The following is a 55,076-nucleotide window of genomic DNA, read 5'->3' as shown; positions in this document are numbered from 1 at the left end:
GCGCGCATTGCCGGGCTGGATGTCAGCCTGCTCGACATGAGCGCCGAACGTCTCGGCTTCGCCGAGAAGCAGCTCGGCTTTGCCCCGCTGGACAGCTCGAAGAGGCCGGCTGCCGAGCTGGTCCAACAGGCAACAGCCGGCGAAGGGTTCGACCTCGTGTTCGACGCGACCGGCAACACCCAGTCCGTGCAGTCGGCCTTCGCCCATGTCGCGCATGGCGGCACGCTGGTGCTGGTCAGCGTCGTCAAGGACGACATCACCTTCTCCGACCCTGAATTCCATAAGCGCGAGATGATGCTGGTCGGCAGCCGCAACGCGCTGAAGGCCGATTTCGACCATGTCGCAGATTCGATCCGCAACGGCGCTGTGCCGTTGAACAAGCTCGTCACCCATCGCACCACGCTCGCCGGAACGCCGCGCGACCTTGCCCGATGGACGCACGAGAAGTCGGGACTGATCAAGGCGGTCATAGAGGTCGGGTGATAACATGACAGGCGGTGAACTCAGCCCGAATTGACGGAGCGCCGCACAGGTCGACCCCCGCTCCGTCTCGGCTTCGCCGAGCCACCTCTCCCCCGGTCGACGGGGGAGAGGAAGAGTGCGAGCCTTGCAGCCAACGCTCTTCAACCGGACACACTGCTTCTCCGGTCGCCAGCGTGCTCCTTTCCTCTCCCTCCGGAGGGGGGAGAGGTGGCTCGGCGAAGCCGAGACGGAGTGGGGGAAGGCGAGCCTCAAACGCCAAGCCGCTGACAAGTAAGCGACCTGACATCAGCGTGAAGCAGATCAATCACGGTCTCGTATAAAACCGGCACTCCCTACAACACCGACAACTTCAGCTCCACCCGCTCCGCGGGAAAGCGCGATTCCGCGAATTGGATCGGCTCACCGTCGAGCGTGACGTTGACGGCGACGGTGACCAGCACGATCGCGCCGGGCTGCAGATCGAGGGCTGCAAGATCGTCTGCGTCGGCATGGCGCGCCGACAGCACGGTCGAATGCCGCAGATAATCGTTGATGCCGAAGCGCTTCAGTGAGGCGGTGATCGATCCCGTTTCCGCCATTGCCGCCTCGATTCCGGCGAAGCGCTTGGCATCGAACCAGGTCGTCGCGCGCGACACCGCATGACCGTCGGCCTCGCCGCGCGTCTCCAGGCGGATGACGGCAGCGCCTTTGGCGATGCCCAGCGCCTCGGCGATGCGCCGGCCGGCCGGCTCGGTCGACGACGACAGCAGCGCGATATGTCGCTCGCTCGTCTGCCCCTGCAGCCCGGTCGAGAAGCGCGTGCGCGCGCCGATCGGATAGGACAGCCGCTTGCGCGACAACACGAAGGTGCCGCGTCCCTGCTCGGCCCTCAGCACGCCTTCCTGCACCAGTGCTGCAATGGCGCTGCGCACCGTGTGGCGGTTGACGCCATAGCGCTCGGCCAGCGCGACTTCAGGCGGCAGCGCCGCATTCTCGGCGAAATCGCCATTGGCGATCGCCTGCAGAATCCTGTCGGCGATCTGCCGCCATAGCGATACGCCGTTGCGCCTCTCGATGCTGCTTGCCAGCCCGGTCATTTCCCCGCCCCCAACGTCATCACCCCTAACTTTTGCACCCGTTGTCATCCACCCGTCATGGACTCCCGATACCAAGTGAGTATAATTTGTATAGTTGTCTATATCAATAGACAAATTTCTCTATGCGAGGAGCGATGCCATGCGAGGACAGGAAGCGCGCGAGCAGGCCGGGCGGAAAGCCTTGATGGCGACGCTGGCGCATGCCGCGGCCGACGAGATCGCCCGCCTGTGGAACGAGTCGGGCCTGCCCTCCGAAGCCGAGCTTTTGCGCGGCCCCGAAACCGGACTGGTGACGGTGCGCGGGCGGATCGGCGGCGGTGGCGCACCGTTCAATGTCGGCGAAGCGACGGTCACCCGCGCCACGGTGCGTCTGCCCTCCGGCCAGGTCGGCCACTCCTATGCGCTCGGCCGCGACAAGGGAAAAGCCAAGCTAGCGGCGATCGCCGACGCGCTGTGGCGGGACCCGGCGCACCGCGAAGCGGTCGAGACAAAGCTCGCCGCGCCCTTGCGCGCAGCGCTTGCCGCGGCGCGCGAGACAAAGCGCGTCGAAACAGCGGCCACGAAAGTGGATTTCTTCACCATGGTGCGCGGAGAAGACTGATGGATATCGCCACGCAATCGATCGATGGCGGCTTCGCAGAGCCGGTCTTCAACGCCCAGGCGGTGTTCCGCGCCATCATGGACGCGATGGCCCGCCCCGGCACCGTCCAGAACCTGCGGCAGCTCGCTCGCCCGCCGGTGCCGCTGTCGGCGACGGCCGGCGCCGTGGCGCTCTCGCTCTGCGACAACGACACGCCGGTCTGGCTCGACCCGCCGCTGCAGACGGAAGCCGCGGTCAAGGCCTGGCTCGGCTTTCACACCGGCGCGCCCTCGGCAAACACGCCGGCCGACGCACATTTCGCCCTGATCGCCAATCCGAAGGAGATGGCGGCGCTCGATGGTTTTGCGCAAGGCACGCAAGAATATCCCGACCGCTCGACGACGCTGATCCTCTTGGTCGACGATCTTGCCTCGGGCCCGTCGCTGCTGCTCGAAGGTCCGGGGATCGAAAAGACGTCGATGATCGCGCCTCCCGGCATGCCGCGCCATTTCGTCGAGCAGTGGAAGCAGAACACCCAGCGTTTCCCGCGCGGCGTCGACATCATTCTGGCGGCGCCCGGCAGCCTCGCCTGCCTGCCGCGCACCACCCGCATCAAGACGATGGAGGCATGACATGTATGTCGCGGTGAAAGGCGGCGAAGCCGCCATTGCCAATGCGCATCGCCTGCTTGCCGACCGCCGCCGCGGCGACCGCTCGGTACCGGCGCTGCGCCTCGACCAGATCGTCGAGCAGCTGGCGCTCGGCGTCGACCGGGTGATGAGCGAAGGCTCGCTCTATGATCGCGAGCTCGCGGCTCTCGCCGTTACCCAGGCGCGCGGCGATATGATCGAGGCGATCTTTCTGGTGCGCGCCTACCGCACCACGCTGCCGCGCTTCGGCTACACCAATCCGGTCGACACCGGCGCCATGCAGGTCGAGCGTCGTGTCTCGGCCACCTACAAGGACCTGCCGGGCGGCCAGGTGCTCGGCCCGACCTTCGACTATACGCACCGCCTGCTCGATCCAGAGCTTGCCGCCGGCGCCGAGGTCGAGATACCGGCGCAGCGTCTGGCCGAGCCGGAGGCCATGCCGCGCGTTTCGGCGATCCTCGCCCATGAAGGCCTGATCGAAGCCGATGGCGAGATGCCGCTTGACCACGTGCCCGGCGACATCACGCGCGAGCCGCTGCAATTCCCGATGGCGCGCGACATCCGCCTGCAGGCGTTGTCGCGCGGCGACGAAGGTTTTCTGCTGGCGCTCGGCTATTCGACGCAGCGCGGCTACGCCCGCAACCATCCCTTTGTCGGCGAGATACGCATCGGCGAGGTCGAGCTGGAGCTCGACGTGCCGGAGCTGCCCTTCGCCGTGCCGCTCGGCTCCATCCGCGTCACCGAATGCCAGATGGTCAACCAGTTCAAGGGCTCGGCCAAGGCGCCGCCGCAGTTCACGCGCGGCTACGGCCTGGTCTTCGGCCAGAGCGAGCGCAAGGCGATGGCGATGGCGCTGTGCGACCGGGCGCTGCGCGCCACGGAGCTTGGCGAGGATGTCGTCGCCGCCGCGCAGGACGAGGAATTCGTCATCTCGCATTCCGACAATGTCCAGGCCACCGGTTTCGTCGAGCATCTGAAGCTGCCGCATTATGTCGACTTCCAGGCCGAGCTCGGCCTGGTTCGCCGCATGCGCGCCGAATACGAAGCGCGGGAAAACGAGGACAAGGCCGCCGAGGAGAAGCGCGAGGCGGCGGAATGACTTCAGTGTCCGCTACCGGAATGCCCGCCGCCGTCGAAGCCGCCAGTATAGTCGCCGCCACCGAAGGACTCGCCGTACGGAGGTTCCCTTGGCGCGGGGAGAACCATTTTCCGCAGCGCAAAGGTCGCGAAGCCGGCGAACACCAGCAGCAGCACGCCAAGATGCAACCAACCGGTAGAGTCCATTCGGGCGTCCTTCCGCGTCTTGGGCGCCAATTTCATAGCAGAGAGCGGACGTGATCGCCATGACCGACATCGCCACCTACAACGTCGCCTATCTCGATGAGCAGACCAAGCGGATGATCCGGCGCGCCATCCTGAAGGGCATCGCCATTCCCGGCTATCAGGTGCCCTTTGCCTCGCGCGAGATGCCGATGCCTTATGGCTGGGGCACCGGCGGCGTCCAGGTCACCGCCTCGATCATCGGTCCGGATGACGTGCTGAAAGTCATCGACCAGGGCGCCGACGACACCACCAACGCCGTTTCGATCCGCGCTTTCTTCAGGAAAGTCGCCAATGTCGCTGTCACCACCGACACGGCAACCGCCACCATCATCCAGACCCGGCACCGCATCCCCGAGCATCCGCTGACGGCAGGACAGGTGCTAGTCTTCCAAGTGCCGATCCCCGAGCCGCTGCGCTTCCTCGAGCCGCGCGAGACCGAGACGCGCAAGATGCACGCGCTGGAGGAATACGGCCTCATGCATGTGAAGCTCTATGAGGACATCGCCAGGCACGGCCGCATCGCCACCACCTACGCCTATCCGGTCAAGGTCGAAGGCCGCTACGTGATGGATCCTTCGCCGACGCCGAAATTCGACAATCCGAAGATGCACCGCTCGCCGGCTTTGCAATTGTTCGGCGCCGGCCGCGAGAAGCGCATCTATGCGGTGCCGCCCTTCACCGACGTCGTCAGCCTCGACTTCGAGGACCATCCCTTCGAGGTGCAGACCTTCGACCAGCCCTGCGCGCTCTGCGGCGCCGGGAATGTCTATCTCGACGAGGTCATCCTCGACGACCATGGCGGCCACATGTTCGTCTGCTCCGATACCGACCACTGCGAGAAGCGGCGAGCCGACGGCCATCACGGCCACCTTGCTCCCGAGACCCACCTAGCCTCTGAAAAAACGGAGCCGGCCGAATGACCGACGAACCGCTGCTGCGCGTTTCAGCGCTGTCCAAATTTTACGGCTCGCGCGTCGGCTGCGAGAACGTCACCTTCGATCTGTGGCCAGGCGAGGTGCTGGCGGTGGTTGGCGAGTCCGGCTCCGGCAAGACGACGCTGCTCAACTGCCTGTCGACCCGCCTGCTGCCCTCCTCCGGCACGGCCAGCTACCGCATGCGCGACGGCCAATGGCGCGAGCTCTACCGCATGAGCGAGGCCGAGCGCCGCTTCCTGATGCGCACCGACTGGGGCTTCGTCCACCAGAACCCGGCGGACGGCCTGCGCATGACGGTGTCGGCCGGTGCCAATGTCGGCGAGCGGCTGATGGCGGTTGGCGACCGCCACTACGGCAGGATCCGCGCCACCGCCGTCGACTGGCTGTCGCGCGTCGAGATCGACGAGGACCGCATCGACGACGAGCCGCGCGCCTTTTCCGGCGGTATGCGCCAGCGCCTGCAGATCGCCCGCAACCTGGTCACCGGGCCGCGCCTTGTGTTCATGGACGAGCCGACCGGCGGTCTCGACGTCTCGGTGCAGGCGCGCCTGCTCGATCTATTGCGCGGGCTGGTCACCGATCTCGGGCTGGCGGCGATCGTCGTCACCCACGACCTCGCCGTGGCGCGGCTTCTGTCGCAGCGCATGATGGTGATGAAAGACGGCCGCGTCGTCGAAAGCGGCCTTACCGACCGCGTGCTCGACGATCCGCGCGCGCCTTATACCCAGCTTCTCGTTTCTTCCATCCTGCAGGTGTGATGATGGCCACTCCTCTCGTTGTCTCCGATGTCGCCAAAAGCTTCACCATGCATCTGCGCGACGGCGTCACGCTGCCGGTGGTGACGGGTGTCTCCTTCTCGATCCGCGCCGGCGAATGCGCGGTGCTCGGCGGTCCGTCGGGTGCCGGAAAAAGCTCGATCCTGAAGATGCTCTACGGCAACTACGCGGTCGATGAAGGCCAGATCATCGTTCAGCACGGGGGCGGGTTGATCGACCTCGCCTCCGCCAGCCCGCGCACCGTGCTTTCCGTGCGCCGCCATACCATCGGCTATGTCAGCCAGTTCCTGCGTACCGTGCCGCGTGTCTCCGCGCTCGACGTCGTCGCCGAGCCGCTGGTCGAGCGCGGCGAGGACAGGGAAAGCGCGCGGGAGAGAGCGCGTGCCCTGTTGGCGCAGCTCAACCTGCCGGAAAAGCTCTGGGCCTTGCCGCCCGCGACCTTCTCCGGCGGCGAGCAGCAGCGCGTCAACATCGCGCGCGGCTTCATCACCGAGCATCCGATCCTGCTGCTCGACGAGCCGACCGCCTCGCTCGACGCGAAGAACCGCGATGTCGTGGTCGAGCTCATCGCCGCCAAGAAGGCGGCGGGGGTCGCCCTGCTCGGCATTTTCCACGACCTCGATGTGCGCGAGGCTGTCGCCGACCGCGTCATCGACGTCACGGCCTTTGCCGCCGGAAAGATCGCCGCATGAAGAAGCTTTCGGAGGCGCCGCTGATTCATCCGACGGCGCAGGTCGAAAACTCGACGCTCGGCCGCTGGACCGAGATCGCCGAGCGCAGCCGCGTCGCCGAATGCGAGCTCGGCGACTATTCCTACATGATGCAGGACTGCGCCGTGTGGTGCGCGACCATCGGCAAGTTCTCCAACATCGCGGCAAGCGTGCGCATCAACGCCACCAACCATCCGACATGGCGTCCGACGCTGCACCACTTCACCTACCGCGCCTCCGATTATTGGGACGACGCCGAGCATGAAAGCGCGTTCTTCGCCGAGCGCCGCGCCAAACGCGTCACCATCGGCCACGACACCTGGCTCGGCCATGGCTCGACCATCCTGCCCGGCGTCACCGTCGGCGATGGCGCGGCGGTCGGTGCGGGCGCCGTGGTGTCGAAGGATGTCGCGCCCTACACAATCGTCGGCGGCGTGCCGGCGAAGCCGATCCGCGAGCGCTTCGACCGCCGCACCGCCGAGCGCTACCAGGCTTTAGCTTGGTGGGATTGGGATCATGCAAGGCTGCGCGCTGCGCTCGACGATTTCCGCGAGCTGTCGGCGGAGGCGTTTTTGGAGAAATACGGTTGACGCCATTGATGTTTTGCCAAAGTATCGTTTAGAAAAACTCAGCGGCACAGAGCAGGTATGGGCTTTATTGTCTTAATACTTTTTTGCGTTGGAATGGCCCTGTTGGTACTGGGAATTTTGGCAGTGAAGCGTGAGATTAGTCGCTGGGGCCAGTCTGACGTAGTCTCCTCAATCATTATGATAGTGGTAGGCCTGGGATTATCGGCGACAGGATTAGTACCACTTATGGTTCCTCGCCAACCTTACCGGAAAGCCAGGCTAGCAGCCTTCCTGTAAGCCAGAGATCGTTTCCATCATACTGTTGCGCGGGCTGGCGATGGTCTCTGGACCGTGGAACGTCAGGTTAGGCGAAGGGGACGGTCAGACGCCGTTTCCACGGCCATGCTGATTATCTTGGGATTGTGCCAGTCCTCAGCGAGACTGGCTCCTACTCATCTGTTCGGCACGATACTCGTGCAGGCACCATTCACATCCCTGATATGTGACTCGGACAGGAGGCATCTCTCCCAAAGGAGATTGCCATGATCGTCAGACCCTCGCTCGCCGGATTTTTCGAAGGCACCAACCCGACGGCGCCGGTGCATCTCGGCACCCGTTACGATACCTCGGGCAACTTCCTCCCCGAGCCCGGCAACACGGTCGTCAGTCACCTCGTCGGCGGCTCGCCTTCGCAAGCTGCGATCATCGAGGTGCGCGAGCGCATCCGCGCCATGCCGGACGCGGACCGCCTCGCCTTCACGCCGGTCTCAAGCCTGCACATGACACTGTTCCAGGGCGTCATCGAATACCGGCGCCGGCTCCCCTACTGGCCCTCCGACGTGCCGCTCGACACCAGCATCGACGACATGACCCGCCTCTATCTGCAGCGCCTGGAGGGCTTTGAGGCCTGCCCTCCGTTTCGTATCAAGACCATCGGCGTTACGCCAAACGGCCTGACCGTCGCCGGCGCCACCGAAGAAGACCGCCAAGTCCTGAAGGCCTGGCGCGACGCCTTGTCGGTGCCGTTCGGCTACCGCCATCCGGACCACGACGCTTATGTCTTCCACATCACCTTCGCCTATCAGATCCGCCGTCTAGCCGAAGAGCGAGCCGCAGCCTGGCAGGATCTGTTCGATGACTGCCTGTCGTTCCTCGAACGCGAGGCTCCTGTGATCGAGCTCAAGCCTCCGGCCTTCTGCAGCTTCAAGGACATGAAGCATTTCGAGGAATTGCTGGTGCTTGGCTGAATCTCCAAGCCTGTGGGACGTAACAAAACTGACATCAATCCGACACCCCAGCTTCATCGGCCTGCGCTAGCGAAGGTTAACAGACCTGCAAAAGCGCGACGGACTGGAGTTTTGGTATGTCAGCATCATCGGCCACGCTTGAGATCCGCGGCGTAACCCGACGATTTGGCAAGAACACCGCCGTCAGCGATATCAACATCTCGATCCCGCGCGGCCAGATGGTCGGCATCATCGGCCGTTCCGGCGCCGGCAAGTCGACGCTTTTGCGCATGATCAACCGTCTCATCGATCCGAGCCAAGGATCGATTTTTTTTGAGGGCGCGGAGGTTTCCAGCCTGCAGGGATCGCCGCTGCGGCGCTGGCAGCGCGACTGCGCCATGATCTTTCAGCAGTTCAACCTCGTGCCGCGCCTCGACGTGCTGACCAACGTGCTGCTCGGGCGCCTCAATCATCGCTCGACGGTTTCCAATCTGCTCGGCATGTTCACACGCACCGAATGCGCCGAGGCCGTGGCCGCGCTCGAGCGCCTCGACATCGCCCGCACCGCGCTGCAGCCGGCCGGCACGCTGTCGGGCGGCCAGCAGCAGCGTGTGGCGATCGCCCGCGCCATGATGCAGCAGCCGAAGGTGATTCTGGCAGATGAGCCGATCGCCTCGCTCGACCCGCTCAACGCCAAGGTGGTGATGGATTCGCTGCGCGACATCAATCTGCGCGAAGGCATCACCGTCGTCACCAACCTGCACACGCTGGACACGGCGCGCGCCTATTGCAGCCGTATCATCGGCATGGCCGCCGGCAAGGTCGTCTTCGACGGCGCTCCGGAAGACCTCGACCGCGATGCCGTGCGCACGGTCTATGGCGCCGATGCCAGCGGCGCCGAGATCTCGGAAGCCATCACGTCGACCGCCGTGACCATCAAGCCGAAGATCACCGCATCCGCCGGACCGCTCGAACCAGCCTTTCCTGGCTACTGAATCCACCGTCCCGGCCCCAGCCGGTGCGGACAAATCGTGGATTTCAGCAGAGCAACCCGGATCGCCCGCCAGCGTCAAAGGCAAGACTTGAAAAAATCAGAACGCCGCCGGCGCGCAGCCGGAGCAACAGGAGAGAGACAAAATGTTCAGGAAGATGGTTTTTGGGGCGGTTTCGCTGCTCGCCATGGCGGCCAGCGCCGCGCATGCCGCTGATATCAAGGAATTCCGCGTCGGCATCCTCGGCGGTGAGAACGAGACCGACCGCCTGCGCAACTACCAGTGCCTCGCCGATCACCTGAAGTCGGAATTCGGCTTCGAAAAGGTGTCGCTGTTCCCGGCGGCCGACTATGACGGCGTTATCCAGGGCCTGCTCGGCGGCACGCTCGACTTCGCCGAGCTCGGCGCGTCCGGTTACGCAAGCGTCTATCTCAAGGACCCGAAGGCGGTCACGCCGATCCTCACCACCAAGCAGACCGACGGCTCGACCGGCTACTACTCGATCGGCCTGGCGCTGAAGTCTTCCGGCATCACCGACATCAAGTCGGCCAAGGGCAAGAAGCTCGGCTATGCCGATCCGGATTCGACCTCCGGCTATCTGATCCCGCTGACCCAGATTCCGAAGGACACCGGCGCTTCCAACGAAACCTACTTCGCCTCGACCCAGTTCAACGGCGGCCATGAGAACAACGTGCTGGCCGTGCGCGACGGCAAGGTCGACGTGGCGGTGGACGATTCCTCCGGCATCGGCGATTTCAAGAACGGCTACACCTCCGGCACCTTCCACAAGGAAGTCGCCAAGGGCGCCGTCGACCCGAACGACTTCGTCGAAGTGTGGCGCTCGGGCCTGATCCCGAACGGCCCGCTGGTTGTCCGCACCGCGCTCGGCGACGAGATGACCGCCAAGCTCACCGCTTTCTTCACCGCGCTGCCGGCCAAGGACAAGGCCTGCTTCGAAGGCGTCGAGGGTGGTGATTTCACCGGCTACGTCCCCGTGAAGCCTGACTTCTACAGCGTCATCGTCGAAGCCCGCAAAGCCGCCATCGGCGGTTAAAGGCATCAGGAAAAAGGGCGGCGTTCGAAACGCCGCCCTTTTTGCATGTCCCGATCATGACATCAACGACACTCCATTCCGACGCCACCCGCCAGCAGGCCGATGCCTGGCGGCGCCAGACATCGCTGCGCCGTTTCTACACCGCGCTTGGCGTCGGCCTGCTGCTTGTCGCCATGTGCGCGACCATGTGGTTCGACGACGAGGCCAATGCCGGCCATTTCTTCGACCGGCTGCCGCACATCCTCGATTTCCTGAGCTGGCTGGTCCCGAAGGACTGGAATGATGTCTGGCGGGCGCTGTTCGACATCGCCTCGCCCAACGACAAGGGCACGCAGGAATTCAACTTCCCGCTCGGCCGCGTCTACATCTGGGACGGCTTCTACATCCCTGAATATTTCGAGCTGATGCTCACCACGGTGAACGTCGCGCTGGTCTCGACCTTCATCGGCTTCGTCTTCGCCGTTCCCTTCTCCTTCATCGCCGCGCGCAACCTGACGCCGAGCCCGGTCCTGCGGCTCATCGTCAAGCGCTTCATGGAATTGCTGCGCGCCTTCCCCGAAATCGTCATTGCCGGCCTGTTCGCAGCCATCGTCTCGATCGGCCCGGTCGCCGCCATCATCGCCATCGGCCTGCATTCGATCGGCGCGCTGGGCAAGCTGTTCTACGAGATCAACGAGAACATCGACATGCGCGCGGAAGAGGGCCTGCGTGCTGTCGGCGCCAACTGGTTCGAACGCGTGCGCTTCGCCGACCTGCCGCAGGTGTTGCCCAATTTCATGTCCTATACGCTGCTCAGGATCGAGATCAACGTGCGCATCTCGACCATCATGGGCGCGGTTGGCGGCGGCGGCATCGGCGAGGAGCTGAAGCTTTCCATTTCACGCGGCTTCGGCGCCAAGACCCTGGCGCTGGTGCTCCTGCTCTTCGTCACCATCTTCCTGGTCGACCAGTTCTCCGCCTGGCTGCGCCGCAAGCTTGTCGGCGAGCAGGCTTTCCTGATGAGCGCTTGAAATGGCCGCCATGACTGCCGAAGAAATCAGGACCATAGAAGACCGCCATCCGCAGATATTCCAGCGGCCGAAGCGTTTCTGGCCGCTGCTGCTGATCGCTGGCACCGTGCTCTATCTCGCCTATGCCTTGTGGTTCTTCAGCCTGCCGCAGGTGCTGCGCGAGTCGCATTGGGAACGCCTGCCGCTCTTCCTGTCGCAATGGATCAGCTACGACCTGCAGCCGGAATTCCGGCTCGACCAGCCCGAGATCACGCCGAAATATCCGCGCTTCTCGGCGCTCGGCGAGCATCCTGATCCCGACTGGGTGATCAAGAATCCGGACGGCACCTTCACCGTCCTGATCGATGGCCGGGACAAGTCCGTCACCTTCGACAAGATCAGGGCAACGATCGTCGCCAACGGCCAGACGGTGCCGGTATCGCTCACCGGCGGCAAGCCGGTGGTGACAGGTCCGGTGCCCGACTGGGTGACCGTCCATGACGATGAGATCGTCGCCAAGATGGGCTTTGTCGGCGAGGTGCGCGTCACCGTCGATCGCGTCAAGGTGCGCAAGCGCTTCCTCGGCTGGGCAAATTTCGTCTTCGACACCCGCTCGCCCTTCTTCGGCAAATCGGCCGGCGAGGTCATCTCGCTCATCGCCTCCGGGCCAGATCTCAAGCCGGGCACCTCGAACCTCGCCTTGGCTGCCGACAACATCTGGAACAACGCTCAGTGGCAGCACGGCGATGTCTGGACGAAGCTCCTGCAGACCATCGTCATGGCCTTCCTCGGCACGCTGCTTGGCGGCATCGTCGCCTTCCCGCTTGCCTTCTTCGCCGCCCGCAACATCACGCCGAGCGGGTTGCTCAGCCAGGTGCTGAAGCGCTTCTTCGACTTCATGCGCTCGGTCGACATGCTGATCTGGGCGCTGTTCTTCACCCGCGCCTTTGGCCCCGGACCGCTGGCCGGTAGCGCCGCGATCTTCTTCACCGAGATCGGCACATTGGGCAAAACCTATTCCGAGGCGCTGGAGAACATCGACGACAAGCCGCGCGAGGGCGTGCTTTCGACCGGCGCCAACGGCCTGCTCGTGCAGCGCTACGGCGTGCTGCCGGAAGTGGTGCCGGTCTTCATCAGCCAGACGCTCTACCAGTGGGAATCCAACACCCGCGGCGCCACCATCATCGGAGCCGTCGGCGCCGGCGGCATCGGCCTGAAGCTCTGGGAAGCGATGCGTACCAATTCCAACTGGGCCAACGTCTTCTACATGGTGCTGCTGACGCTGCTCGTCGTCTTCATCTTCGACAACATCTCGAACTTCCTGCGCCGCAGGCTGAGCCGCACGCTGCACGATTACAATCGGCTGCAGGCTGCGCAGGGGTAACCTTGTGGCGCAGAAGCGCAAGCATCGTCTCGCCTGCGCCAAAGGTCGACCCCCACTCCGTCGAGCTTCGCTCGACACCTCTCCGCCGATCGACGGGGTAGAGGAAAGGCGCCAAGCTGTCCGATCCGCGCCTGTCGTCGAGGGCCGAGGCTTTTTTCCTCTCCCGGCGCCACCAGGCTCCCTTCCTCTCCCTCCGGAGGGGGGAGAGGTGGCTCGGCGAAGCCGAGACGGAGTGGGGGAACCACTTGGCAATTGCCGCGAACGCAAATAGGAAATGGACAAGGGGTCACTATCGCGCGATCAGGGCGCTTACGCCGCCCTCTTCCACCCATCCCTGATATGCCGATACCCCTCGCGGTAAACCGCCTCCGGGCTCTCCGCGAAATCGCGCCAAACCTTGGTCGCCGCCGCCAGATCCTTGAGCGAGCGCCCGAACGATTCGATGGTCAGCCAGTCGTCGTAACCGCTCTTGCGGATGGCGGAGAACGTCTCCTTCCACGGGATGTTGCCGCGCCCCGGCACGCCACGATCATTCTCCGAAACGTGGATATGCACGACATTGCGGCGATGCTTTGTATAGGCGCCGATCGGGTCGGCCTCCTCGATATTGGCGTGGAACGTGTCGTACATCGCCTTGATGTGCGACCGGTCGATCGCGTCGATATGTTCGCACAGGTCGGCCATGGTGTTGACGAGATAGCATTCGAAGCGGTTGAGCGCTTCGAGCCCAATGGTCACGCCTTTCTTGCCGGCATGGTCGCCGATGGCGCGCTGCGAGGCGACCGAGCGCTTCTTCTCGGCAGCCGTCGGCCCGCTGCCGGAAAAGGCACCAAGCGTCGAATGCAGCGGTCCGCTCAGCCTATCGGCGCCGAGCGCGGCGCAGCAGTCGATCGCCCATTTCATATAGTCGATGCCGGCCTTGCGGGTCGCCGCATCCGGCGAGATCAGGTTCATCGCCGGATCGCCCATGGCCGAGACCGCTGTACGCTCCAGCCCGATGCGGTCGAGCATCTCGCCCAACTTCTTGTAGTCGGCGGGCACGCCCGCGAAGACCGGTATCTCGACGCCGTCGAAACCGGTCGCCTTGATGTCCTTCAGCAGCGCCTCGTGCTTCTTCGAGACGCTGGTGGTCCACAAGAACATGCACATGCCGATTTTCATCGATACCCCCCTCCCCGCTTGCGGCCAGCCATTTGCGTTGGCGGCCGCACTCCCCCTCATCCGGCCGCTCCGCGGCCTACCTTCTCCCCGGTGGGGAGAAGAGGTTGTCGTCGGCACCGGCCCCTCCTCTCCCCTTGGGGAGAGGTCGGATTGCCCCGAATTGCTCTTCGCAATTCGGCTGGCAATCCGGGTGCGGGGGACTCGCTTGGACGACGCAGCCGTCCCTACAGCTTCGTCCACGCCCCGTTCTTCTTCGACGACCTCACGCAAGCCTCGATGAAGGCCATGCCTTCGACGCCGTCCGCGACCGTCGGGAAGACCACATCCTTAGCCGGCTTGCCGCCTTTCCTGCGCGCCGCTCGGATGGCGCGGGCCGCTTCCTGGTAGATGTTGGCAAAACCTTCGAGATAGCCCTCCGGATGGCCCGACGGCACGCGGCTGACGCGCGCCGCCACGGGCATTGCGCCAGCGCCGGCGCGGGTGAGCAGTTGCTTCGGCTGGCCGAACGGCGTGTACCAGAGATAGTTCGGGTCGGCCTGCACCCATTCCAGCCCGCCCTTGGTGCCGTAGATGCGCAGCTTCAGCCCGTTCTCGTGGCCGGGCGCCACCTGGCTCGCCCAGATCATGCCCTTGGCCGGATGCTTGTTGCCGACCGGCTTGAAGCGCAGCATCACGTTGACGTTGTCGTCGAGCTGGCGCCCCGGCACGAAGGCGTCGAGATCGGCTGACAGCGTATCGAGCTCAAGTCCCGAGACGAAGCGAGCCAGGTTATAGGCATGCGTGCCGATGTCGCCGAGCGCGCCGCCGGCGCCGGCCTGCTTGGGGTCGGAGCGCCAGGAGGCCTGCTTCTGGCCGGTGGCGGCAAGGTCCTCGGTCAGCCAGTCCTGCGGATATTCCGACTGCACGATGCGGATATCGCCGAGCATGCCCTTGGCCACCATCTCGCGTGCCTGCCGGATCATCGGATAGGCGGTGTAATTGTGCGTCAGCACGAACACCTTGCCGGTCTTTTCGACCAGGGCGGCAAGCTTCTTCGCCTCGGCCAGCGACGTCGCCAGCGGCTTGTCGCAGATGACATGGATGCCCGCCTCTAGGAAGGCTTTCGCCGCCGGCACATGCACGTTGTTCGGCGTCACGATCGCCACCGCCTCGATGCCGTCTGGACGCTTGGCTTCGGCCTTGGCCATCTCGGCATAGGAGCCGTAGCTGCGCGCGGGATCGAGCCCGAGTTCTTCGGCCGATGCCTTGGCCCGCGCCGGATCCGACGACAGCGCGCCGGCCACCAGCACGAAGTCGTTGTCCATGCGCGCCGCAATACGATGCACCGCGCCGATGAAGGCGCCCTGCCCGCCGCCGACCATGCCATAGCGGATCGGGCCGCCTCCCGCTTCCGATTTCGATGCGCCGACCATTCTTGTCCTCTCTCTCTTTAGTTCCTCACCCTCCCCTTGTAGGGAGGGTCGACGCGCAGCGTCGGGGCGGGGTGTAAAAGTCCGCTGCGACTTGGGATTCAACCCCACCCGGACCTGCGGTCCGAACCTCCTCAAGGGGAGCTGCAGTCAAATCCCCATCATCGCCCGCAGCAGCTTTTTATCGGTTGTGCCGGCGGCGAAATCGTCGAAAGCCTTCTCCGTCACCCGGATTATGTGGTGCTGGATGAAAGGCGCGCCTTCTGCGGCGCCGTCCTCGGGATGTTTCAGGCAGCACTCCCATTCCAGCACCGCCCAGGAATCGTAATTGTACTGGGTGAGCTTGGAGAAGATGCCGCTGAAATCCACCTGCCCGTCGCCCAGCGAGCGGAAGCGCCCTGCACGGTTCACCCAGCCCTGATAGCCGGAATAGACGCCTTGCCGCCCGGTCGGGTTGAACTCGGCGTCCTTGACGTGGAAGGCCTTGATCCGCTCGTGGTAGATGTCGATGAACTCGAGATAGTCGAGCTGCTGCAACAGGAAATGCGACGGGTCGTAGTTGATGTTGCAGCGCTTGTGGCCGCCGACCGCGTCGAGGAACATCTCGAAGGTGGCGCCGTCGAACACGTCCTCCGAGGGATGGATCTCGTAGCCGACATCGACCCCATTGTCTTCATAGACGTCGAGGATCGGCTTCCAGCGCTTGCCGAGTTCGCCGAAGGCTTCCTCGATGAGGCCGGCCGGGCGCTGCGGGAACGGATAAAGGTAGGGGAAAGCCAGCGAGCCGGTGAACGACACCGAGGCGTTCAGCCCGAGATTGCGCGATGCCTTGGCGCCGAACTTCATCTGCTCGACAGCCCATTTTTGCCGTGCCGTGGGATTGTTGTGCACCGATGGCGGCGCAAAGCCATCCATCTGCGCGTCATAGGCGGGATGCACCGCGACCAGTTGCCCCTGCAGATGCGTCGACAATTCGGTGATCTCGACGCCTGCATCCGCGCAGACGCCTTTCACCTCGTCGCAATAGGCCTTCGACGACGCCGCCTTCTCGAGGTCGAACAGGCGCGCGTCCCAGGTCGGGATCTGCACGCCCTTGTAGCCCAGCCCCGCTGCCCATTTGGTGATGGAACCCAGCGAATTGAACGGCGCGGCGTCGCCCGCGAACTGCGCCAGAAACAGGCCGGGGCCCTTCATCGTCGTCGGCATCGGCATCCTCCCTCGTTTGTTTTCGCGACCAAGCATAGCGCCTATTGAAATGAGGGCCAGCCTGTTTGGTCAACCCTGTCGGCGCCTATGCATTGCGCCATTCTGGTATTACCAAATCCCGGAATTCGGTCAAGCGGCCGAAAACCGCGGAGGCGAGCCGAGCTTGCAAACAGATAAGTAGAATTACCACGTAAAATCAGACTATTGCTCGGCTGATAGAGCTTCAGCCGTCCACTTGTTGCCGTGCATGAAAATTTGCTGTAGAGGTCATGGAGGGCCCAATTGGTCGAACCAGTTTCGAGGAAAATGCTGGCAACGCCTTGGGGAGGAATCATACGCCCGCCTCTACTGGAGGCGTCGCGAGGTAGAATGTGACAGGCGAATTCTGGGAAGGATAGACCATGCATCTTTCGACTCACAATTGGATGCGGGCGGAACCGCTGGAGGTGACGCTCAGGCGCATCAAGAAATTCGGCTACGAATCGATCGAGATTTCCGGCGAGCCCGAGCAGTACAAGACCAAGGAGACGCGCGCGCTCCTGAAGGAGCACGGAATCCGCTGCTGGGGCTCGGTGACTCTGATGCTCGGCGAGCGCAATCTCGCCGCCAGGGACCAGGGCCAGCGCGAGCGGTCCGTCCAATACGTCAAGGACGTGCTCACCATGGTCAGCGAGCTCGACGGCGAGATCATCACGCTGGTGCCCGCGACCGTCGGCAAGGTCGTGCCGGACGGCACCGAGGCCGAGGAATGGGGCTGGGTGGTCGATGCCACGCGCGAATGTTTCAGCCATGCCCAGAAGGTCGGCGTCAGGATCGCCGTCGAGCCGCTCAACCGCTTCGAGACCTATCTCTTCAACCGCGGCGCCCAGGCGTTGGCGCTCGCCGATGCGGTAAGCCCAGAATGCGGCGTCTGCCTCGACGCCTACCATATCCACATGGAGGAATTTAACGTCTATGACGCGATCCGTCAGGTTGGAAAGCGCCTGTTCGATTTCCATGTCGCTGACAACAACCGCTTCGCGGCCGGCCTTGGCCAGATCGACTGGCCGAAGATCGTGCGCACGCTGAAGGAAGTCGGCTATGACGGCGCGCTGACCAACGAGTTCGTCGCGCCCGTCGACCGCACGCCGGCGGCGCCCTATCCGGAGATGGTCGAGCGCAATCCGGTCGACATCTCGCCCGAGCAGCTCAAATTCATCCAGGACCACGGCTCCAGCGTGCTCACGGAAAAATTTTACACCGACCAGATGCGCATCACCGCCGAAACGCTGCTGCCGCTGATCAAATAGAAACCTGTCCCTTCCACCCGGCGGGCGGAGGGGCCGAAGGGAAAACATGCGCATCAAGAGCGTCCAGGCCTGGTGGGTTCGTATCCCGATCGAAGTCGCGAAGCAGCATCGCAGCGACTTCGGTCAGGTGACGACGTTCGACGCCGCCATTCTGCGCATCGAGACCGCTGACGGCCTTGTCGGCTGGGGCGAGGGCAAGAACGCCGCCGGCAGCGCCGGCAGCTATGGCGCGCTCGTCCATATGCTCAATCACGAGATCGGCCCACAGCTGATCGGTTGCGATCCGGCCGACATCGGCATCATCTGGGAAATGCTCTATAATGGCGTGCGACATGAGACGGCGGCACATGCCGGCCATGCCATGCCGCAGCTGGCGCGGCGCGGCGTGAGCGTGGCGGCGATCAGCGCCGTCGACATCGCGCTCTGGGACATCCTCGGCAAGTCGCTGGGGCAGCCGGTGTGGCGGCTGCTCGGCGGCCGCAAGGTCGAGCGCATGCAGGCCTACGCCTCGGGCGGCTGGGCCTCAGCCGACGCCATCGGCGAGCAGTTGCAATCCTACATCGCCAAGGGCGGCTTCAAGGCGCTGAAGATGCGCGTCGGCGCCATGGACGGCGCCCCGCATGTCTCGGCCGCGCGCGTGCGCGCCGCAAGGCAGGCGATCGGGCCGGATGTCGATCTGATGGTCGACGCGCACGGCACCTATACCGTCGCCGAGGCCAAGCGCTTCATCAACCTCACCGCCGATCTCGACCTTGCCTGGTTCGAGGAACCGGTGACCGCCGACGACAAGCCGGGCATGGCCGACGTGCGCGCCTCGGGATCGACGCCGATCGCCACCGGCGAAAGTGAGGCGACGCGCTATGCCTTCCGCGATCTGGCGGTGCTGAAGTCGGCCGACATCTTCCAGCCCGATCCCGCCTTCTGCGGCGGCATCAGCGAGGCGATGAAGATCGGCACCATCGCCAGCGCCTTCAACCTGCGTTTCGCGCCGCATCTATGGGCCGGCGCGCCCTGCTTCTTTGCCGGGCTGCATGTGTGTGCCGCCTCGCCCGCCAGCTTCACCATTGAATATTCGCTCGGCGCCAACCCGATGATCCACGACCTCGTCGAGGAGACTGTCGAGGCGAAGGACGGTATGATAGCGATCCCTGAAAAGCCTGGATTGGGATTCACCATCTCCGAGCGATTCCTGGAGGCGCACGCGCAACGTATTTGACGATGAAAGAAAAGAACCTTCTCGCGGAACTCGCCGCCTATCTCTTTTCCAACTCGGACAAGGAGTCCGGCCGCACGCCCTCGGAGCGCGAGCTGGCGGAACATTTCGGCGTCAGCCGCGGCCAGATCCGCGAGGCGCTGGCCATCCTCGAGGCCATGCGCATCGTCGAGCGCCGCGCCAAATCCGGCATCTATATCGACACCAAGCAGGCGAGCGTGGAAGCGCTGGCGCTGTTCGCCCGCGCGGGGCTGCCGCTCGACCCTGTGCAGATCTACGAGACCGTCGAGCTGCGCAAGATCCACGAGATCAAGGCGGCCGAGCTTGCCTGCTCGCGCGCCACCGAAGAGAACTTCGAGCGCCTGCGCGAGATCCTGAAGGCTTCCGAAGAGCGCATCGCCGCCGGCGAAGGCCTCGCCAAGGAAGACCGCGAGTTTCACCTCGAGATCGTGCGCGCCACCAAGAACAGCGTCTTCCACAACATCTGCAGCGTCTATTACCTGATGGGCGAGCAGCGCCTGCCGATCTATTTCAACGATCCCGAACGCTCGGTGCGCTCGCATGCCGAGCATATCCAGATCTACGAAGCGCTGTTGCGCCGCGACGGCAACCTCGCCCAGGCCCTGATGAATGCCCATTTGCAGGGCGCCGAGAGCTACTGGAAGGGGATCATCGAAGGCCGCGGAATGGAGCCGAAAAGCGCGGCGCTCGAGAAGGCTTGAGCAATTCCAGGAAGGTGTGGACCGTCAGGTTCGGCACCTTCGCCGTAGCCTTCCGTCCGAAACTGCGTCAACCCACAGAAACAGGGCAGTTCTCCGTTTCCGTGAAACGGCGAAATGCCCTTGAGCATTTTGCAGCCAGACGTTTAGCTTGGCGTCGCACAAATGCGGAAATGGAACCCCCATGCGCAAGATCCTGTCGACGCATCCGCTGCACCCACGCGCCACGGCGATGCTGGCCGGCGCCGGGCGACTTGCGATCGCTTCCGCGCTCGATCCCAAGACGCTGACCGCCGAGGCCGGCGACGCCGACATCGTCATCGTGCGCGCGCCGCTGCCGCCGGAGCTGTTTGCGGGTGCTTCGAGCCTGCGCGCCGCGATCCGCCACGGCGCCGGGCTGGACATGATCCCGGTCGAGGCCGCGACCGCCGCCGGCGTGCTGGTGGCGAACGTGCCCGCCGTCAACGCCCGCTCGGTCGCCGAGCATGTGATGTTCACCGCCCTTGCGCTGCTGCGGCGCTTCCGCGTGATGGACCGCGACCTGCGCGCCAAGGGCTGGCTTGCCGGCCGCGAGCACGCCAACTCGACCAGCGAGCTGGCCGGCAAGACCATCGGCATCGTCGGCCTCGGCGCGGTCGGCCAGGCTGTCGGCCACATCGCCGCGCACGGCTTCGACCTCAATGTCGTGGCGACCACGCGCAGCCTGCGCCCCGCGCCCGAGCGTGTCGGCTTCCTGTCGATCGACGCGCTGGTCGAGCAGAGCGACATCATCGTGCTCTGCTGCCCGCTGACGCAGGAAACGCTCGGCCTCATCAGTCGAGAGCGCATTGCCAGCATGAAACCCAACACGCTGCTGATCAATGTCTCGCGCGGCCCGGTGGTGGACGACGAGGCGCTGATCGAAGCCCTGCGTGCCGGCCGCATCGGCGGCGCTGCGCTCGACGTTTTTGCGACCCAACCGCTGCCGCCGAACCATCCCTATTTCGGCTTCGACAACGTCATCGTCACCCCGCATATGGCCGGCATCACCGAGGAATCGATGATGCGCATGGGTGTCGGCGCCGCCGGCGAGGCCTTGCTGGTGCTCGCCGGCAAGCTGCCCGTCAATCTGCGCAATCCGGAAGTTATCGAGCACTATCGCCGGCGTTTTCCGGCCGACGGTTAGCTCGCCGAGGGCGTTGCGACGATGCAGACCGGAGACGTGACTGATCGGGCCAAGGCTTGATTGCCACGTGGTTCCCCCAATCCGTCGCTGCTCCGCAGCGCCACCTTTCCCCCCTCCGGAGGGAAAGGAAGGGAGCGCTACTGGATGGCGCCTTTCCTCTCCCCCGTCGATCGGGGGAGAGGTGGCTCGGCGAAGCCGAGACGGAGTGGGGGTCGACCAGCGCTACATTAGCCAATTCATGTGCCAAGCAAGGCCTCGACCGCGGCGGCAATGCGCAGCAGATGACTGTCATGCCCGTGCTTGCCCACCAGCATCAATCCGGCCGGCAGGTTCGTGCCGGGCATCAGCAGCGAGATCGCGCAGAGGTCGAACTGGTTGGCGACCTGCGTGTTGCGCAAGAGCAGCCCTTCCGTCTTATCGCGCAATTCTTCGTCGCCAGCCATGGCGGCAATGGAGGGCGCGATCATCGGCACGGTCGGCAATGCCAGGAGATCGACCGCCTCCAGCCGTTCCGCCATGGCCGCCACAAGCTCGGCGCGCCGGCGGATCGTGCGGATATAGGCGGAAGCGGGAACAGCCAACGCGCGCGTCAATGGTCCGGTGACATGCGGATCGACCGGCACCGAGGCGCCGCTCGCCAGCCAATCGGCATGCACCTCCGCGCCTTCCATGGACGCGATCGTGCCGCGCCTGGTTGCCGCGCGCATCTCGGCGATAAGATCGTCGATGGACAAATCGGCGACGCGGGCGCCGGCGCGTCCGATCCTGTCGATGCAGGCCTCGAAAGCTTCGGCGACCTGCGCCTGTGTCTCGCCGAACAAGACGCCGCGTGGAATGCCGATGCGCAGGCCGGCGAGCGAAACCGGCTGAAGCGCCGCCGGCTCTTCTCCCGCCATGATCGCATCGGCAATCGCGCAATCGGCGACGCTGCGGGCAAGCGGACCGATCGAATCCAGCGTCATCGACAGCGGAAAGGCTCCCGTCAAAGGCACGCGCCCCGCCGTCGGCTTGAAGCCGACGACGCCGTTGAGCGAGGCCGGAATGCGCACCGAACCGCCGGTGTCCGAACCGATGGAGATGTCGCTCGTGCCCTCGCCGATCGCGACGCCGGCCCCAGATGACGAGCCGCCCGGGATGAGGCCGGCATCGGCAGCGTTGCCCGGTGTGCCGTAATGCGGATTGTCGCCGATCGCGGTGAAGGCGAACTCGGTCATGTTGGTCTTGCCGAGGATGACCGCGCCCGCCTGGCGCAGCCTTTGCACGATCGCGGCGTCCTGCGCCGCCGGTTCGGCGCTGGCGCGGATCAGCGATCCGGCCGTCGTCGGCTCCCCGGCGACGTCGAACAGATCCTTGATCGAAACGATGCGCCCGTCGAGCGGCCCAAGGCTGACGCCGGCCTTGCGGCGGGCATCGGACGCATCGGCGGCTGCCCGCGCGGCCTCGGCATAGAGCTTCGTATAGACCTTCTCATCCCCCGCCCGATTGGCAAGACGTGACAGGATGATTTCAAGACGGTCGCGGATGGATTGCATTTTCGATGTCGGGCCTTGCAAAATTGCAACGTCTTTTAAGCGTGCGGCCTAGTTGGCCGGCGAAGAGATAACCCGGCAAGTGTGCCTTTGCACCCTGCCAGCGATGGAAAGATGCTGATGCTGTACAAAGGCAGCTGCCACTGCGGCAAGGTGGCGTTCGAGGTCGAGGGGGAGATCGGCGGCGCGGTGCGCTGCAACTGCTCGATCTGCAGGCGCAAGGGCGCGCTTTTGTGGGCCGTGCCGCATGAGAAGCTCAATCTGGTCGCCTGGGGCGACGACCTCGGCCGCTACACCTTCGGCAAGGCTCAAATCGCGCACCGCTTCTGCCGCACATGCGGCATGCACCCCTTTGCCGAGGACGTCGGCCAGGGCAACGAACGGTCCGCCTATATCAACGTCAACTGCCTCGACGATGTTGATATCACCGCAATCGAGGTGTTCGAGTTCGACGGCCGCTCGGCTTGAAGCCAATTAACGGCCCGACGCTCCTGAGAGCCGCCGGGGCCGATACTCGCGAGGGCGAGCGGGCTGGCCTATTCGGCGGCCGGCTTGGGCCCCATCAGGAAGGCCACAGCGCCGCGAGCAAGTCAGCAGGCTAAGACTTCTATCCGGCGTGCCGCAGGCTCACGCCGCTGCCTTTATCGAACATCACCACCTTGTCGGGGTTCCAGGCAAAGCGCACCGGCTCTTCGATAGCCACGTCGGTCCTGGCCGGCACCGTGGCCCGCAGCATCGTGTCGCCGACCCTGAGCGTCAGGATCTTTTCCACGCCATGGTTCTCGACATCGTGCACGCGTGCCTCGACCGGAGCCCCGCTCTCCAGATAGACGTCCTCCGGACGGATGCCGAAGACGAGCGGGCGACCGTCGGCCGCGCCGCTCGTCCTGCCCCCGCCAAAGCTCTTGGCGCCAATTGTGAGCGGCAGTTCGAAATTCACCGGCGCCATCACCGCGCGGTCGTTGACCAGCCTGCCGTCGATGAGGTTCATCGGTGGCGAGCCCACGAAGCTCGCGACATAGGTGTCGCGCGGATTGTTGTAGATCTCATGCGGCGTGCCCGTCTGCACGATGCGGCCATGGTTGAGCACGCCGACCTTGTCGCCCATCGACATGGCCTCGATCTGGTCGTGCGTGACGAACAGGAACGTGGCGCCGAGTTGCATCTGAAGGTTCTTCAGCTCCGTGCGCAGCGCTTCGCGCAGCTTGGCGTCGAGCGCCGAGAGCGGCTCGTCCATCAGGAACACGCGCGGCTTGCGCACGATCGCTCGGCCGATCGAGACGCGCTGCATCTCGCCGCCGGAAAGCCGGTCGGTCTTGCGGTCGAGCAGATGTTCGATCCTGAGCGTGCGGGCGGCGCGCGCGACACGGTCCTTGATCTCGGCATCCGGCAGCCGGCGGATCTTCGGCTTCAGCGGAAATTCGAGGTTCTGCCGCACAGTGTAGCGCGGATAAAGCGAATATTGCTGCAGCACCAGCGCGACGTCGCGCTCGGCCGCGCCCCAGTCGGCGACGTCGACGCCGTCGATGAGAACCTGCCCCTCGGTCGGCTTATCCAGTCCGGCGATCAGGCGTAGCGTCGTCGTCTTGCCGGCGCCGGTCTCGCCAAGCAGCACGAAGAACTCGCCGTCGGCTATGTCGAGGTTCAGACCCGTCAGCGCGGTGTGGCTGCCGTATTTCTTGGTGATGTTCTTCAGTTCGATATGGGCCATTACAGCCTTACTCCCAGCGACTTGCCGCTTGCCGTGTCGAAAAAGTGCGCCTGCTCGGGATCGATGCGGACATGGACTTTCTCACCGGGGCCCGAGACGTAGCCCGCCTTGGTGCGGGCGCGCAGCATCGTGGAGCCGAGCCTGAGATCGACAATGTCGAAGGACCCGAGCGGCTCGATGATGCTCGCCTCGACTGGCATGTAGCCGGGCGCCGCATCGTGCCGCACGAGTACGCCCTCCGGGCGGATGCCGAGCGTCAGGCCGCCATTGGCTGCATGACCGTTGAGCTTGGACAGGAGCTGGCGCGGGAACTCGAAGCCAGCCGGCGCATCGCCGACGGTTACGGAGGCGGTGCCCGCCTGATCCGCGACATTGACCTCGGCGATGTTCATCACCGGGCTGCCGACGAACTGCGCCACGAACAGGTTTGCCGGATGCGAATAGACCTCATCCGGCGTTCCGACCTGCTGGATGAAGCCTTCATGCATGATGACGATGCGGTCGGCGAGGCTCATCGCCTCGATCTGGTCGTGCGTGACATAGATCGTGGTCGACCCTTGCTTGACGTGCAGGCGCTTGATCTCGGCGCGCATCTCCTCGCGCAGCTTGGCGTCGAGCGCGCCGATCGGCTCGTCCATCAGCATCGCCTTCGGGCGCCGCACCAGCGCACGACCGATGGCCACGCGCTGCATGTCGCCGCCCGAGAGCGCCGACGGCCTCTTGTCGAGCAGATCGGTGATGCGCAGGACCCGGGCGACCTCGCGCACGGACTTGTCGACTTCGCCGCTGCTCATGCGCATTGCACGCAGCGGAAAGGCGACGTTCTCGAACACCGTCATATGCGGGTAGAGCGAGAAGGACTGGAACACCATGGCGATGTCGCGGTCCGCCGCCTTGAGGTGCTGCACCGGCTTGCCGTCGATCAGGATGTCGCCCTGGTCGATCGTCTCCAGCCCTGCCACGGCGCGCAGCGTTGTGGTCTTGCCGCAGCCCGACTGGCCGAGCAGCACGATGAACTCGTTGTCGGCGATGGCCAGGTTCAGATTATGGATGACCTGGACGGCACCGAAGAATTTCTCGATGCCGCGAAGTTCGATCTGCGTCACTGGCGGGCTCCCTCATGCGTCGCGGCGCCGGTTTCCTCGCTCTGCTCCGGTGCGATCTTGGACGTGATGTTGAAGCCGATCAGCCCGATCAGGATGATCGTCACACCGTATGAATGCAGGCCGAGGCTCCATGGTTGGCAGAGCGCTACGATGCCCAGCACCATGAGGATTTGCGAGGCCGGCAGCAGGTACTTCTCGTTGGTGGAGCGAAAACTCATTTGCGGATTGCTCCGAACGTCACGCCGCGAAGCAGATGGTTGCGCAGCAGGAAGGTGAAGATTGCGACCGGCAACAGGAACAGGAAGGTACCCGCCGCGATCGTCGTCCAGTCCGGCAGGCCGGAGCCGATCTGCGAGGGGATGAAGGGCGGCGCCGTCTGGGCGCGCCGGTTGGTCATGATCAGCGCAAAGGCGTATTCGTTCCAGGCAGTGATGAAGCAGAACACGGCAGTCGCCGCGATGCCCGTCGCCGCCTCGGGCAGCACGATCTTGAAGAAGGCCTGCATGCGCGTGTAGCCGTCGACGAGTGCTGCTTCCTCATACTCCTTCGGGATCTCGTCCATGAAGCCCTTCATCAGCCAGACCGAGAAGGACAGGTTGAAGGCGACGTAGAGGATGATCAGGCCGATATGCGAATCGTTGAGGCCGACCATCCGGTACATCAGGAACATTGGGATTGCGACCACCACCGGCGGCAGCATGCGGGTCGACAGGATGAAGAAGAGCAGGTCCGCCTCGCCCGCGATCTTGAAGCGTGAGAAGCCATAGGCGGTGAAGGTTCCCATGCCCACAGCCAGCACCGTGCTGATCACAGCCACGATCAGGCTGTTCATGAACCGGTCGGGATATTGCGAAAGCTGCACGTCCTTGCCGACCTTGAGAACCCGCTCGCCGCCGTCATAGATGCGTTTTTCCCACCAGGGCGCGGCATCGTAGACTTGCGGATCGACGGGCTTCTGCATCTGCACGCGCTTGGTGAAGAGCCGCACGAACGGCGTTACCTCCGGCTCGAACAGCACGGTGGGCGGGACGCTGACGGCGAGCTCCTTCGGCTTGAAGGCCGTCGAGGCGATCCAGTAGATCGGTGCCAGGAAGATCAGCGTCGCGATCAGCACCGCGGCGATGGCAATGCGATTGAAGGCGACCTCGGAGGAAGTGCGGACAGCGGCCATGTCAGCGCTCCTTCACCTTGTTGAGATACTTCACGTAGAGGTTGGTGATCGCCAGCACCATGATCAGCACGATGTAGGCCAGCGCGCAGGACTTGCCGGTATCCCACTGCTGGAAGGCCTGCTTGTAGAGCCGGATCGCGATCAGCTCGGCCGTCGGCTGGGTTGTCATAGTGTAGGCGATGTCGAAGGTCTTGAAGGCTTCCATGGTGCGGAAGATCAGCGCGATCAAAAGGATCGGCGAGACCAGCGGCAAGGTGATGCGAGTAAAGGTGTACCACCACCCGGCGCGGTCGATCGCGGCCGCTTCATAGAGATGCTGCGGCACCGCCGAGAGACCTGCGAGCGACAGCAGCATGACGAAAGGCGACCACATCCAGATATCGGTGATCGCGACCGCGTAGAGCGCGCTGTCGGGATTGGAGAGCCAGGCGAAGTCGCCAAGGCCGAAGACATAGTTGATCGGTCCCCAGGACGGGCTGTAGAGCAATTGCCAGAACAGGCCGACGACCGCCGCCGACATCATCATCGGCAAGAGCAGCAGCGTGGTGATCAGGCCCTTCATCGGAAAGCTGCGGTTGAGCAGAAGCGCAAGGCCGAAGCCGACGATCATCTGCCCAGCCACCGAAACGATCACGTATTTGGCGGTGATGACGAAGTTCGACCAGATATGATCGTCGCTCAGCAGCTCACGATAGTTCTGCAAGCCGACGAACTGCCAGGGTTCGCTGCGGTTCGCGGCGAAGTTCGTGAAGGAGTAGCCGAGCGAATAGATCAGCGGGAAAATGTTGAAGACGATCAGAAAAACCAGCGTCGGGATGATGAACAGGTTGCGGATGGTCAGATCGGACCAGCCGCGAGCGGCGGCCCTGGACGCTGGATCAAGATTGGTAAGGGCTACCGAAGCCAACTTTGTCTCCTGAAAACAGGAATGCCGGAGGGGGAAACCTCCTCCGGCATTCTGACTGCGATACTTACTTGTAACGATTGTATTTGGTGAAGGTCGCCTTCCAGTCGGCGGCCGTCTTGTCGAGCGCCTCCTGGGCGGTGCCCTTGCCGCCGACCACGAACGGATAGATGTTCTGATTCAGCTGATCGAGCACTTCGGCGTATTCAGGCGTTGCCCAGAAGTCCTTGACCATGAACATCGTGTCATAGAACGCCTTGTTGTAGGGCGTCGCGTTCTGGAAGGCTTCGGACTTCAGCACGGCCTGGCTGCAGGTGTAGCCGCCGAGCTCGGCCCACTTCTTCTGGGTCTCGTCCTTGATGAACCACTCGAGGAACTTCATCGCCTCGTCCTTGTTCTTCGAATACGAGACGACCGAGATGCCCTGGCCGCCGAGCGCGGCGAAGCGCTTGCCGTCCGGGCCGGCCGGATTGGCGAAGAAGCCGGTGACGTCGGCATAGGGGTTGGTGGCCTTGTTCACCAGCGGCGGGAAGAAGGCGAAGAAGTTCATGCTCATCGCTGCCAGGCCGCCGGTGATCGCCTGGTTGTCTTCCACGAAGAAGGTCTTGCCCCAGCCCGGAGGCGTGAACTTGTAGAGTTGCTTGTACATGTCGAGGCCGGCGGCGGCTTCCTTGGAGTTGGTGATGCCGTCGACCTTGTAGGTCGCGTAGTCGCCGAGATCGCCGCCATAGCTGAAGATGGCGCTTTCGACGCCCATCGCCATCGCGTCATAGGAATTGTCGGTGTAGATGGCCACGCCGTACCGCTTCTGGTCCGGACGGTGGAAGAACTCGGCGATGTCGCGCAGCTGCGCATAGGTCGTCGGCACCGCGAGGTCGTAGCCGTATTTGGCCTTGAAGGCTTCCTTCTCCTTCGGGTCCTCGAACCAGTCCTTGCGATAGGACCAGCCGATCGCGTCGCCTTCCAGCGGGATCGCCCAGTATTTGCCGGAACCGCCCGGATACTCGGCGTAATACTTGATGGTCGCGGGCGCCATCACGTCGCCAAGCTTGTGCTGGTTGAAGAAGTCGGTCAGGTCGACATAGTGGCCTTGCGTCGAACCGGCGCCCAGCCATTGCGAGTCGCCGACGACCATGTCGTAGGCATCGCCATGCGCGTTGAACTCGGTGAAGGCCTTGGTCTGGAAGTCGGGCCACGGCGTCGTCTGAACGGTGACCTTCACGCCGGTTTCGGCCGTGTAGTCGTTGACGAGTTCCTGCAGATAGTTCGCCGGGTCCCATTCCGCCCAGAAGATGGTGAGTTCTTTATCCTGCGCGCGGACGGATGTCCCGCAGGCAAGCGCCAGCCCAATACCAGCAATCACGCTGGTCATAATCTTGCGCATAGTTTTCCTCCCTTGTGCGCATTCTACCGTCTCATGCGAGCCGGCGGCGAAGCCGGCCTTGGTAGTTCCTCCTGTGATGGCACCTCTCCGGTCCAGGCCTTCCACCCTGTCGGAAATGGATCGCAGCCTTCACTTTGATCCGCTTTATCGGTCCTAAATCTGGTATTACCAATTCCCGCTTGACGTCAAGCGCTTTCTTGGGAGGCTAGGCGCAGACGAACGAGCCCACCATTATGGCATCTGCCTGTTTTCCCTTGTTTTTCCTACTCCTTGATACGCCGATCCCTTGTGAGGGCCAGCTCACCCCATTTAACATTCAAAATCGTCCCCACAATCTGGTCGAACCAGATTTATCCGATCGTCGCCCCAGGCGCCGCAGCCATTCCTGCCGATTTCGCCTCCGATTCCGCCATTGCGGCGCGCACCAGCGCGCCTGCCGCCCACTGCGCGACCGACATCATCTCGGCGCTGTTCAGTCCCCAGATGTCCTTCAGCACCGTGACCACCTCGACGCCGAACATCAGCGACAGCGCCTGGGCAAGGCGCGTGAGCTGGCGCGGCTTCAGGCGTCCCTTGAGCGGCGCGATCGCATCCTTCAACAGGTCGACGCGATGACCGCGAATGAAGGCCGGCTCGGACCCGAGCGTGCCCGCCTGGCGCCGCGCCCATTGGTCGAGGGACAGTTTCAGCGCCGCTTTGAAGGTCGCCTCGAAGGCTTCGATGCGCGGCATCGCGGTCGCGAACAGATCTGCCACGCGCCGCTCGGCATCGTCGGACGTCGACTTCCAGGTAAGGATAGGGCCGAGCCCTTCATCGACCACGGCCTGCACCAGCGCCGCCTGGCTCGGGAAATACCGGTAGGCGGTGGCGCGCGACACCTCTGCCGCCTCCGCGACCTCGCTGACCGAAGGGGTCATGCCTGATTGCATCAGCCTCGTCGCCGTTTCCAGCATCAGCCGCTTTGTGCGGGCGCGCGGCCCCTTCTCGGCGGCCGGCGCCTGTGCGGCGTCATCGATGGAGGCGGCTTGTTGACGTGAGACATCCATATCAATACGATACGCGCGTCTCAAAAATTTGCAATGGCGCAATGCCGGTCAATAACGGGTCCCCACCAGCGACGAGGCTTTAGCCTAGGAGCTTGAGGGTGGGGCAAAAAAGGCCGGCGGCAAAGCCGGCCATGCCGGACGGGGAACCGCGGATGAAGCGCATCTATGTGATCGGCACCGCCGACACCAAAGGCGAGGAACTCGCCTTCCTGGCCGATGCCGTCGCCAAGGCCGGTGGCGCGGTCGCCCGTGTCGATATCGGCACGCGAGGCGCGACCGTCCCGGTGGATATCCCTGCCAGCGAGGTCGCCGCGCATCATCCCAAGGGAGCCGGCGCTGTTCTCGGCATCGACGATCGCGGCACCGCCGTTGCCGGCATGGGCGCGGCCTTCGCCAATTTCATCCAGTCACGTGACGACATCGCCGGGGTGATCGGCATCGGCGGCGGCGGCGGCACCTCGATCGTCACCGCCGGCATGCGGGCGCTGCCGCTCGGCCTGCCGAAGATCATGGTCTCGACATTGGCCTCCGGCGATACCGCGCCTTACGTCGACATCTCCGACATCATCATGATGCCGTCGGTCACCGACATGGCGGGACTGAACAGGCTCTCCCGCATTGTGCTGCACAATGCCGCCCAGGCGATCGCCGGCATGGCCGCGAAGCCCGCCTCGGCCGCCGCCGGCAAGCCGGCGCTGGGACTCACCATGTTCGGTGTCACCACGCCTTGCGTGACGGCGATCGTCGAGCGCTTGCGCCCCGGCTATGACTGCATGGTCTTCCACGCCACCGGCACCGGCGGCCGCTCGATGGAGAAGCTCGCCGACAGCGGCCTGCTTGCCGGCGTCCTCGACATCACCACGACCGAGGTGTGCGATTTCCTGTTCGGCGGTGTGCTGCCGGCGACCGAGGATCGCTTCGGCGCGATTGCCCGCACGAAATTGCCCTATGTCGGCTCGGTCGGCGCGCTCGACATGGTGAACTTCTGGGCGCCGCCGACCATTCCGGAAAAATATCATGGGCGGCTCTTCTACGAGCACAATCCCAATGTCACGCTGATGCGCACCACGGCCGAGGAATGCCGCAAGATCGGCGAATGGATCGGCGGCCGCCTCGCCCGATGCGACGGTCCGGTCCGCTTCCTGTTCCCGGAAAAGGGCGTATCGGCGCTCGATGTCGAAGGCGGCGCGTTCTTCGATCCGGAAGCCGACGCCGAGCTGTTTGACGCCATTGAGCGCACGATCGAGCCGACCAGGGACCGCACCGTCACGCGCCTGCCGCTGCACATCAACGACCCCGCCTTCGCCAAGGCCGCGGCCGAGGCCTTCCTCGACATCGCCAAGAAGTGAGACAAGACAAGCATGGCTGCCATTCCGCGCAAAACGATCCTGGAAAAATTCCGCAACATGATCGCCGACGGCGTGCCGATCATCGGCGGCGGCGCCGGCACCGGCCTGTCGGCCAAGGCCGAGGAAGCCGGCGGCATCGACCTGATCATCATTTACAATTCCGGCCGCTACCGCATGGCCGGGCGCGGCTCGGCCGCCGGCCTGCTCGCCTACGGCAACGCCAACGACATCGTCAAGGAAATGGCCTATGAGGTGCTGCCGGTGGTGAAGAAGACGCCGGTGCTGGCCGGCGTCAACGGCACCGACCCCTTTGTCATCATGCCGCTGCTGCTGGCAGAGCTGAAGACGATGGGCTTTTCCGGCGTGCAGAATTTTCCGACCGTCGGCCTGTTCGACGGCACCATGCGCCAGAGCTTCGAGGAGACCGGCATGGGTTTTGGGCTCGAGGTCGACATGATCGCCGAGGCGCGCAAGCTCGACTTGCTCACCACGCCCTACGTCTTCAACCCCGACGAGGCGCGCGCCATGACGAAAGCCGGCGCCGATATCGTCGTCGCCCATATGGGCGTCACCACCGGCGGCTCGATCGGCGCCACTTCGGCGAAAACGCTCGACGCCTGCGTGAAGGAGATCGACGCCATAGCCGATGCCGCGCGCTCGGTGCGCAAGGACGTGATCCTGCTTTGCCATGGCGGGCCGATCTCGATGCCTGACGACGCCCGCTATATCCTCGAGCGCTGCGAGGGGCTGCACGGCTTCTATGGCGCGAGCTCGATGGAACGGCTGCCGGCCGAGGCGGCGATCGCCAGGCAGACGGCGGATTTCAAGACAATCACGAAAAGGAAGGGATGAAGCAATGGCCGACAGGAGCAAGGTGTTCGTCTATCCGAAGGATGTCAGCGCCTTCGGCTTCGACTGGGGCAAGCTGTCGCTGACCGTCGCGCCGGAAGTGAATGGCGCAGCCCGCTTCTCCGGCGGCGTCGTCGACTTGCCGCCGGGCAAAGGCCACACCCGCCACAACCATCCGGGCGCCGAAGAGATCATCTTCGTCATCTCCGGCAATGGCGAGCAGATGGTCGAGGACGAGAGCGGCAATCCTGTGGTGGCGAAAGTCGGCCCTGGCTGCACCATCTATGTGCCGGAAAGCCGCTTCCATTCGACGCTCAACACCGGCGGCCAGCCGATGCAGCTCTTCGTCGTCTATTCGCCGGCTGGGCCGGAACTCGCGCTGCGAGAGCTACCGGACTTCAGGCTGCTGCCGGCTGGCAAATGATGATGTTTCCTTTTCCCCGTTCCAGCGCTGGTCGACCCCCACTCCGTCTCGGCTTCGCCGAGCCACCTCTCCCCCGATCGACGGGGGAGAGGAAAGGCGCCAAGCTTTTTGCCGTCAGCGCTCGTCCAGCAAGGCTCCTTTCCTTTCCCTCCGGAGGGGGGAAAGGTGGCGCTGCGAAGCAGCGACGGATTGGGGGAACCACCTGGCAATCAAGCCTCAGGTCGATCACTCACGCCAGTTACGGAAGATATGTGCATAGCGTAGCGCAACCGGGGAGAAGGTGCCCGAAGGGCGGATGAGGGCAGCGCCGACCTTCTCCTTAAGAAATCCCGCCCCTGTTCCACCCACGCCCGCGGTCGCCGAACATCACATAGCCGGCGTCAGTGACGGCCACCGTGTCCTCCAGCTTGATGAAGCCGCGTGTCGGGTGAAGCATGGTCGTCTCGACCGACAGCACCATGTTCTTTTCCAGCGGCTTGGCTGCATAGGTACCCTCATAGGCGACCGGGTGATTGGTCATCAGGAACGGCGCCTCATGCGTGATCAGCCCCATGCCGTGCGCGAAGAAATCCGTATAGGCCGCGACCTTGGATGCCTTCAGAACGCTCTCGGCATGCGCGATCATGTCGCCGCCCAGTATGCCGGCCTTGACCTTGGAAAAGGCCGCCTGCTGCACGGCTTCAACTTCAGCCAGAAGATCCTCCAATTCCGCATCCGGCTCGCCAAGCACGCCCATGCGGCAGAGGTCGCCGATATAGCCGTGGTAGTTGCCGCCGGAATCGATCGACATCACTTCGCCCTTCTTCCACGCCTGGCTGGACGCGGCGCGGTTGTGGCTGGAACCCAGCGTCAGCAGGCAATATTCGAAATGCGCGCCCCGATTGGTCTCCTCGCGCCTGAGCTGCTCGATGATGTCGGTCTTGCTCGTGCCCTCGCGCGCCCAGCCAATCGTCGCCAGCATGGAATCGGTGATTAGCTCGGAAGCGATGCGCAGTTGTTCGAGTTCCGCTTCGGTCTTGATGGCGCGCATACGCTCCAGCATGTCGGTCGCGTCGATCAGCTTTGCATCCGGCAGCGCCTTGCGGATCAGCGTGTAGGCATCCGACGGCAGGAAGGCCGGCTCGATGCCGATGCGGGCGGCTTGCTTGCCGATCTGTTTGAGATGCTCCACCGCCAGATTGGCGGCATCGAGCGTGCCCCAGCAGGCGGCATGCAAGGTCGGCGTCCAGAACGGATGATTCTGATGTTCGCCGCCTTCCATCTTGTTGCCGATATAGACCGCATGTTCCGGCTCGCCCTTCTCGTAAAGGACGATCGGCAAATAGCGGCTGTGACCGATCGCATCCATCGCCGCGAAGAAGATGAACTTGTAGCCGCCGAGCAGATATTGCGTGTTGTGCTTGGAGGTGGCGAAGAGCACGTCGATGCCGGCGTCTTCCATCAGCCGATCCACCCGCGCCTGATCGAACGGGACATTGCTGACCTCGGTTTTGCCCGGAGCGATGTTCATCTTCCTCTCCTTGTTTTCATCGGCCGCAGGAGCGCCGAAAGTCATGATGTATGGCTGTTGGCCAAATCTGCATCTTTTTGGCCACTCTGGTCCAGCCAGAATTGATCACTTTCCCGCCAAAGCCGGTTTCCGTCCAAATCCCGATCACGCTTGTCTGTAATCTGGTCCTACCAGATAAGAGCATGAGAGCCTCTTTTGGCTGGCTGGTCCAGCGGACGGAAATTTCAAAGCCAAGCCATGATGCGCCAAATCCGTCTCTGGCGAAACCTTTGCCAAGGGCCATAATCACCGGATTGCCGCGCCTGCCACGGCGCGAAGAGGGGAGTTTGAGCGATGTCCGAATTGACGATTTCACGCCGCGGCCTATTGGCCGGCTCGGCGCTGCTGCTGGCCTCAACCGCGCTTCCGACCATCGGCCTTGCGCAGACGCCCAAGAAGGGCGGCCGGCTGATCGTCGCCGCGGATTCCGAGCCGCGCAACCTCAACCCGGCGATCGTCGCCTCCAATGGCGTCTTCTTCATCTCCAGCAAGATCGTCGAGACGCTGGCCGAAGCCGCCTTCGACGGCAAGGACGGGCTGCAGTCGCGGCTGGCGCTTTCCTGGGAAGGCGCTGCCGACGGCCTGTCGGTGACCTTCAAATTGCGCGACGGCGTCAAATGGCATGACGGCAAGCCCTTCACTTCCGCCGACGTCGCCTTCTCGGCGCTGCAGATCTGGAAGCCGCTGCAAAATCTCGGCCGCACCGTGTTCAAGGACTTGGAGGCCGTCGACACGCCGGACGATCTCACCGCGATCTTCAAATTCGCCAAGCCGACGCCGTTCCAGCTGATCCGCAATGCGCTGCCGGCGCTGTCGAGCGTCGTGCCGAAGCACCTCTATGAGGTGGGCAAGATCGAGGAAAACCCGGCCAACAACGCGCCGGTCGGCACCGGTCCGTTCAAATTCGCCGAATACAAGGCCGGGCAATATTACCGGCTGACCCGGAACGACGCCTATTGGGGCAAGGACGAGCCCTATCTCGACGAGATCGTCTACCAGGTGCTCCCCGATCGCACGTCCGCCGCAGCGGCGCTCGAGGCGGAAGAGATCCAGCTCGCCGCCTTCTCCGCCGTGCCGCTCGCCGACCTCGACCGCATTTCCAAGGTGCCAGGCCTGAAGGTCATCACCAAGGGCTATGAGGGGCTGACCTACCAGCTCGTCGTCGAGATCAACCACCGCCGCAAGGAGCTGGCCGACCTCAAGGTGCGGCAGGCGATCGCGCATGCCATCGACAAGGATTTCGTCGTCAAGACGATCTTCCTCGGCTACGCCGCGACCGCCACCGGCCCGGTGCCGAAGAACGATCCGCAATTCTACACCGCCGACGTGCCGACCTATCCTTTCGATGTCGCCAAGGCCAATGCGCTGCTCGACCAAGCCGGCTACAAGCGCGCCGACGACGGCAAGCGCTTCGCGCTGAAGCTGCTGCCGGCGCCTTACTTCAACGAGACGAAGCAGTTCGGCGATTATCTGCGCCAGGCACTCGCAGCGATCGGCATCGACGCCGAGATCGTCAACAACGACTCCGCCGCGCACATCAAGGCCGTCTACACCGACCACGCCTTCGACCTCGCCGTCGGCCCGCCGGTGTTCCGCGGCGACCCGGCGATCTCGACCACAATCCTGGTGCAGAGCGGCATTCCCGACGGCGTGCCCTTCTCCAACCAGGGCGGCTACAAGAACGCCGAGCTCGACGCGCTGATCGCGAAAGCATCGGAGACGCTGGATACAGCGGCCCGCACCGAGCTCTACAAGGAGTTCCAGAAGAAGGTGGCGGCCGACCTGCCGCTGATCAACGTCGCCGAATGGAGCTTCATCTCCGTCGCCCGCGAGACGGTCGGCAACATCGCCAACAACCCGCGCTGGGCAGTATCGAACTGGGCGGACACCTATTTGGCGGGTTGATCCCGCACTTGCGGATCGACGGTCGGGGTGCTCAGCTTCGAGAATGAGAGTTCCTTCGCGCCCCCCTCTGTCCTGCCGGACATCTCCCCCTCTTGGGGGGAGATTGGCAGTTCTTGCGCCTCGCTCATTCCTGCGGCGTCGGAAATTGGCGAAAGTCGATGTGACGGCTGATCTCCCCCCTAGAGGGGGAGATGTCCGGCAGGACAGAGGGGGGCGCCGTAGAGCGCGGCCGCCAAGGGTTGCGAGCAGCGTCTTTTCACCATGACCCGCGCCCTCCGCCTCCTGCGCCGCCGCGTCGTCGGCAGCGTCTTCGTGCTCCTCATCGTCGTCGTCGGCAGCTTCCTGCTGCTCGAAGCCGCCCCCGGCGACGCGGTCGACGCCTACATCGTCTCGACCGGCGGCGATGCCGGCATGATCGAATTGCTGCGCCACCGCTGGGGCCTCGACCAGTCGGAACTCACCCGCCTCGCCAACTATCTCTGGGCGCTTCTGCATCTCGACCTTGGCCAGTCCGTCACCTTCTCGCGGCCGATCCGCGACGTCATCCTCGAGCGCCTGCCGACCACGCTGATCCTGATGGGCAGCGCCACCGCGATCTCCTTCGGCCTCGGCTCGGCGCTCGGCATCTATGCCGGCGCCAGACCCGGCAGCGTCCGCGACCGCTTCCTCTCCATCGGCTCGCTGGCGCTTTATGCCGTGCCCGGCTTCTGGCTCGGCCTAGTGCTCATCGTCATCTTCGCCGTCGACCTGCGCTGGCTGCCGATCGGCGGCATCGAGACCATCGCCTCCGGGAAAACCGGAGTGGCGCGCGTCGCCGACATCGCCATCCATCTCGTGCTGCCGGTCTCGGCGCTCGGCTTCATCTATCTGGCGCTTTATTTGCGCATGATGCGTGCCGGCATGGCCGAGGCCTGGCGGCAAGACTTTATCCTCGCCGCCCGCGCCAGGGGCCTGCCGCGCCGCCGCATCGTGCTTGCCCATGTTGCCCGCAATGCGCTCCTGCCGCTGGTCACCATGCTTGGCCTGCAATCGGCGCAGATACTGGGCGGCAGCGTCGTCATCGAAAGCGTTTTCGCCGTGCCTGGCCTCGGCCGCCTGGCGCAGGAAGCCGTCGCCGGGCGCGACACGCCGCTGCTGCTCGGCATCATCCTGGTTAGCGCCGTCCTGGTCGTCGTCATCAACCTTCTCGTCGATCTCGCCTACGCTGTCCTCGATCCGCGCGTCGGCGCCGGCGAGGCAAGCGCATGAACCGCCTGCATCGTTTCTTCCGCACGCCGGAAGCAATCGCCGGCGCGCTTATCCTCGCCCTGCTGGCCGCGATCGCGTTGGCGGCGCCGGTGCTGTTTCCCGGCGACCCGCAAGCCATCGCCGGACCGGCGCTGCTGCCGCCGTTCCAGGACTGGTCGCTGCCGCTCGGCACCGACCGGCTCGGCCGCGACGTGCTGACCGAGCTGTTCCATGGCGCCCGCACGTCGCTGGCGGTAGGGCTGGCGGCGGCCGCCGCGGCGCTCCTCATCGGCGCGGTGGTCGGCACTTTGGCCGGCTTCGCCGGCGGCCTGATCGACGAAATGCTCATGCGCGTCACCGATGCCTTCCAGACCGTACCGAGCTTCCTGCTCGCGCTCGCCTTCGTCAGCATCGTCGGACCTTCGCTTGGTGTGGTCGTCGCGGCGATCGCGCTCGGTGCCTGGACTGGACCCGCGCGCGTCGCTCGCGCGGAAGTGCTGTCGATCCGCGAGCGCGATTATGTCGCCGGCGCGCGTGTCATCGGCATGCATCCGTTGGAAATCGCGTTCCGAGAAGTGCTGCCCAACGCCTTGCCGCCTGTGCTGGCGCTATCCTCGGTGATCGTGGCGGCGGCGATCCTCACCGAGGCCGCGCTGTCCTTCCTTGGCCTTGGCGATCCCAACCGTGTCACCTGGGGCGGCATGATCGCCGAGGGGCGTACGGTGCTGCGCACCGCACCTTTCCTGTCGGTCGTTCCCGGTATCGCGCTGGTGCTGACCGTGCTTGGCGTCTACCTCGCCGGCGAAGGCGTTGTGGAGAGCACCGCTGTGCGCAGGAGCCTGTCGTGACCACGCTGCTTTCTATCCGCGATCTGACGGTGCGGTACCGGCATGACGGCGTCGAGGTGCCGGCGCTGAAAGGCATCAGCCTGGATGTGAAGGCCGGAGAGCGCCTGGCGATCATCGGCGAAAGCGGCTCGGGCAAGAGCACGTTGGCGCTGGCGGTTGCGGGGTTGTTGGCGAGGGGTGCCGTTGTGGGTGGAACGATCGAATGGTCAGCAAACCAACTTCAATCGTCTCATTCCGTCACACCCCCCTCTGGCCTGCCGGCCATCTCCCCCGCAAGGGGGGAGATTGGCGGTTCCGCTGTCGGCTCTCTTCCTGCAACGCTGGCGATTGGCGAAAGTGGAGATGACGGCCTGATCTCCCCCCTTGCGGGGGAGATGTCCGGCAGGACAGAGGGGGGTGCGAAGGATCGCCAGCCTCTGCAATTTCGACCCCTCCTCGGCCGTGACATCGGCTTCGTCTTCCAGGACCCCTCCTCAAGCCTCGACCCCGTGATGCCCGTCGGCAAGCAGATCGCCGAAGTCGTCCGCACGCATCTCAAGCTCAGCTGGCGAGACTCATATACGAAAGCCAAAACCCTCCTCGAACGCATCCGCCTCCCTCACCCGGACTCGGCCTTCCACACCTACCCGCACCAGCTGTCCGGCGGCCAGAAGCAGCGCGTGGCCATCGCTGCGGCAATCGCTGCTGGACCCAAACTCTTGATCGCCGACGAGGCGACCAGCGCGCTCGACACCATCGTCCAGGCCGAGATCGTCGCGCTGATCCGCCGGCTGGTGGCCGAGGACGGCATGACGCTGCTTTTCATCAGCCACGATATCGCGCTCGCCGCCACGCTTGCCGATCGCATCGCAGTGCTGCGCCACGGCGAATTGGTCGAACTCGGCGAGACCGATCAGATCCTCAACACGCCGCGCCATGCCTATACGCGCGCCCTGCTCGATGCGCATCTCGGCCTCGACGCCGAGCCGCTGCTTGACCGGCAAGGCGCCTCGGCATGACCGTGCTGGCCGTCTCCAGTCTCGCCAAGCGCTACCGCCGTGGCGGTAAGCCTTTCGCGGCGGTCGACGACGTGTCATTCGAGATCGGCCGTGCAGAAACGCTGGCGCTCGCCGGCCCGTCCGGCAGCGGCAAGTCGACGATCGCGAGGCTGGTTTTGCGGCTGATCGAGCCCGATGCCGGCCGCGTCGACTTCGAAGGCGCGGACTTCCTCGCGCTATCCGGCGCCGCTTTGCGCGCGCGCCGCGCTCGCATCCAGATGGTGTTCCAGGATCCGCTCGCAGCCTTCAATCCACGCGCCACCGTGGCGCGCGTGCTTGACGATCCGTTGCGCATCCATGGCATTGCCCCACGTGCGGAGCGCCCCCGCCATATCGCGGCACTGCTGGAGCGCGTCGGCCTCGATGCCGGCCTCGCGGCTCGTGCCATCCATGAGATTTCCGGCGGCCAGCGCCAGCGCGTGGCGATCGCCCGCGCCATCGCGACGCGGCCGTCGCTGATCGTGCTCGACGAGGCCGTGTCGGCGCTCGATGTTTCGGTGCGTGGCCAGATCGTGGAATTGCTGCTCGACCTGCAAAGGCAGGAACGGATCGCGTATTTGTTCATTTCGCATGATCTCGGCGTCATCCGCGCCGTGGCACATCGAGTCGTCATCCTCGACGCCGGCCGGATCGCCGAGAGCGGCGATGCCCGCGCCGTCATCGCCGACCCGCGATCGGCGATTGGCAAGGCGCTGGTCGAGGCGACGCCAAGATTGACCAGGAACCGACCATGATCCTCCAAAGTGGGAACCGGTTTGCGGACAGATCATGGCCAAACGACAAAATCAGGACACAGCATGACCGATCCCGAAGCAGCCAGAGCCGAAATACTGTCGCGCGAGCTCGACTCCGCCTTCCGCAACCGGGCCGACCTCTATCGTCTCTTCCTCGACGAGCTGACCGCCGAGCTTGGCGCCGAGAAAGCCGAGGCGTTAATGATCCGCACCATCGAGAAGCGCGGCCGGGAAGTCGCGGCTGCGGCGTTCGCCGCTTTCGGCCCCAATGATGCGCCGGCGATCGGCGACGCCTTTCTGGCGGTCAGTCCGGATGGCGGGCGCATGTATCCGACCGATGTCGAGCGCGGGCCTGGCCACATCGCCTTCAAGGTGAAGCGCTGCCCGCTGAAGGATGCCTGGATCGAGGCCGGCGTCGGCGAGGAGAAACTCGCCACGCTCTGCCGCATCGCCGGCGCCTTCGACCGCGGTCTGTTCGAGGCAACCGGCGTGCGCTTCTCCAATGTCACCTGGACGCCGGGTCATGGCTCCGGCTGCTGCCATATCGCGCTGACAAACCGCGACGCTTAACCTATTCAGCTCTCGGCAAACACGTGCAGCTCGCCGCCTGCCTCGTCGATCGCCGCGCGCATCTCGGCTGCCGGCTCGCTGTCGGTGACGACATCGGAAATCTCGCTCAGCGCGCAGACGCGTTCGAGGCCGCTGCGGCCGAACTTGTCGTTGGTCACGACCAGCATGGTCGACAGCGACCGTGCCATCATCGCGCGCTTCACCGCCGCAGCGCCCGAGATCATGTCGCTCGGCCCTTCGGCATTCAGCGCCGAGGCGCCGATGATGGCGACGTCGGCATTGTAGCGGCGCACGAATTCCACTGTGTCCTCGCCAAGTACGGCCGCCTCGCGGCTGTCATAGGTGCCGGGGCAAAGGATGACGCGGAAGCCCGGATTGGCGCCGGCCACCGAGGCGACGCCGACGGAGTTGGTGATGATCGTCAGGTCCCGGCCGTGTTGCGAAAGGCTGCGCGCGACTTCATAGGTGGTCGATCCGCCGTCGATCATCACGATACTGCCTTTCTCGATCAGTCCGGCCGCACCTCGTCCGACACGGGCCCGCTCCTCGACCATTGTGAGGCCGCGTTCAGCAATCACCGGTTCCGACGTCACCAGTGAAATGGTGGCGCCGCCATACGTACGGTTGATGAGCCCTGCATCGCCAAGCTCGATCAGGTCGCGGCGGATGGTCTCCCCGGCGACGCCGATGCGGCGCGCAAGCTTCGAGATGCGGATCGAGGCCGAGCGCCGCACCTCCGACAGGATCAACTCGTGGCGCTCCTTCTTGGTCAGCCGGCCCGGCTCCATATTCATAGCTCTGCCCCTTGCTGCGACCTGTGAGCTGCCTTCGATTAAGTAGCGAGCGCCGGGGACTCGTCCCCGGCGCCAAGACATTAGCCACGCCGGGTACAGGAAGCCAGCCTAGGATCTGCTGCAGGCCGGCCTCACCTGAATATCGATAGATCCTTAATGCCTTAAGCGATCGCGCATGGCATACCACAGCATGCCGAGCACATAGAGCGGGCCGCGCAACGCCGTGCCGCCGGGGAATGGCAGCGGCGTCAGTATCGAGAACAGGTCAAGCCGCGAGGCATCGCCCGTGATCGCTTCCGCGAGCAGCTTGCCAGACAGCGTCGACAGTATGACGCCCTTGCCGGAATAGCCGTGCGCGAAATAGACCTCGCCATAATGCCCGACATGCGGCAGGCGCGACGTGGTGATGGACACCAAGCCGCCCCAGGCATGGTCGATGCGGCAGCCCTTGAGCTGCGGAAAGGTCTTTTCCATATGCGGCCGCACGAAGCCGGCGATGTCGGCCGGCGGCGACGGCGTGTAACGCTCGCCGCCGCCGAACAGCAGGCGGCCGTCCGCCGACATGCGGTAGTAGTTGACCACGAACAGCGTGTCCGAGGCAGCGACATTCGCCGGGATGACGTTGCGCTCGCCTAAAGGCTCGGTGGCGATGATATAGTTGCCGACCGGCATGATGCGGCTGTTGACGCGCGGCTCCAGTCCCTTGAGCAGCGCATCGCCGGCCAGCACCACATGCCGGGCGCGGACCGAGCCCTTGTCGGTGAACACCCGGATCGACGGCTCCCGATCCAGCCGGACGGCCACCGAGTTCTCATGGATGACAACGCCCGCGCCGGCTGCCCCGCGCGCAAGCCCCAGCGTGTAGTTGAGCGGATGCATGTGGCCGCCGAGCCGCTCGAACACCGCGCCCTGATAGGGTGTGTCGACCATCTGCCGCGCCTCAGCCGCCGACAGGATCTCGACATCGGTGAAATTCATCACCTCAGCGAGGCATTCGGCCTCTTCTTCGAAGTCGCGCACATCCGAAGCGCTGACCGCGCCGACCAGATGGCCGGTCTGGCGCAAGTCGCATTCGATGTGGTGACGCTCGATGATATCGAGCACCAGCCCGCGCGCCTCGAAGGCCAGATCGAACAGCGCCTTTGCCCGTTCCGGCCCAAAGCTTTTGACCAGGCCCCTGGCGCCCTTGCGCAGGCCGGGGATCATCTGGCCGCCATTGCGCCCCGAAGCGCCCCAGCCGATCTTGCCGCCTTCGAGCAGCACCACTTTAAGACCACGCTCGGCCGCATGCAGCGCCGCCGACAGACCCGTGCAGCCGCCGCCAACCACCACCAGATCGGCCTCGACATCGCCGGCAAGCGCCGGATGCTCGGGCGCCGGATTGGCGGTGGCGACATAGTAGGACTTGTCGATGTCGAGACCGGAATTGAAATCTGTTGAACGCGAAGCCATTGTCACACCTTGAGCAGCAGATGGTCGCGTTCCCAGGACGTCACGACGCTCTGGAACAGGTCGAGCTCGACGCTCTTCACGCGCAGATAGGTCTGGCAGAAATCCTCGCCGAGCAGCGCCCGCACGGGCTCGCAGGCGGCGAAACGATCCAGCGCTTCCTCCATCGTCTTTGGGAGTGTGCTCTTGCTCTTATAGGCGTTGCCGAAGGCCTCCTCCGAACGCGCAAGCTTCTCCTCGATGCCGAGATAGCCGGCGATCAGCGAGCCGGCCATGGCGAGATAGGGGTTGGCGTCCGCTCCCGGCAGCCGGTTCTCGATGCGGCGCGCGGCGCGGCCGCCCAGCGGCACGCGCAGGCCGCAGGAGCGGTTGTCGTGCGACCATTCGATATTGGCCGGCGCGCTGTGGCCGGGCCGGATGCGCCGGTAGGAATTCGCATGCGGCGCGAACAGCGGCATGATTTCAGGGATATATTTCTGCAGGCCGCCGATGAAGTGCGCGAACATCTCGCTGTCCTCGCCGTCTCCGCCGGCAAACAAAGGCTCGCCCTTCCTGTCGACGATCGACATGTGCAGATGCATTGCGCTGCCCGCCTGCGCGGCGATCGGTTTGGCCATGAAGGTGGCGTGCATGCCGTTGGCCTGCGCGATCTGCCGCGCCAGGCGCTTAAATAACAGCACCTGGTCGGCAAGCGTCAGCGGATCGCCATGCAGCAGATTGATCTCGAGCTGCGCCGTGCCGGATTCGTGGATCAGCGTCTCCACCGGCAAGCCGGTGATGGCGGCATGCTCATAGAGCTGCCGCGTCACCGCTTCGAATTCCTCCATCGCCTGCATGTCGTAAGGATGCTGCACGCTTTCCGGCCGGCCGTTGCGCCCAACCGGTGCGGTCAAAGGCTGATCGGGGTTGGGGTTGAGCGCCGTCAGATAAAACTCGAGCTCCGGCGCCATCACCGCACGCCAGCCGCGCTGCTCATAAAGGTCAAGCACGGCTTTCAGCACATGGCGCGGTGAGGCCATCCACGGCCGGTCGTCCATGTGGAACGTGTCGGCGAAAACGTAGGCTTTGCCGGCGCTGCCGGGCGCAAGGCACAGGCTCGAAACGTCCGGCACCATGCGCATGTCCGGATCCTGGTAGGCGAAGCCTTCGTCGATGGAGCCGGAATAGCGGCCGTCGATGGCGACCAGGAAGGCGCTGCTCGGCAGATAGAGCGCGCGGTCCTCGAGCGACTTCAGAAATTTGGCGACCGGCAAGGTCTTGCCGCGCAGCACGCCGTTGACGTCCGGCACGAAGCACTCGACTTCGTTGATCGCATGCGTTTTCAGCCAGCTTTGCGTGTCCGCGCCGGGAAATGAGGTGTTCAGATTGTCAGGCATTGGTCATGTCCATACGAAGGAGAGATCGCTTCGGCGGGCATGTCCGTTCCAGTAGGGGCGTTATCTAAGCTGCGTTATCCGAGGACGGGCGCCCGCCTGTTGACCGGCCGAAGGCCGGGTCAGCGCGCCCTGCACCCCTTCGGTCCAGCCGTCGCGAACGACATGCGAGCCGACCTTGGTCTCCTCCGCGCGCTGCAGGTTCTCGTGGCGGCAGCAGCGCATGATCAGCGGCGCTCCGCCAAAGCGCACACCATTGCGGCTGCAACTGGAAACGGCCGGGTGGGGGAAAGCCTTTCTACCGCTCGCATGACAAGCCTTGTCGAGAACCTGGCATGGTTTGGCCGATCGTTGCCCGCAGCGCAAGCCTGCGCATGAAACCGCTGCCCGGTGTTGGCCCAAACAGGCGGAGGGAACCGGTTACCTGCTTGTGCTGTTCCCATATGCGCCGCATGCCGACAGAACGATTTCCGAAGCAACCAGGAGCGATCAGATGGACAGCAGGAGCGATACGGGCGCATGTTTTTGCGGAGCGATTGCCGCCGAGATGCAGGGCGATCCGTTCTGGATCTGCTTCGATCATGACGATGACTGTCGCCGCGCGATTGGCAGCCCGCTGACCATCTGGGTCGGTTACCGGCCGGACCAGTTCCGCTTCACGCGCGGGCAACCCCGGAGCTTCTCGAGGACGAAAGGTGTCGTTCGCACCTTCTGCGACAAATGCGGCACCTCGATCACGTATCGCGACGAAGGGCTGAGCGACGAACTCTATGTCACGATCGGCTTCTTCGATCATCCGGAGCGGTTCAAGCCGCACGCCCACGCTTATTGGCGCCTTCGGCTGCCTTGGCTGGAATTCGCCGACGATCTGCCGCGCATCGACACCTACTCGCGGCGCCGCGATCCGGCATTCGGAAATCCCAACGACCGGTAGGCGATTTGCCAGGCGCGCCTCAGCCGATGCTCTCGCCGCCATCGACCACCAGCGCCTGGCCGGTCATGAAGGACGAGCGATCGGAGACGAGGAACAGGATCGCCTCCGCGATCTCCTCCGCGCTCGCCCAGCGGCCCATCGGGATCTTGGTGCGGACGTAGTTTTCTATCGCGTCGCGCCCGCCCATCTGCGCGATGAACGGCGCGTTGAACGGCGTGTCGACCCAGCCCGGGCAGAGCGCATTGATGCGCACATTGTGCTTGGCGTAGTCGAGCGACATCTGCCGGGTCATCGCCACGACGGCATGCTTGGAGGTGGCATAGGCGATCATCTCGCGGTCGTAGAACACGCCGGAATTGGACGCCGTGTTGAGGATGACGCCGCCGCCTTGCGCGATCATCGCCGGCATGACGGTTTTGGCCGCCAGGAATTGCGCCCGCACATTGATGCGCCACGAAGCGTCCATGCCGTCGGTGCCGACTTCGGTGAGCGCGCCGCCGACCTGGATGCCGGCATGGCTGTGCAGGATGTCGATCCGGCCATGCCTGCCGAGCGTTCCCTCGATGAGGCCTTCGACGGCCGTATCGTCGCCGACATCGGTGGTGACCGCCTCGGCCCGGCCGCCAGCCCCGCGGATGTCGGAAGCGGTGGCTTCGCCGGCCGCCGGATCGCGGTCGGCAATGACCACATGCGCCCCTTCCCTGGCCATGATCATCGCGCCGGCGCGGCCGATGCCCGACCCGGCGCCCGTCACCACGGCGATACGGTCTTTCAGGATCATGGATTGGTCTCTCAAGGCGATGGCTTTCGCCGGCCGAGCTGCCATTGCGCCAGCAGCACGAGCAGGACCGACGCGCAGAGTACGATCGTGGCGATGGCATTGATTTCCGGCGTCACGCCGCGCCGGATCGAGGCGAAGACGTAGATCGGCAGCGTCGTCTGCGCGCCGGCGACGAAGAAGGCGATGATGAAGTCGTCGAAGGAGAAGGTGAAGGCGAGCAGGAAGCCCGCGATCACCGCCGGCATGATCTGCGGCAGCACGATCGAGCGGAACGTCGTCAGCGGCGTGGCGTAGAGATCGCTCGAAGCTTCGACCAGATTGCGGTCGAGGCTCGCGAGCCGCGTGCCGACGATCATCGTCACCAGCGCCATCGAGAACAGGCCGTGCGCGGCGATGATCGAGCCATAGCCCAGCGAAAGCCGCGGCGGCTGGTCTGTCGGCCAGAGCGAAGCGAAGAACGGATTGACGACGGCGAAAAGCTGCACCAGCGCCACCAGCGTCGAGATGCCGATGACGACGCCTGGCACGACGATCGCCGCGCCCAGCAGCGCATCGAACAGAGCCCGGGTCCGCGCGCCGACGCGCTGCAGCCCGAGCGCCGCGGCCGTCCCGCAGAGGGCCGCGAGCAAGGCACTGGTGGTGGCGATGAACAGGCTGTTCTTCAGCGCCTCGACCAGGAAGGGATTGGACAGCGCCTTGCCGTACCATTGCACCGAAAAGCCGGTGAACTCGCTGGCGTGGTGGCCGGCGTTGAAGGAGAACAGCACGACCAGCGCGATCGGCAGATAGAGGAAGGCAAAGACGGCAACGACGAAGGCGCGCATCAGATCAGGTCCACCCGGCGTGCGCCCGAGAGCCGGGTCGAGATGCGATTGGCGACGATCAGCACCACCACCGAGACCAGCACCAGCGTGATGGCGATGGCCGATCCGAACGGCCAGTTGCGCGATTGCAGGAAGAGGTCGACCAGCGCGTTGCCTATGAAGAACACCTTACCGCCGCCGAGCAATGTCGGGATCAGATATTCGCCGAGCAATAGGATCATCACCAGCGAGAAGCCGGTCATGACGCCGGGCAGCGACAGTCTCAGCGTCACGCCGAGGAAGGTCGACAGCGGCGTAGCACCGAGATCCGCGGAGGCCTCCAGCAGCCGCCGGTCGAGCCGCTCCAGGCTGACATAGATGGGCAGGATCATCAGCGGCAGGTAGCCGTAGACGATGCCGAGCAGCACCGCGCCCGGCGTGTTGATCAGCCTCAGATCCTCGATGCCGACATAGGCGAGCAAAGCCGGGATGCCGCGCCCGCCAAGGATATACATCCAGGCATAGGTGCGCATCAGAAGGCTGGTCCAGAACGGGATGACGATCAGCGCAAGCAGGATCAGCCGCCAGCGCTGCGGCGCGCGCAGCGCCAGATAATAGGCGACCGGATAGGCGACGAGCAGGCAGGCAAGCGCGCCGGCCGGCGCCAGCACCATCGTGTTCCAGAAGGCCGTCGCCCGTGCCGGCAGGTTGGCGTATTGCGCCAAGGTCAGCGCGGCCTGGTAGCCGCCCTCCGGCGCCCGCTCGCCGACACTGAAGATGGCGATGGCGACGAAGGGCAACACCAGGAATACGACCAGCCACAGCGTCGCCGGGGCGAGCAGCAGCGCCGTCACGAGGTTTTTGCGAAAGAGACTGCGGCGCATCGGGAAAGCCGGTTGGGAGCCGGCGGACTTTCGTCCGCCGGTCGCATTGTCTGGTTCTGGTTTGTTGCCGGTCCCGCTCAAGCCGACTTGAAGCGCGCCATAAGCTCAGCGCGGCCCGGATCGGTCAGCGTCGCGGCGGCGCCGAACTCGAGCGGCTTCAACAGGTCGGCTGCCGGATAGAGGATCGGGTTGTCGAGCACTTCCTTGGGCAGCAGCGCGTTGACGCGCGCGTCGGTCGAGGGCGCGCCATTGGCCAGATGCTCCTTCACCGCCACCTTCGGGTTCATCAGATAGTTGAGCAGCGCATAGCCGGCCGGCTTGTTCGGCGCATCCTTCGGGATGGCGTAGAAGTCGGTCCAGATCTCGCCGCCCTCCTTGCCCAGCACATAGGCGATCTCGGGAATATCGCGATGGAGCTGTGCCCCGTCATTGGTCCAGCACATCGTCATCCAGGCATCGCCGGCGCGCATTCCCGGCTGGTAGTCGCTCGACACCGCGAACAGATGCGGCTTGACCTTGAGCAGCAGTTCCTCGGCCTTGGCGAGTTCGTCCTGCTTCAGCGAGTTGAACGAATAGCCGTAATATTTCAGCGCATTGCCGATCGTGGTGAGCTGATAGTCATGCACCATGGTACGGCCGTCGCCTTCCGCCATGGCCGTGTCCCAGAACTCCTTCCAACTCGACATCGGCTTGGCGAGCTTCTTGGTGTTGACCGCGAAGCCGGTCGTGCCCCAGTTCTTCGGCACGGCGTAGATCGTGCCGTCGATCGTGCCTTCCGCCGTGAAGCGCGCATCTTCCGACTTGCCATCGAAATTGCCGAGCTTGGCCATGTCGAGCGCCTCGATGATGCCGAGCTTCTTGTAGGTCGAGATGGTGTAGTTGGTGGGCACGAACAGGCTCCAGCCCGAGCCGCCGGCCTGCAGCTTGGCCAGCATCTCCTCGTTCGAGCCGAAGACATTGACCTCGACGGCGACGCCGGTCTCCGCCTTGAAATTCTCGAAGGTCTGCGGGTCGTGGTAGTTCGGCCAGGTGGCGATCGACATGCGGTCGCCGAGGTTCTCGGCGGCGAAGGCGGGTGTCGGCATGATACCGAGCTCACGCGCCATCACGGCGGTGGCGACACCGAGCCCGGTGAGGCCGAGGAAGTCGCGCCGGCTGATCGAGCCGCGCTTCAAACGCATCAACTGGTCGACGAACTTATCGGGGCTTATCGGCAGTCCGTCACGATAGGATTTCGGCATGTTGGTCTTCCCTCTGGTTTGTCCCGTTATTGTTGGCGTGCGGAAACGCCAGCGGCGCTCCGGCGGCAAAGCCGATGGCGACGGGTTCGCCCGGCTTGAACAGATTGCCTTGGCCGATCACGTGATCGGCCTTGGCGAGCAGCGATCCGATGCCCTGGACTTCGATGGCGTATTCGGCTGTCGAGCCCAGGAAGATCCGATTGCGCACGATGCCTTTCAAGGCACCGCCCCCAGGCGCCGAAAGGCTGAGCGATTCCGGCCGCAAGCTGACGGAGACGGCTTCGCCGCGGCTGAGCGGCACCCGCTTGCGCGCCGAAATCACCGTGCCATCGGCGAGCGCGACATCGACGAGGTCACCCGAGAGCCCGGCCACCTTGCCGCTGAGAAGATTGGTCTTGCCGACGAAGTCGGCCACGAACAGGTCGGCCGGCTCGTCATAGATCTCGCTTGGCTGCCCGAGCTGGACCACGCGGCCGCCATTCATGACGCAGACGAAGTCGCTCATCGACAGTGCTTCCTCCTGGTCGTGGGTGACCAGCACGAAGGTGATGCCGATCTCGCGCTGCAGGTTCTGCAGCTCGATCTGCATGTCGGTGCGCAGCTTCTTGTCGAGCGCCGCCAGCGGCTCGTCGAGCAGCAGCACCGCCGGCTTGTTGACCAGCGCGCGGGCGAGCGCCACGCGCTGCTGCTGGCCGCCGGAAAGCTCGTGGATCTTGCGGCGCCCGTAGCCGGCGAGCTGCACCATCGAAAGCGCTTCGCCTGCCCTTAAGGCGATCTCGCGCGACGACAGGCGCGGCCTTGCCTGACGCAACCCGTAGGAGATGTTCTCCTCGACATCGAGATGCGGAAATAGCGCATATTGCTGGAACACCATGTTGACCGGCCGCCGGTAGGGCGGCGTACCGGCCATGTCGCGGCCGCGGATCAGCACCTGGCCCTCGCTCGGCTGCTCGAAGCCGCCGATCATGCGCAGGCAGGTCGTCTTGCCGCAACCGGAAGGCCCGAGCAGCGCGACGAAAGCCGAAGGCGGGATGGCAAGGTCGATACCGCTGACCGCGGTGACGGCGCCGTAGCGCTTGGTGACCGCGCGAAATTCGATATCGGGCACTGCAGTCAAGCCAAGGCTCCAGCGACAGCGTGAGGCAATGCCTTGACGCTAGCAGAGGCAATGCACCTGGTATATACCTCGCAGGTGGTATATTTAGCCGATTTTATCGTTTAGAGGGGTATGGATTGGCTACCTCCCGCAGTGACGACTACAACGCCTTAGCCGCCGTGATCGCCGCGTCGCGCGAGGCCGGCGGCTATCATTTCGGCAGGGCGATCGTCGGCTGGCTCAGCGGACATGTCCGCTTCGATCACTGCGTGATCTTCGGCTATCGGGGTGCCGCGAGGCCGCCGCTCCTGTTCGAAACGTTCTCTCCGGCGGAGAGCCACATCTTCGTCGCGCTCTACCAGGAGGGGCCCTATCTGCTCGACCCGTTCCACCACGCCGCGGTCGAGCGCAAGGAGGGTTTCTGGCGCATGCGAGAGCTCGCGCCGGACCGCTTCTATGCCAGCGAATATTACCGCTCCTATTACAGCCAGACCAAACTTGCCGAGGAGGTCGGCTTCTTCGTGCCGCTAGCCGGCAAGGACGCGCTGGTGCTGTCGCTGATGCGGCTGCGTGCCACCGGCTCGTTCGGAACGGCGGATGCCAGGCTGCTGCGCGACATGGCGCCGGCGGTGATCGGCTTCTGCAGGCAGCGCTGGCCCGCTTTGCCTGCCGAAGAGGTTGTGGCCCGGCCCTCCGGCGAAACCGTCGCGATGACCAACGAGCTCGACCGGGCGCATATCTGGAAGAGCCTGTCCTTGACCTCGCGCGAAAAGCAGGTCGTCGACCTGGTGCTTCAGGGCCATTCCACGGAATCGATTGCCAGGGCGCTGCGCATCGTTCCGGGGACGGTCAAGGTTCACCGCCGCAACATCTACCGCAAGCTCAAGATCAAGTCGCAGGCGGGTCTCTTCGCGCGCTTCGTCGAGATCATCGACGCGCGGATCGGATAGCAACGCCGGCCGCCCTTGCGGCGGTTCGCCTTGAGCGTCTATCGTGCGGCCGAAATGATCGGCCAGCTATCCCGACGGCGGATCAGGTGACGAGACAGATTTCAGGACGAGTGAAGCAGCGCATCGCCAATGGCCGACAAATCGCAATTCGGACTGACCGCTGTCGATACCGTTCCGCTGCATGAAAAAGTCTATCTGGAACTGGTGCGGGCACTGATGTCGGGCCAGCTCCGGCCTGGCCAGAAGCTGACCTCGCGCAAGCTCGCCAAGGAGCTCGGCACCAGCGACATGCCGGTGCGCAGCGCCTTCATGCGGCTGCAGGCGCTGAGAGCGCTGAGCCCGATGCCGAACGGCAGCGTCGAGGTGCCGCTGATTTCCGCCGACCGCTTCCAGCAACTGACCGCCGTGCGCACGGTCCTGGAAGGCACGGCCACCGAGCTCGCGACAAAACTCATCAACGGCAACAATCTGCGCGCGATCCGGCGCCACTGCGCCGAACTTACCGAAGCCGCCCGCAGCGGCGGGATCGAAAACTATCTGCGCAAGAACTACGACTTCAAATTCTCGATCTACCGCCATTGCGGCAACGAGCAGATGATCTTTCTGATCGAGACGGTATGGATGCAGGTCGGCCCTTTCCTGCGCAACCTGCACATCGGCTTCGAGGATGACCTGGCCGGCATTCTCGGCATCGACTATCACGAGGAGGTCGTGGCGGCGATCGAGGCCGGCGACGGCGAGCGGGCGCGGACCGCCATCGTGCGCGACATCGCCGAGGGCGCGGCCCACATCCTTGGCCAGGTCAAGTTTCCAGAACTGCGCCACTGACAGGCAAGCGGGCCTCCGAATCCGGCTTGGCTTTCGCCGATCGGGCCGCTATGTTGCGATCGCAGATCGCATAACGTGGACCTGAAATGCCTCCCGATATCCCGGCTAATGACTTGAAAAAATGAAGGAAAATCGCTCGGCATCAGCCGCGTTGGCCTTCACGAACTCACAAGCCGAAAATTGGATATCGTAGCCGGCAGGGCTACAGCACCCAGAAAAACAGGGGCTGGAAATTGAGCGATGCGATTGCAGACGTTTTGAAGTGGCTGGACAGCAGGAAGGACATCCAGAGCCTGCGGGCGGCGGTGTGCGACCTGAACGGAATCATGCGCGGCAAGCGCATTCCGGTGGAGCAGGCGCGCAAGGCGCTCGAAGGCAAGCTGCGCATGCCCTACTCGGCCATCGGGCTCGACATATGGGGCGAGGACATCGAAGGCAACGCCCAGGTGTTCTCGACCGGCGACGCCGACGGGCTTTGCCATTGGACGGGGCGCGGCATATTGCCGGTCAACTGGACGGCGCATCCGACGGCGCTGTTGCCGGTCTGGCTGGCGGACGACAGCGGCGCGCCCTACCTTGGCGATCCGCGCCGCGCTCTGGCCCGCATCCTCGACCGCTATGCCGCGCTAGGATTGACGCCCGTCACCGCGACCGAGCTCGAATTCTACCTTGTCGACCCGACGTCGCAGCGGCCTGTCGGACCGGTCTCGCCGGTAACCGGGCGGCGCCTCGATTCCGACGCGGCGCTCTCGATCGATGAGGTGGACGACTTCGAAGCCTTTATCCACGACATCTATGAAGCCTGCCGCATGCAGGACATTCCGGTCGACACCGCGATTGCCGAGAACGGCGTCGGACAGTTCGAGATCAACCTCAACCATGTGCCCGACGCCCTGCGCGCAGCGGACGACGCTGTGCTCTTCAAGCGCACCGTCAAGGGCATCGCGCGCAAGCATGGCTTCGCCGCCTGTTTCATGGCCAAGCCCTATGGCGAACGCGCCGGCAACGGTTTCCATGTCCATTTCAGCGTGCTCGACAGGCAAGGCCGCAACATCTTCGACGACGGCTCGGATCAGGGTTCCGACGCCATGCGCCACGCGGTTGGCGGCCTGCTTGCCGCGATGGCCCAGAGCACGCTGGTGTTCGCGCCGCATTTCAATTCCTACCGCCGGCTGCGGCCGCGATCCTATGCGCCGACGGCCGTCGCCTGGGGTTATGAAAACCGCATGGTGGCGATTCGCATTCCAGGCGGCCCCTCGGCCGCACGCCGCATCGAGCACCGCGTCTCCGGCGCCGACGCCAATCCCTATCTGGTGCTGGCGGCGATTCTCGGCGCGGCCTTGATCGGCATCGAGCGCCAGCTCTCGCCCGGTGAGCCGACCGGCGGCGAAGGCCAGGGGCTGACGCTCGCCAAGCTGCCGCCGGATTGGGCCTCGGCGATCGCCGCCTTCGAGGCGGGCCAGCGTGTCGCCGAAATCTTCCCGGACGTGCTGCGCGACGCCTTCGTCGCCTGCAAGCGCCAGGAGCTGAACACTTTCGCGCTCAACGTCAGCGACTTCGAGATCGAGACCTATCTCGAAAGTGTTTAGCCGACCTCCAGCCGGTCGCTCAACGCGCCGCCCACGCCAGCCCTCGGCGCAGGATGGTGCGCATCTGCGGGACCTCGAACTCCGAGGCCACGTGACCGAGCGAGGAATAAAACACGCGCCCCTTGCCGTGCCGGCGCTTCCACACCACCGGCATGACGACGCCGTCGATCCACGGCGCGTGGTCGCCGGAAAAAGTGGTGGTCGCCAGCACCTCGTTGGATGGATCGACATGCATGTAATACTGTTCGGAGCGGTAGGCGAAATCCTCGATGCCTTGCATGATCGGGTCGTCGCGCCGCACCACGTTCACTTGATAATCGATGATGTTGCCGGGATGCGCGACCCATTGGCCGCCGCACATGAACTGGTAGTTCGTTGATTCGCGAAAAGCGTCGCCCATGCCGCCATGATAGCCGCCGAAGCCGACGCCGTTTTCGACCGCCTCGGTCAGGTTCGCCTCTTCGGCCTTGGTGAGCTTGGACATGGTATAGATCGGCACGATCAGGCTGAGATCGGCGATCGCCGGATCGGCAAAAGCTGCCGTCGTGTTTTCGACGCGCACGGCAAAGCCTTCTTCCTCGAGCATCGCCTTGACGGCGCGCGCGCCGGCTTCGGGCTCATGCCCTTCCCAGCCGCCCCATACGATCAGCGCTTGCCGCATCTTTGTCTCCGTCAGTTTGGTTGCGTTCATTCGAGATCGCCAAGGGCGAATACTTGCGGGGATTTCGGACGTTAATGCACGTCAGCAAAAAGCCGGGGCGAGTCTACCCACAAATGGGTTTGCGACGAAACACGAAACCATTCGAACGCGGCGCGCCTTCGCGCCAACTCATCTTATGCGGCCTGTTGAAGCCTTACCCGAAAAATATGCCGGCGGGGAGGTGACATCCCGGTCGCGGGAACCAGATTGGGTCGAGGGCCACTGGTGCCCGGACAGATCCGTGATCGTCACGAAACTCACAGGAACATGATCATGATGATTCTCGCCTTCGGTGCAGCGGGAAATTTTGCGGGCAGCGTCATTCCCGCCCTTGCCGCTCGGGGCGCGCGCGTCCGTGCCTTCGTCCGCAAGCCTGAGCAGGCTGAACTGGTACGCCGTCACGGCGCAACCGAGGTTGCCATCGGCGATCTGCGCGATCGTGCAGCTTTGGATGCGGCGCTCAAGGATGTGGGCGCCGTCTTCTATATCGCCCCAGCCTTCATTCCCGCCGAGGCTGATGTGGGAAAGAAAGTCGTGGAGGCCGCTATCGACGCCGGTGTGCGCCGGTTCGTGTTCTCGGCCGTGATCCATCCGGTGCTTTCGGACCTCGTCAATCATCTCGCCAAAGCGCCGGTCGAGGAGGCGGTTCTCAACTCCGGCCTGGAATATACGTTCCTCCATCCGGCGCGCTACTTCCAGAACTACGCGGCATTCTGGCCCAAAGTCGTGAAAGAGGGCGTGCTTGCGGAGCCCTGGTCGTCCGGGACACGCTTTTCGCTGGTCGACTATCGCGATGTCGCCGAGGTCGCCGCGATAGCCCTGACCGAAGAGCGGCTGCTTTTTGGAACGTTCGAGCTCTGCGCACCTGGGCAACTTAACCGCCTCGATGTCGCTGCGCTGATGAGCGATGTGCTGGGCCATGAAGTTAGGGAGCGCCGCGATCCCGATGTGCTCGGCGATGTTCCTCCCGGCTTGCGGGCGATGTTCGATCACTACGATCGCCACGGCCTGCTCGGCAACCCACTGACGCTACATGCGATCTTGGGCCGGGAGCCGCGGTCGCTGCGTGCTTATTTGGAGGAATTGGCGCAAGGCGATCCTGCCCGATCCGGCGAGCAAGGATGAACAGCCGGCCCCCATGCCACCCCAGCCGAATACAAAAACGGCCCGCGTAGAGCGGGCCGTTTTGTTGTTTGGTTGCGGGGACAGGATTTGAACCTGTGACCTTCAGGTTATGAGCCTGACGAGCTACCGGGCTGCTCCACCCCGCGTCAACCACGAGCAAGCGTTTGCTTGCGAACACGAGCAAGCGTTTGCTTGCGACTACGAGCAAGCGTTTGCTTGCGTCCTTGGAGGTAAGTTTGATCTTACCTGATTCAAGAGCCGCCAAATGAAAGGGCCG

56 protein-coding genes and 1 tRNA gene (1 of these 57 running past the window's edge) are annotated in these 55,076 nt (G+C 64.3%); 32 read left to right on the top strand and 25 right to left on the bottom strand.

The genetic code is table 11. The annotated features are described in order from the left end of the window. On the top strand, nt 1–483 hold the end of the coding sequence (locus LB538_RS23225) for a zinc-binding alcohol dehydrogenase family protein (RefSeq protein WP_224532066.1). It extends 534 nt beyond the left edge of the window; only the last 483 of its 1,017 coding nucleotides appear in the window; the start codon falls outside the window, past its left edge; the stop codon is at nt 481–483. A 332-nt stretch (nt 484–815) separates the two neighbouring features. Here the strand turns inward: LB538_RS23225 and phnF are convergent, their stop codons facing one another. Continuing rightward, the gene (gene phnF / locus LB538_RS23220; protein ID WP_224532067.1) at nt 816–1,559 is read right to left on the bottom strand and encodes a phosphonate metabolism transcriptional regulator PhnF; all 744 of its coding nucleotides are present in this window, start codon (nt 1,557–1,559) and stop codon (nt 816–818) included. A 139-nt stretch (nt 1,560–1,698) separates the two neighbouring features. Here phnF and phnG point away from each other — a divergent pair, with 139 nt between their 5' ends. Genes phnG through LB538_RS23205 form a run of 3 tightly spaced genes read left to right on the top strand, consistent with a single transcriptional unit; the run spans nt 1,699 to nt 3,888 of the window. Further along, the gene (gene phnG, locus LB538_RS23215) at nt 1,699–2,160 is read left to right on the top strand and encodes a phosphonate C-P lyase system protein PhnG (protein ID WP_140845185.1); all 462 of its coding nucleotides are present in this window, start codon (nt 1,699–1,701) and stop codon (nt 2,158–2,160) included. Further along, a complete protein-coding gene (gene phnH / locus LB538_RS23210) occupies nt 2,160–2,771 on the top strand; it encodes a phosphonate C-P lyase system protein PhnH (protein ID WP_224532068.1) in 612 nt (203 codons plus the stop codon). The genes phnG and phnH overlap by 1 nt, the downstream gene beginning before the upstream one ends. 1 nt (nt 2,772) lies before the next feature. After that, nucleotides 2,773–3,888 carry a carbon-phosphorus lyase complex subunit PhnI gene (locus LB538_RS23205; RefSeq protein ID WP_224532069.1) on the top strand — a complete coding sequence of 372 codons (1,116 nt, stop codon included), beginning with the start codon at nt 2,773–2,775 and terminating at the stop codon, nt 3,886–3,888. A gap of 2 nt (nt 3,889–3,890) precedes the next feature. Here the strand turns inward: LB538_RS23205 and LB538_RS23200 are convergent, their stop codons facing one another. Continuing rightward, complete coding sequence (locus tag LB538_RS23200; RefSeq protein ID WP_224532070.1) at nt 3,891–4,073, bottom strand: hypothetical protein; 183 nt, start codon at nt 4,071–4,073, stop codon at nt 3,891–3,893. A gap of 59 nt (nt 4,074–4,132) precedes the next feature. Between LB538_RS23200 and LB538_RS23195 the strand changes: the two genes are divergently transcribed. The 9 genes from LB538_RS23195 to phnE (LB538_RS23155) all read left to right on the top strand — a co-directional run bounded on the left by LB538_RS23195 (nt 4,133) and on the right by phnE (LB538_RS23155) (nt 12,747). Further along, complete coding sequence (locus LB538_RS23195) at nt 4,133–5,032, top strand: alpha-D-ribose 1-methylphosphonate 5-phosphate C-P-lyase PhnJ (protein WP_224532071.1); 900 nt, start codon at nt 4,133–4,135, stop codon at nt 5,030–5,032. After that, nucleotides 5,029–5,805: a phosphonate C-P lyase system protein PhnK gene (gene phnK / locus LB538_RS23190; protein WP_042640728.1), complete on the top strand. Its 777-nt coding sequence runs from the start codon at nt 5,029–5,031 to the stop codon at nt 5,803–5,805. Before LB538_RS23195 ends, phnK begins: the two co-directional genes overlap by 4 nt. Before the next feature lie 2 nt (nt 5,806–5,807). After that, nucleotides 5,808–6,515, top strand: a complete 708-nt coding sequence (gene phnL, locus LB538_RS23185) for a phosphonate C-P lyase system protein PhnL (RefSeq protein WP_224532072.1) — start codon at nt 5,808–5,810, stop codon at nt 6,513–6,515. Continuing rightward, nucleotides 6,512–7,123: a DapH/DapD/GlmU-related protein gene (locus tag LB538_RS23180; protein ID WP_224532073.1), complete on the top strand. Its 612-nt coding sequence runs from the start codon at nt 6,512–6,514 to the stop codon at nt 7,121–7,123. Before phnL ends, LB538_RS23180 begins: the two co-directional genes overlap by 4 nt. A gap of 521 nt (nt 7,124–7,644) precedes the next feature. Further along, nucleotides 7,645–8,349 carry a DUF1868 domain-containing protein gene (locus LB538_RS23175; protein ID WP_263482539.1) on the top strand — a complete coding sequence of 235 codons (705 nt, stop codon included), beginning with the start codon at nt 7,645–7,647 and terminating at the stop codon, nt 8,347–8,349. A 116-nt stretch (nt 8,350–8,465) separates the two neighbouring features. Beyond that, a complete protein-coding gene (gene phnC / locus LB538_RS23170; protein ID WP_224532074.1) occupies nt 8,466–9,323 on the top strand; it encodes a phosphonate ABC transporter ATP-binding protein in 858 nt (285 codons plus the stop codon). 142 nt (nt 9,324–9,465) lie between these two features. Next, on the top strand, nt 9,466–10,374 hold the full coding sequence (phnD, locus tag LB538_RS23165) for a phosphonate ABC transporter substrate-binding protein (protein ID WP_095769301.1): 909 nt from the start codon (nt 9,466–9,468) through the stop codon (nt 10,372–10,374). A 56-nt stretch (nt 10,375–10,430) separates the two neighbouring features. Further along, nucleotides 10,431–11,384, top strand: coding sequence for a phosphonate ABC transporter, permease protein PhnE (phnE, locus tag LB538_RS23160; RefSeq protein ID WP_224532075.1), 954 nt, complete (start codon nt 10,431–10,433; stop codon nt 11,382–11,384). A gap of 1 nt (nt 11,385) precedes the next feature. Beyond that, entirely contained in the window at nt 11,386–12,747 is a 1,362-nt protein-coding gene (gene phnE, locus LB538_RS23155) for a phosphonate ABC transporter, permease protein PhnE (protein WP_224532076.1), read from the top strand. Between the two features lie 309 nt (nt 12,748–13,056). Here phnE (LB538_RS23155) and LB538_RS23150 read toward each other — a convergent pair whose 3' ends face one another. The 3 genes from LB538_RS23150 to LB538_RS23140 form a co-directional block, all read right to left on the bottom strand. Continuing rightward, nucleotides 13,057–13,908 (bottom strand): sugar phosphate isomerase/epimerase family protein, encoded by an 852-nt coding sequence (locus LB538_RS23150; protein WP_224532077.1) that lies wholly within the window; start codon nt 13,906–13,908, stop codon nt 13,057–13,059. A gap of 224 nt (nt 13,909–14,132) precedes the next feature. After that, nucleotides 14,133–15,320 carry a Gfo/Idh/MocA family protein gene (locus tag LB538_RS23145; protein ID WP_224532078.1) on the bottom strand — a complete coding sequence of 396 codons (1,188 nt, stop codon included), beginning with the start codon at nt 15,318–15,320 and terminating at the stop codon, nt 14,133–14,135. A gap of 147 nt (nt 15,321–15,467) precedes the next feature. Beyond that, entirely contained in the window at nt 15,468–16,523 is a 1,056-nt protein-coding gene (locus LB538_RS23140; RefSeq protein WP_095769299.1) for a sugar phosphate isomerase/epimerase family protein, read from the bottom strand. Between the two features lie 401 nt (nt 16,524–16,924). Here LB538_RS23140 and LB538_RS23135 point away from each other — a divergent pair, with 401 nt between their 5' ends. The 4 genes from LB538_RS23135 (at nt 16,925) to LB538_RS23120 (ending at nt 20,909) form a co-directional block, all read left to right on the top strand. Continuing rightward, nucleotides 16,925–17,812 (top strand): sugar phosphate isomerase/epimerase family protein, encoded by an 888-nt coding sequence (locus LB538_RS23135; protein WP_224532079.1) that lies wholly within the window; start codon nt 16,925–16,927, stop codon nt 17,810–17,812. A 46-nt stretch (nt 17,813–17,858) separates the two neighbouring features. Next, nucleotides 17,859–19,028 carry a mandelate racemase/muconate lactonizing enzyme family protein gene (locus LB538_RS23130; protein WP_224532080.1) on the top strand — a complete coding sequence of 390 codons (1,170 nt, stop codon included), beginning with the start codon at nt 17,859–17,861 and terminating at the stop codon, nt 19,026–19,028. Between the two features lie 2 nt (nt 19,029–19,030). Continuing rightward, the gene (locus tag LB538_RS23125; protein WP_140545878.1) at nt 19,031–19,747 is read left to right on the top strand and encodes a FadR/GntR family transcriptional regulator; all 717 of its coding nucleotides are present in this window, start codon (nt 19,031–19,033) and stop codon (nt 19,745–19,747) included. Nucleotides 19,748–19,928: 181 nt separating this feature from the next. Further along, complete coding sequence (locus LB538_RS23120) at nt 19,929–20,909, top strand: hydroxyacid dehydrogenase (protein ID WP_224532081.1); 981 nt, start codon at nt 19,929–19,931, stop codon at nt 20,907–20,909. A 236-nt stretch (nt 20,910–21,145) separates the two neighbouring features. Here LB538_RS23120 and LB538_RS23115 read toward each other — a convergent pair whose 3' ends face one another. Beyond that, a complete protein-coding gene (locus LB538_RS23115; protein WP_224532082.1) occupies nt 21,146–22,441 on the bottom strand; it encodes an amidase in 1,296 nt (431 codons plus the stop codon). Nucleotides 22,442–22,558: 117 nt separating this feature from the next. Here LB538_RS23115 and LB538_RS23110 point away from each other — a divergent pair, with 117 nt between their 5' ends. Continuing rightward, on the top strand, nt 22,559–22,906 hold the full coding sequence (locus LB538_RS23110; protein WP_224532083.1) for a GFA family protein: 348 nt from the start codon (nt 22,559–22,561) through the stop codon (nt 22,904–22,906). Between the two features lie 139 nt (nt 22,907–23,045). Here LB538_RS23110 and LB538_RS23105 read toward each other — a convergent pair whose 3' ends face one another. From LB538_RS23105 to LB538_RS23075, 7 genes are all read right to left on the bottom strand, one after another. Continuing rightward, nucleotides 23,046–24,149, bottom strand: a complete 1,104-nt coding sequence (locus LB538_RS23105; RefSeq protein ID WP_095769199.1) for an ABC transporter ATP-binding protein — start codon at nt 24,147–24,149, stop codon at nt 23,046–23,048. Next, nucleotides 24,149–25,255 (bottom strand): ABC transporter ATP-binding protein, encoded by a 1,107-nt coding sequence (locus LB538_RS23100; protein ID WP_095769198.1) that lies wholly within the window; start codon nt 25,253–25,255, stop codon nt 24,149–24,151. The genes LB538_RS23105 and LB538_RS23100 overlap by 1 nt, the downstream gene beginning before the upstream one ends. After that, nucleotides 25,252–25,473 carry a hypothetical protein gene (locus LB538_RS23095; protein ID WP_095769197.1) on the bottom strand — a complete coding sequence of 74 codons (222 nt, stop codon included), beginning with the start codon at nt 25,471–25,473 and terminating at the stop codon, nt 25,252–25,254. The genes LB538_RS23100 and LB538_RS23095 overlap by 4 nt, the downstream gene beginning before the upstream one ends. Further along, entirely contained in the window at nt 25,470–26,426 is a 957-nt protein-coding gene (locus LB538_RS23090; RefSeq protein ID WP_095769196.1) for a carbohydrate ABC transporter permease, read from the bottom strand. The genes LB538_RS23095 and LB538_RS23090 overlap by 4 nt, the downstream gene beginning before the upstream one ends. 1 nt (nt 26,427) lies before the next feature. After that, the gene (locus LB538_RS23085; RefSeq protein ID WP_095769195.1) at nt 26,428–27,333 is read right to left on the bottom strand and encodes a carbohydrate ABC transporter permease; all 906 of its coding nucleotides are present in this window, start codon (nt 27,331–27,333) and stop codon (nt 26,428–26,430) included. A 64-nt stretch (nt 27,334–27,397) separates the two neighbouring features. Next, nucleotides 27,398–28,714, bottom strand: a complete 1,317-nt coding sequence (locus LB538_RS23080; protein ID WP_095769194.1) for an ABC transporter substrate-binding protein — start codon at nt 28,712–28,714, stop codon at nt 27,398–27,400. Between the two features lie 350 nt (nt 28,715–29,064). Next, nucleotides 29,065–29,760, bottom strand: a complete 696-nt coding sequence (locus LB538_RS23075) for a TetR/AcrR family transcriptional regulator (RefSeq protein ID WP_224532084.1) — start codon at nt 29,758–29,760, stop codon at nt 29,065–29,067. A gap of 152 nt (nt 29,761–29,912) precedes the next feature. On the opposite strand from LB538_RS23075, the gene LB538_RS23070 reads away from it, so the two are divergent. From LB538_RS23070 to LB538_RS23060, 3 genes are read left to right on the top strand one after another with little or no spacing between them, the layout of a single operon-like run. Then, entirely contained in the window at nt 29,913–31,109 is a 1,197-nt protein-coding gene (locus tag LB538_RS23070; RefSeq protein WP_224532085.1) for a Tm-1-like ATP-binding domain-containing protein, read from the top strand. 12 nt (nt 31,110–31,121) lie between these two features. Further along, nucleotides 31,122–31,961: a phosphoenolpyruvate hydrolase family protein gene (locus LB538_RS23065; protein WP_224532086.1), complete on the top strand. Its 840-nt coding sequence runs from the start codon at nt 31,122–31,124 to the stop codon at nt 31,959–31,961. Between the two features lie 4 nt (nt 31,962–31,965). Beyond that, complete coding sequence (locus LB538_RS23060) at nt 31,966–32,382, top strand: cupin domain-containing protein (protein ID WP_224532087.1); 417 nt, start codon at nt 31,966–31,968, stop codon at nt 32,380–32,382. A gap of 319 nt (nt 32,383–32,701) precedes the next feature. Here the strand turns inward: LB538_RS23060 and LB538_RS23055 are convergent, their stop codons facing one another. Further along, nucleotides 32,702–33,892, bottom strand: a complete 1,191-nt coding sequence (locus tag LB538_RS23055; protein WP_224532088.1) for a M24 family metallopeptidase — start codon at nt 33,890–33,892, stop codon at nt 32,702–32,704. Nucleotides 33,893–34,225: 333 nt separating this feature from the next. On the opposite strand from LB538_RS23055, the gene LB538_RS23050 reads away from it, so the two are divergent. From LB538_RS23050 to LB538_RS23025, 6 genes are all read left to right on the top strand, one after another. Next, a complete protein-coding gene (locus tag LB538_RS23050; RefSeq protein WP_224532089.1) occupies nt 34,226–35,836 on the top strand; it encodes an ABC transporter substrate-binding protein in 1,611 nt (536 codons plus the stop codon). A gap of 261 nt (nt 35,837–36,097) precedes the next feature. Then, nucleotides 36,098–37,084 carry an ABC transporter permease gene (locus LB538_RS23045; RefSeq protein WP_224532090.1) on the top strand — a complete coding sequence of 329 codons (987 nt, stop codon included), beginning with the start codon at nt 36,098–36,100 and terminating at the stop codon, nt 37,082–37,084. Next, nucleotides 37,081–37,911 (top strand): ABC transporter permease, encoded by an 831-nt coding sequence (locus LB538_RS23040; RefSeq protein WP_224532091.1) that lies wholly within the window; start codon nt 37,081–37,083, stop codon nt 37,909–37,911. The genes LB538_RS23045 and LB538_RS23040 overlap by 4 nt, the downstream gene beginning before the upstream one ends. After that, nucleotides 37,908–38,909, top strand: a complete 1,002-nt coding sequence (locus LB538_RS23035; protein WP_318012436.1) for an ABC transporter ATP-binding protein — start codon at nt 37,908–37,910, stop codon at nt 38,907–38,909. Before LB538_RS23040 ends, LB538_RS23035 begins: the two co-directional genes overlap by 4 nt. Then, nucleotides 38,906–39,682: an ABC transporter ATP-binding protein gene (locus tag LB538_RS23030; protein ID WP_224532092.1), complete on the top strand. Its 777-nt coding sequence runs from the start codon at nt 38,906–38,908 to the stop codon at nt 39,680–39,682. Before LB538_RS23035 ends, LB538_RS23030 begins: the two co-directional genes overlap by 4 nt. A 63-nt stretch (nt 39,683–39,745) precedes the next feature. Next, nucleotides 39,746–40,252 carry an L-2-amino-thiazoline-4-carboxylic acid hydrolase gene (locus tag LB538_RS23025; RefSeq protein WP_095769187.1) on the top strand — a complete coding sequence of 169 codons (507 nt, stop codon included), beginning with the start codon at nt 39,746–39,748 and terminating at the stop codon, nt 40,250–40,252. A 5-nt stretch (nt 40,253–40,257) separates the two neighbouring features. On the opposite strand, the gene LB538_RS23020 is transcribed toward LB538_RS23025, so the two are convergent. From LB538_RS23020 to LB538_RS23005, 4 genes are all read right to left on the bottom strand, one after another. Continuing rightward, nucleotides 40,258–41,046: a DeoR/GlpR family DNA-binding transcription regulator gene (locus tag LB538_RS23020; protein ID WP_224532093.1), complete on the bottom strand. Its 789-nt coding sequence runs from the start codon at nt 41,044–41,046 to the stop codon at nt 40,258–40,260. A 153-nt stretch (nt 41,047–41,199) separates the two neighbouring features. Further along, nucleotides 41,200–42,498, bottom strand: a complete 1,299-nt coding sequence (locus LB538_RS23015; protein WP_224532094.1) for an NAD(P)/FAD-dependent oxidoreductase — start codon at nt 42,496–42,498, stop codon at nt 41,200–41,202. Between the two features lie 2 nt (nt 42,499–42,500). After that, nucleotides 42,501–43,871: a glutamine synthetase family protein gene (locus tag LB538_RS23010; RefSeq protein ID WP_224532095.1), complete on the bottom strand. Its 1,371-nt coding sequence runs from the start codon at nt 43,869–43,871 to the stop codon at nt 42,501–42,503. Nucleotides 43,872–43,931: 60 nt separating this feature from the next. Next, a complete protein-coding gene (locus tag LB538_RS23005) occupies nt 43,932–44,093 on the bottom strand; it encodes a hypothetical protein (RefSeq protein ID WP_176477134.1) in 162 nt (53 codons plus the stop codon). 268 nt (nt 44,094–44,361) lie between these two features. Between LB538_RS23005 and LB538_RS23000 the strand changes: the two genes are divergently transcribed. Next, nucleotides 44,362–44,802, top strand: coding sequence for a GFA family protein (locus LB538_RS23000; RefSeq protein WP_224532096.1), 441 nt, complete (start codon nt 44,362–44,364; stop codon nt 44,800–44,802). 19 nt (nt 44,803–44,821) lie between these two features. Here the strand turns inward: LB538_RS23000 and LB538_RS22995 are convergent, their stop codons facing one another. The 5 genes from LB538_RS22995 to LB538_RS22975 form a co-directional block, all read right to left on the bottom strand. Continuing rightward, nucleotides 44,822–45,583 (bottom strand): SDR family NAD(P)-dependent oxidoreductase, encoded by a 762-nt coding sequence (locus LB538_RS22995; RefSeq protein ID WP_224532097.1) that lies wholly within the window; start codon nt 45,581–45,583, stop codon nt 44,822–44,824. Between the two features lie 11 nt (nt 45,584–45,594). Beyond that, a complete protein-coding gene (locus tag LB538_RS22990) occupies nt 45,595–46,407 on the bottom strand; it encodes an ABC transporter permease (RefSeq protein WP_224532098.1) in 813 nt (270 codons plus the stop codon). Continuing rightward, complete coding sequence (locus LB538_RS22985; RefSeq protein WP_095769183.1) at nt 46,407–47,270, bottom strand: ABC transporter permease; 864 nt, start codon at nt 47,268–47,270, stop codon at nt 46,407–46,409. The genes LB538_RS22990 and LB538_RS22985 overlap by 1 nt, the downstream gene beginning before the upstream one ends. Before the next feature lie 77 nt (nt 47,271–47,347). Continuing rightward, nucleotides 47,348–48,511, bottom strand: coding sequence for a PotD/PotF family extracellular solute-binding protein (locus LB538_RS22980; RefSeq protein ID WP_224532099.1), 1,164 nt, complete (start codon nt 48,509–48,511; stop codon nt 47,348–47,350). Further along, nucleotides 48,492–49,628: an ABC transporter ATP-binding protein gene (locus tag LB538_RS22975; protein WP_224532100.1), complete on the bottom strand. Its 1,137-nt coding sequence runs from the start codon at nt 49,626–49,628 to the stop codon at nt 48,492–48,494. Before LB538_RS22975 ends, LB538_RS22980 begins: the two co-directional genes overlap by 20 nt. Before the next feature lie 116 nt (nt 49,629–49,744). Between LB538_RS22975 and LB538_RS22970 the strand changes: the two genes are divergently transcribed. From LB538_RS22970 to LB538_RS22960, 3 genes are all read left to right on the top strand, one after another. Further along, nucleotides 49,745–50,557, top strand: coding sequence for a helix-turn-helix transcriptional regulator (locus LB538_RS22970; RefSeq protein ID WP_224532101.1), 813 nt, complete (start codon nt 49,745–49,747; stop codon nt 50,555–50,557). Between the two features lie 129 nt (nt 50,558–50,686). After that, nucleotides 50,687–51,385 carry a GntR family transcriptional regulator gene (locus tag LB538_RS22965; RefSeq protein ID WP_224532102.1) on the top strand — a complete coding sequence of 233 codons (699 nt, stop codon included), beginning with the start codon at nt 50,687–50,689 and terminating at the stop codon, nt 51,383–51,385. A gap of 233 nt (nt 51,386–51,618) precedes the next feature. Further along, nucleotides 51,619–52,974, top strand: a complete 1,356-nt coding sequence (locus tag LB538_RS22960) for a glutamine synthetase family protein (RefSeq protein ID WP_140635494.1) — start codon at nt 51,619–51,621, stop codon at nt 52,972–52,974. Nucleotides 52,975–52,993: 19 nt separating this feature from the next. On the opposite strand, the gene LB538_RS22955 is transcribed toward LB538_RS22960, so the two are convergent. Then, nucleotides 52,994–53,635 carry a ThuA domain-containing protein gene (locus tag LB538_RS22955; protein WP_224532107.1) on the bottom strand — a complete coding sequence of 214 codons (642 nt, stop codon included), beginning with the start codon at nt 53,633–53,635 and terminating at the stop codon, nt 52,994–52,996. A 312-nt stretch (nt 53,636–53,947) separates the two neighbouring features. Between LB538_RS22955 and LB538_RS22950 the strand changes: the two genes are divergently transcribed. Continuing rightward, on the top strand, nt 53,948–54,799 hold the full coding sequence (locus LB538_RS22950) for an NmrA family NAD(P)-binding protein (RefSeq protein WP_224532103.1): 852 nt from the start codon (nt 53,948–53,950) through the stop codon (nt 54,797–54,799). A 69-nt stretch (nt 54,800–54,868) separates the two neighbouring features. Here the strand turns inward: LB538_RS22950 and LB538_RS22945 are convergent. Then, nucleotides 54,869–54,945: transfer RNA gene (locus LB538_RS22945), tRNA-Met, on the bottom strand. Nucleotides 54,946–55,076 lie beyond the last annotated feature (131 nt).

This window comes from Mesorhizobium sp. Ca11 (assembly GCF_020165275.1).
Taxonomy (GTDB): Bacteria; Pseudomonadota; Alphaproteobacteria; order Rhizobiales; family Rhizobiaceae; genus Mesorhizobium.
This window is presented reverse-complemented; position numbering and strand designations above follow the sequence as displayed.

What these genes read in the sequence shown, in the direction of transcription:
- phnF (WP_224532067.1), bottom strand. Translation starts at nt 1,559, where the DNA reads ATGACCGGGCTGGCAAGCAGCATCGAGAGGCGCAACGGCGTATCGCTA.
- phnG (WP_140845185.1), top strand. Translation starts at nt 1,699, where the DNA reads ATGCGAGGACAGGAAGCGCGCGAGCAGGCCGGGCGGAAAGCCTTGATG.
- phnH (WP_224532068.1), top strand. Translation starts at nt 2,160, where the DNA reads ATGGATATCGCCACGCAATCGATCGATGGCGGCTTCGCAGAGCCGGTC.
- LB538_RS23205 (WP_224532069.1), top strand. Translation starts at nt 2,773, where the DNA reads ATGTATGTCGCGGTGAAAGGCGGCGAAGCCGCCATTGCCAATGCGCAT.
- LB538_RS23200 (WP_224532070.1), bottom strand. Translation starts at nt 4,073, where the DNA reads ATGGACTCTACCGGTTGGTTGCATCTTGGCGTGCTGCTGCTGGTGTTC.
- LB538_RS23195 (WP_224532071.1), top strand. Translation starts at nt 4,133, where the DNA reads ATGACCGACATCGCCACCTACAACGTCGCCTATCTCGATGAGCAGACC.
- phnK (WP_042640728.1), top strand. Translation starts at nt 5,029, where the DNA reads ATGACCGACGAACCGCTGCTGCGCGTTTCAGCGCTGTCCAAATTTTAC.
- phnL (WP_224532072.1), top strand. Translation starts at nt 5,808, where the DNA reads ATGGCCACTCCTCTCGTTGTCTCCGATGTCGCCAAAAGCTTCACCATG.
- LB538_RS23180 (WP_224532073.1), top strand. Translation starts at nt 6,512, where the DNA reads ATGAAGAAGCTTTCGGAGGCGCCGCTGATTCATCCGACGGCGCAGGTC.
- LB538_RS23175 (WP_263482539.1), top strand. Translation starts at nt 7,645, where the DNA reads ATGATCGTCAGACCCTCGCTCGCCGGATTTTTCGAAGGCACCAACCCG.
- phnC (WP_224532074.1), top strand. Translation starts at nt 8,466, where the DNA reads ATGTCAGCATCATCGGCCACGCTTGAGATCCGCGGCGTAACCCGACGA.
- phnD (WP_095769301.1), top strand. Translation starts at nt 9,466, where the DNA reads ATGTTCAGGAAGATGGTTTTTGGGGCGGTTTCGCTGCTCGCCATGGCG.
- phnE (WP_224532075.1), top strand. Translation starts at nt 10,431, where the DNA reads ATGACATCAACGACACTCCATTCCGACGCCACCCGCCAGCAGGCCGAT.
- phnE (WP_224532076.1), top strand. Translation starts at nt 11,386, where the DNA reads ATGGCCGCCATGACTGCCGAAGAAATCAGGACCATAGAAGACCGCCAT.
- LB538_RS23150 (WP_224532077.1), bottom strand. Translation starts at nt 13,908, where the DNA reads ATGAAAATCGGCATGTGCATGTTCTTGTGGACCACCAGCGTCTCGAAG.
- LB538_RS23145 (WP_224532078.1), bottom strand. Translation starts at nt 15,320, where the DNA reads ATGGTCGGCGCATCGAAATCGGAAGCGGGAGGCGGCCCGATCCGCTAT.
- LB538_RS23140 (WP_095769299.1), bottom strand. Translation starts at nt 16,523, where the DNA reads ATGCCGACGACGATGAAGGGCCCCGGCCTGTTTCTGGCGCAGTTCGCG.
- LB538_RS23135 (WP_224532079.1), top strand. Translation starts at nt 16,925, where the DNA reads ATGCATCTTTCGACTCACAATTGGATGCGGGCGGAACCGCTGGAGGTG.
- LB538_RS23130 (WP_224532080.1), top strand. Translation starts at nt 17,859, where the DNA reads ATGCGCATCAAGAGCGTCCAGGCCTGGTGGGTTCGTATCCCGATCGAA.
- LB538_RS23125 (WP_140545878.1), top strand. Translation starts at nt 19,031, where the DNA reads ATGAAAGAAAAGAACCTTCTCGCGGAACTCGCCGCCTATCTCTTTTCC.
- LB538_RS23120 (WP_224532081.1), top strand. Translation starts at nt 19,929, where the DNA reads ATGCGCAAGATCCTGTCGACGCATCCGCTGCACCCACGCGCCACGGCG.
- LB538_RS23115 (WP_224532082.1), bottom strand. Translation starts at nt 22,441, where the DNA reads ATGCAATCCATCCGCGACCGTCTTGAAATCATCCTGTCACGTCTTGCC.
- LB538_RS23110 (WP_224532083.1), top strand. Translation starts at nt 22,559, where the DNA reads ATGCTGTACAAAGGCAGCTGCCACTGCGGCAAGGTGGCGTTCGAGGTC.
- LB538_RS23105 (WP_095769199.1), bottom strand. Translation starts at nt 24,149, where the DNA reads ATGGCCCATATCGAACTGAAGAACATCACCAAGAAATACGGCAGCCAC.
- LB538_RS23095 (WP_095769197.1), bottom strand. Translation starts at nt 25,473, where the DNA reads ATGAGTTTTCGCTCCACCAACGAGAAGTACCTGCTGCCGGCCTCGCAA.
- LB538_RS23090 (WP_095769196.1), bottom strand. Translation starts at nt 26,426, where the DNA reads ATGGCCGCTGTCCGCACTTCCTCCGAGGTCGCCTTCAATCGCATTGCC.
- LB538_RS23080 (WP_095769194.1), bottom strand. Translation starts at nt 28,714, where the DNA reads ATGCGCAAGATTATGACCAGCGTGATTGCTGGTATTGGGCTGGCGCTT.
- LB538_RS23075 (WP_224532084.1), bottom strand. Translation starts at nt 29,760, where the DNA reads ATGGATGTCTCACGTCAACAAGCCGCCTCCATCGATGACGCCGCACAG.
- LB538_RS23070 (WP_224532085.1), top strand. Translation starts at nt 29,913, where the DNA reads ATGAAGCGCATCTATGTGATCGGCACCGCCGACACCAAAGGCGAGGAA.
- LB538_RS23065 (WP_224532086.1), top strand. Translation starts at nt 31,122, where the DNA reads ATGGCTGCCATTCCGCGCAAAACGATCCTGGAAAAATTCCGCAACATG.
- LB538_RS23060 (WP_224532087.1), top strand. Translation starts at nt 31,966, where the DNA reads ATGGCCGACAGGAGCAAGGTGTTCGTCTATCCGAAGGATGTCAGCGCC.
- LB538_RS23055 (WP_224532088.1), bottom strand. Translation starts at nt 33,892, where the DNA reads ATGAACATCGCTCCGGGCAAAACCGAGGTCAGCAATGTCCCGTTCGAT.
- LB538_RS23050 (WP_224532089.1), top strand. Translation starts at nt 34,226, where the DNA reads ATGTCCGAATTGACGATTTCACGCCGCGGCCTATTGGCCGGCTCGGCG.
- LB538_RS23045 (WP_224532090.1), top strand. Translation starts at nt 36,098, where the DNA reads ATGACCCGCGCCCTCCGCCTCCTGCGCCGCCGCGTCGTCGGCAGCGTC.
- LB538_RS23040 (WP_224532091.1), top strand. Translation starts at nt 37,081, where the DNA reads ATGAACCGCCTGCATCGTTTCTTCCGCACGCCGGAAGCAATCGCCGGC.
- LB538_RS23030 (WP_224532092.1), top strand. Translation starts at nt 38,906, where the DNA reads ATGACCGTGCTGGCCGTCTCCAGTCTCGCCAAGCGCTACCGCCGTGGC.
- LB538_RS23025 (WP_095769187.1), top strand. Translation starts at nt 39,746, where the DNA reads ATGACCGATCCCGAAGCAGCCAGAGCCGAAATACTGTCGCGCGAGCTC.
- LB538_RS23020 (WP_224532093.1), bottom strand. Translation starts at nt 41,046, where the DNA reads ATGAATATGGAGCCGGGCCGGCTGACCAAGAAGGAGCGCCACGAGTTG.
- LB538_RS23015 (WP_224532094.1), bottom strand. Translation starts at nt 42,498, where the DNA reads ATGGCTTCGCGTTCAACAGATTTCAATTCCGGTCTCGACATCGACAAG.
- LB538_RS23010 (WP_224532095.1), bottom strand. Translation starts at nt 43,871, where the DNA reads ATGCCTGACAATCTGAACACCTCATTTCCCGGCGCGGACACGCAAAGC.
- LB538_RS23005 (WP_176477134.1), bottom strand. Translation starts at nt 44,093, where the DNA reads ATGCGCTGCTGCCGCCACGAGAACCTGCAGCGCGCGGAGGAGACCAAG.
- LB538_RS23000 (WP_224532096.1), top strand. Translation starts at nt 44,362, where the DNA reads ATGGACAGCAGGAGCGATACGGGCGCATGTTTTTGCGGAGCGATTGCC.
- LB538_RS22995 (WP_224532097.1), bottom strand. Translation starts at nt 45,583, where the DNA reads ATGATCCTGAAAGACCGTATCGCCGTGGTGACGGGCGCCGGGTCGGGC.
- LB538_RS22990 (WP_224532098.1), bottom strand. Translation starts at nt 46,407, where the DNA reads ATGCGCGCCTTCGTCGTTGCCGTCTTTGCCTTCCTCTATCTGCCGATC.
- LB538_RS22985 (WP_095769183.1), bottom strand. Translation starts at nt 47,270, where the DNA reads ATGCGCCGCAGTCTCTTTCGCAAAAACCTCGTGACGGCGCTGCTGCTC.
- LB538_RS22980 (WP_224532099.1), bottom strand. Translation starts at nt 48,511, where the DNA reads ATGCCGAAATCCTATCGTGACGGACTGCCGATAAGCCCCGATAAGTTC.
- LB538_RS22965 (WP_224532102.1), top strand. Translation starts at nt 50,687, where the DNA reads ATGGCCGACAAATCGCAATTCGGACTGACCGCTGTCGATACCGTTCCG.
- LB538_RS22955 (WP_224532107.1), bottom strand. Translation starts at nt 53,635, where the DNA reads ATGCGGCAAGCGCTGATCGTATGGGGCGGCTGGGAAGGGCATGAGCCC.
- LB538_RS22950 (WP_224532103.1), top strand. Translation starts at nt 53,948, where the DNA reads ATGATGATTCTCGCCTTCGGTGCAGCGGGAAATTTTGCGGGCAGCGTC.